This window comes from Azospirillum brasilense, from assembly GCF_007827815.1.
Taxonomy (GTDB): Bacteria; Pseudomonadota; Alphaproteobacteria; order Azospirillales; family Azospirillaceae; genus Azospirillum; species Azospirillum brasilense_C.
In genome coordinates, this window is sequence record NZ_VITH01000001.1 from 54,600 (window position 1) to 111,972 (window position 57,373).

Here is a 57,373-nt window from a genome sequence, read left to right on the forward strand (position 1 = left end):
CGCACCGGGAACTGACGGACGCCGGACAGCACCATCAGCCGTTCCATGGCGTCCTCGTCCACCGGGCCGTGGTCGCCGTGGTCATGGTCGTCCTTGGTGCAGAGGTCGTGGAAGGTCTCGAACAGGGCCTTGGCTTCCGCCTCGGTCTTGCCCTTAACCACCTCGGTCATCATGGACGCGCTGGCGGTGGAGATGGCGCAGCCGCGGCCCTGGAAGGCCACATCCTCCACCACCCCGTCCTTCAGCTTCAGATAGACCATGAAGCGATCGCCGCACATGGGGTTCTCGCCCTTGGCCTCCCGGTTGGCATCGTCGGGATGCCGGAAGTTCCGGGGGTTCTTGCCGTGGTCCAGGATCACTTCCTGGTACAGCTCGCGCAGTTCGTCCATCATGCTCCGAAGAACTCCTTCACCGCGATCACCGATTCGACCAGAGCGTCGGCTTCCGCCCGCGTGTTGTAAAGGGCGAAGCTGGCCCGCGCCGTGGCGCCGACCCCGAAACGCTCCATCAGCGGTTCCGCGCAGTGGCGGCCGACGCGGACGGCCACGCCGTACTGGTCCACGATGGTGCCGAGGTCGTGCGGGTGCACGCCCTCCAGCGTGAAGGAAATGATCGGACCCTTGCCCGGCGCGGTGCCGTAGACGCGCAGGCCGTCGATCTGGGAAAGCTGCTGCGTGGCGTATTGGAGCAGGTCATGCTCGTGCGCCGCGATGGCCTCGCGACCCAGGGACTCCATGTAATCCAGCGCCACGCCCAGCCCGATCACCTCGGTGATCGCCGGGGTACCGGCCTCGAAGCGGGCCGGCGGGGCCTTGAAGGTGGTGCCTTCGAAGCTGACGCTCTCGATCATGTCGCCGCCGCCCTGATAGGGGGGCATCTTCTTCAGCAGATCGTACTTGCCGTACAGCACGCCGGTCCCGGTCGGGCCGTACAGCTTGTGGCCGGTCATGATGTAGAAGTCGGCGTCGATGTCCTGGACGTCCACCACGCCGTGCACCGCGGCCTGGCTGCCGTCGAACAGCACCGGCACGCCGCGCTCGTGCGCCATGCGGGCGATGAGCTTGGCCGGCGTCACCGTGCCCAGCACGTTGGAGCAGTGGGTCATCGCCACCAGCTTCGTGCGGTCGGACAGCAGGTCCTCGTAGGCGTTCAGGTCCAGCACGCCGTGCTCGTCCACCGGGACGACGCGGATGCGGATGCCCTTGTCCATCTGGAGGAGTTGCCACGGCACGATGTTGGCGTGGTGCTCCATGACCGAGACGATGATCTCGTCGCCTTCCGACAGGAAGGTCCGGCCATAGCTGTGGGCGACGAGGTTGACGGCCTCGGTCGCGCTGCGGGTGAAGACGATGTTGCGCTCCGACGGGGCGTTGAGGAAGCGGGCGACCTTGCGGCGGGCCTCCTCGAACTGGTCGGTCGCGGTCTGCGACAGGAAATGGACGCCCCGGTGGATGTTGGAATAATCCTCCTCCAGGAAGCGGGTCATGGCGTCGATGACCTGCCGCGGCTTCTGCGCGGAGGCGGCGCTGTCCAGATAGACGAGCGGCTTGCCGGGCTTGCCCTTCCGCTCGTGCACGGTGCGCGACAGGATGGGGAAGTCGGCGCGGACGCGCTCGACATCGAAGGTGGGGAGGGTGATCTGGGTGTCCATATCCGGGTCCCTCCTCAGCGCGCGTTCTGCCAGTCGGCAACGTAGCTCTGGAAGGCGTCGCGGACGCTTTCCTCGGCGATCTCCTCCAGCGCTTCGGACAGGAAGGCGCCGATCAGCAGGCCGCGGGCGGCCGCCTTGTCGATGCCGCGGGCGCGCAGGTAGAAGAGCTGGTCGTCGTCCAGTTCGCCCACCGTGGCGCCGTGGCTGCACTTCACGTCGTCGGCGTAGATCTCCAGCTCCGGCTTCGCGTCGATCTCCGCGGTGTCGGAGAGCAGGAGCGCGCGGTTCTGCTGGTAGCCGTCGGTCTTCTGCGCGTTGGGGCGCACGATGATCTTGCCCTGGAAGACGGCGCGGGCCTGATCGTCGATCACGCCCTTGTAGACCTCGCGGCTGGTGCAGCAGGGCTTGGCGTGGTCGATGAAGGTCGTGGTGTCGACGTGCTGGCCGCCGCGGACCATGTAGGCGCCGCTGACATGCGTGTCGCCTTCCTCGCCGTCGAGGACGCTGGTCACCTCGTTGCGCGACAGCTTGGCGCCGATGGTCAGGATGAAGTTGTCGTAGATGCCTTTGCCGGCCACCTTCGCCGCGGTGTGCGACAGGTGGAAGGACTCCGTGTGCTCGCGCTGGACCTTGTAGTGGTGGACCGACGCGCCCGCGCCGACGAAGACCTCGGTCACGCCGTTCGACAGGGTGGTGCAGGAGCCCAGGCCGACGTGATGCTCGACGATCACGGCGCGCGAGTCCGCCTCGGCGACGATCAGGCCGCGCGGGTGGAAGGCGGTGGGCTGCGCCTCGGAGCCGACGGAGACGAAGACCAGCTCGATGGTCTCCTCCACCGTGACGCCGCGCGGCACATGCAGGACCGGGCCGTCCGCCAGGAAGGCGGTGTTCAACGCCACCAGCGGCTGATCGTCCGGAGCGGCGATGCGGCCCAGATGCTCGGCCAGCAGATCGGGCTTGCGCGCCAGGGCGTCGGCGAGGTTCAGCAGCTCCACCCCCGCCGGCAGACCGGCGGTGGAGGACAGCTCCGCCCGGAAGCGCCCGTCCACGAAGACCAACCGCGGGCCGGTCGCGCCGTCCGCGCGCACGGTCGGCAGCACGTCGAAGCGGGCGTCCGCCACAGAGGCGGGCTGGAAGGCCAGCTTGTCGAGCGCGCGCAGGTTCGTGTAGCGCCAGGACTCGTTCTTGACGGTCGGCAGGCCCAGTTCCGCAAAGCGGGCGCGGCCCTGGTCGCGCAGCCCGTCCAGCCAGGACAGGCCGGCGCCGGGCAGTCCGCCCTTCACGCGGTCGAGCTGCTCCAGGAAGGGCGTGGCTGCCGCCGGGTCATAGCCCCGCGGCGCCTTGGTGAGGGTCGTCGTCGCCATGGTCAGGCCGCCTCGTTCACGCCGAACTCGGCGTAGCCGTTCTTCTCCAGCTCCAGCGCCAGCTCCTTGCCGCCGGAGCGCTGGATCTTGCCGAAGGCCAGCACATGGACATGGTCCGGCACGATGTAGTCGAGCAGGCGCTGGTAGTGGGTGATGACCAGCATCGACCGCTCCGGCGAGCGGAGCGCGTTCACGCCCTCGGCCACGATCTTCAGCGCGTCGATGTCCAGGCCGCTGTCCGTCTCGTCGAGGATGGCGAATTTCGGCTGGAGGACGGCCATCTGGAGCGTCTCGTTCCGCTTCTTCTCGCCACCCGAGAAGCCGACGTTGACCGCGCGCTTCAGCATCTCGTCGGTCATGCTCAGCGCCTTGGTCTTCTCGCGCACCAGCTTCAGGAACTGCATGGCGTCCAGCTCCGGCTCGCCGCGCTGCTTGCGGATGGCGTTCAGGGCGGACTTCAGGAAGGTGGTGTTGGCGACGCCGGGGATCTCGACCGGGTACTGGAAGGCCAGGAACAGGCCGGCGGCGGCGCGTTCCTCCGGCTCCATCTCCAGCAGGTCCTTGCCGAAGAAGCTCACCGAGCCCTCGGTGATCTCATAGCCGTCACGGCCGGCCAGCACGTAGCTGAGCGTGCTCTTGCCCGAGCCGTTCGGCCCCATGATGGCGTGCACCTCACCGGGGTTGATCGTCAGGTCGATGCCCTTGAGGATTTCCTTGCCGTCCACCGTGGCGTGCAGGTTCTTGATCTCGATCATCGTTTCTTCTTCCTTCGCGATACGGTGGGCGGTCAGCCGACGCTGCCTTCGAGGCTGATGCCGACGAGCTTCTGGGCTTCCACGGCGAATTCCATGGGCAGCTCCTTCAGCACTTCCTTGCAGAAGCCGTTGACGATCAGCGACACGGCGTCCTCTTCCGACAGGCCGCGCTGGCGGCAATAGAACAGCTGGTCCTCGCTGATCTTGGCGGTCGTCGCCTCGTGCTCGACGCGGGCGGTGCGGTTGCGGTTCTCGATGTAGGGCACCGTGTGGGCGCCGCACTGGTCACCGATCAGCAGGCTGTCGCACTGGGTGTGGTTGCGCGCGCCCTCCGCCTTCGGCAGGATCTTGACCAGCCCGCGGTAGGTCTGCTGCGCCCGCCCGGCGGAGATGCCCTTCGACACGATGGTCGAGCGGGTGTTCTTGCCGATGTGGATCATCTTGGTGCCGGTGTCGGCCTGCTGGAAGTTGTTGGTGATGGCGACCGAGTAGAACTCGCCCACCGAATTGTCGCCCTGCAGGATGCAGCTCGGGTACTTCCAGGTGATGGCGGAGCCGGTCTCCACCTGCGTCCAGGAAATCTTGGAGTTGCGGCCGCGGCAGGCGCCGCGCTTCGTCACGAAGTTGTAGATGCCGCCGACGCCCTCCGCGTTGCCGGGATACCAGTTCTGGACCGTCGAGTATTTGATCTGCGCGTCGTCCAGGGCCACCAGCTCGACCACCGCGGCGTGAAGCTGGTTCTCGTCGCGCTGGGGCGCCGTGCAGCCTTCCAGATAGCTGACGTAGCTGCCCTCGTCGGCGATGATCAGCGTCCGCTCGAACTGGCCGGTGTTGGCCTGATTGATGCGGAAGTAGGTGGACAGCTCCATCGGGCAGCGCACGCCCTTCGGGATGTAGACGAAGCTTCCGTCGGTGAAGACCGCGCAGTTCAGCGTCGCGTAGAAATTGTCGGTGTAGGGCACGACGGAGCCGAGATACTTCTGGACCAGCTCCGGACACTTGTGCACGGCCTCGGAGATCGCGCAGAAGATGATGCCCATCTCCTCCAGCTTGGCCTTGAAAGTGGTCGCTACCGACACGCTGTCGAACACGGCGTCCACGGCGATGGCCGGGCTCTTGCCCTCGGCCCCCTCGACGCCGGCCAGGATCTCCTGCTCGCGCAGCGGGATGCCCAGCTTCTCATAGGTCTTCAGCAGTTCGGGATCGACCTCGTCCAGCGACTTCGGGCGGTCCTTCATCTTGGGCGCGGCGTAATAGTGCGCGTCCTGATAGTCGATCGGCGGGAAGGACAGCTTCGCCCAATGGCGCGGCTCCTCCATCTCCTGCCAGACGCGGAACGCCTTCAGGCGCCATTCGAGAAGCCATTCCGGCTCCTCTTTCTTGGCGGAGATGAAGCGGACGATGTCCTCGTTCAGGCCCTTGGGCGCGACATCCGATTCGATGTCCGTCGTGAAGCCGTACTTGTACTTCTGCTCCGTGACGGCGCGGACCTGTTCGACGGTTTCGGTCGTGGCGGCCATGCTTGTCTCTCGTTCCCTGAAAGCGTTTCCGATGAAGGCGCCGAAACGTCAGACGGCGGCGCGCCGTGCCGGACCTGGGCCGGCTCCAATGCTGTCGAGTGGGCCGGGTGGGCCCTCCGCCCAGGCGGGCGGCCCCATCATGTCGGCCAGCGTCACCTGTTCGAGCGCGCCGCGGATGGCGCTGTTGACCTTTTCCCAGCCGCCGCGCATCGGGCACAGGCGCTGCACGCCGCACTGGCTGTCGCCGCCCTCCACGCAGGCGGTCAGGGCGATCGGGCCGTCGAGGGCCGTGATGATCTCGGCGATAGAGATTGCGTCGGCGGTGCGGCTGAGCGCATAACCACCGGCAGCGCCGCGGTGCGAGGTCGTGAGGCCCGCCGGGGTCAGCGTCTTCATGAGCTTGGCGACCGTGGGGGAGGGCACGCCCGTGCGCTCCGCCAGATGGGAAACGGTGTGAACCGTGCCCACATGGCGCGCCATTTCGCTCATCACGACGATGGCGTAGTCGGTCAGCTTGCTCAGCCGGATCATGACCACCCCGATACAGGACTAAATTGGTCCAGATTAAGTGGCCATCATAGGACCTTTGTCAAGCGGAACCGGAGCGGGATAACCGGGAAAAACACTCAGGTATAAGGATGGCAGGCCTGCACCCGGTGCACGCTGCGGCGAACTGTCGCGGGCGGTCTCCACCCGCGGGAAACCCTGCGCCGCGGTCGGACAACGAAAAACCGGCCCCGCGGTTGTGGCCGCGGGGCCGGTGCAGTCAGCGTGGAACCCGAAAGGAGCCCGTTAGCAAGGCCGGATCAGCCCGGCTTGCGCACCTCTTCCCGCGCCGCGTCGCTGGCCGCGCTCACCGCGTCGCCGACCTCCTCCTTGGCGGCCTCGACCGCCGCACGGGCGGCGCGGGTGCCACGATCCATGGCGTCGAGAGCCATCTCCTTGGCGCGGCTGGTCGCCTCGTCGGCGTAATCGCCGACCCAGCGGTCCTCATAGCGGGAGGCCGGGATGCTGGCGCCGAGCGCCGCGCCGAGGGCGACGCCCATCACGCCGGCGACCATCGGGTGGTCGTCGACCATCTCCCAGAACCGCCCGGTGGCGCTGTGCAACCGGTCCGAGGCCCGGAGGTGGCTGGCGCCGCCGTAGTTGCCGCCACGGTTGCCGATGTGGCTGTCCACGCGGCTGCTCATGTCGCGGCGCATGCCCTGCGCCCGGTCGCGGGCGTGGTCGGTGAGATCGTGCGCCCGGTCGCGAGCCTGATCGGCAAGTCCGCGCACGCGGTCGCCGGCGTCGTCCACGGCGTCGCTCGCCCGCTCATAGACGTGGCTCGCCGCGTCGCTGGCCCGCTCGTAGGCGTGGCTGGCGGCGTCGCGCACGCTGCTGCCGGCGCTGTAGAAGGTGTCGCGGGCGTATTGCGCGGCGCTGCCGGCGCGGTCGCGGACGTTGTGCATCGCGCCGCTGCGCGCGATGCGCCGGTCGTAGCCCGAGGCGGTGAGGGCCAGCCAGCCCAGGCCGATGCCGATCATGGCGAGCGGGATCGGGTTGCTGCGCATGGTGTCGCCGACCGAATGGGACCGCTGGTGGGTCTGGTTGCGGATCGGTTCGTAATAGCGGTCCTGGGCGCGCTCGCCGTAGCCGCCGGGGGTGGTGTGCATCCGGTTCATGGTCTGCTCCATCAGGTGACGGGGAGCGAGCCGCGCGGTCTTGCGCTTCAGCACCTGGATCGTGTCGCCGATCCGGGCCTGGCGTTCGCGGATCTCCCGTTGCATCGCGTCGTAGTCGCGGGGCGTTTCGCGCCCCTTCTCACCGCCGTTCATTGATCCGTCGCTCCTCGGCCGCCGCTCATCGCGCAAGCTGGGACCGGGCCCAGCGCTTGTCGTCGCGCAGGGTCTCTATGGTGCGCTGCGGCTGGAGATTCTCCGGGCTGAGCCGCTTCTTGCCGATCATCGCCAGCACGCCGCCGATGACGAGCACGACGGCCCCGACAATGACGGCGGCGAGCCAGGGCTCGACCACCTTCGACAGGGCCAGCACCGCCGCGGCCAGCAGCACCAGGACGCCGGCAAAGGCGATCAGTCCGCCGGCGACCACATAGGCCGCACCCCCCGCCGCCTGACCGGCCTTCTCGGTCAGTTCTGCCTTGGCCAGTTCGATCTCGGTGCGGGCAAGGTTGGTGGTCTCGCGCGCCAGATCGGCGAACAGGCCGGAGATCGGTCGGTCTTGCCGCGGATCGTAGGAACGGTCCTCCGCAGCGCTCATGGTTTGATCCCCTGGATCGGCGTGCCGGCCACCGGCTTGGAGTCGGAGGTGCTGCCCTGGGCGGTTCCGGGGGTGGACCCGGCGACCATCTCGGCGGCGTCACGGGTGCGGGCGGCGGTGGTCGCCGCGGTGGCGGTGTTCAGCGGACGCGGGCTCTCCTGGTTGCGGCCGACCCCGCCGCCGGCCGAGTTTATGGCCGTCGCCGATGTCATGCCGGAGGAGGCGAAGCCGGAGGACAGGCCGGACCGCGGCTGCCCCGCGCCGGTTCCCTCCATCGAGGCCGGGCCGCCAAACCCGGTGCGGCGATGACCGGCGAGGTCATGGTCGGTGCGCAGGGCTTCCTGTCCGGCGCGATCGGCGCCGCGGAGACCGAAATCGCGGTAGTCATGATGCTCCGGGTCATGGCCGCGGTGGCCGCGGTCGTGCCGGGCGTAGCCGCCGGTCAGGTGCGACGAGGACGCGCCGCGAAATCGCCGCTCTCCGGAGCTTTTGACGAAGCGGGCGAACAGGAAGCCGACGGCGAAGGCGGCGCCGACGAAGACCTCCGGCTGACGCCGCGCGAAGCGCTCCACCTGACCGACCATGTCGTCCACGGTGGAGTTGCGCAGCATGTCGGCCACCCGCTCCACGCGGTCGGCGGCCTGGCCGGCGTAATGGGCGGCGGTGCCGTTGTTCTCGTCGTTCAGCTGCTCCGCGGCCTTGTGCAGCGCGTTGGCGACGCTGCCGAGCTGGTCGGCGGCGCGGTCGGTCTGCGTCTCCAGAAGGGAGCGGATGCGGCCCTGGGCGGCGCCCAGGGTGTCGCGGCCGGCGTCAGAGGCCTCGCGGGCGGCCTCGCCGGCCATGCGGTTGATGTCATTGGAGGAACCCCGATTTTGCGAACGGTCGTTCCCCATTCCCGTGTTCGCCCCACGGTCGGCCATCGGGTCCGGCGTCTTGCGGTTCGGTTCGCCGGTGCCCAACGTATCGCGGTCTGCCATCTGTTTTCCTCCTCGGGGTCGGCAGCGGGCGTGTGCTGGCCCGCTGCCTGCGGCAATTCGCCGCGCTTTGCGGCGTCCGATGTCGGGAATCAAACACCCTCATGGGCATCGGAGTTCCGACGTGTGTATTGCGTTCCTGAGGAGCAACGCGGGGTTGCCGGTGTGCGGTCCGGTGTGCTGTCGGAATTGGACGGCCAGGGAAACTGTGCTAAACTTCCCCGCGAATTCGCGAAGGTTCAAACGAACCGGAGGAGGCGGCCGTGAACGGCATATTTTCCGCTCTGAGCAACGGCCAGAACAGCCTTTTCCAGCTCCAGAAGGCCAAGAAGGACTGGGAACGCGCGCTGGAAGCCATGGAGGGCAAGGACGCCAAGCAGGTCCTGACCGAGAAGGCCGACCAGGCGAAGCTGCCCTTCACCATGACTCCGGAGCAGCAGAAGAATTTCACCGCCGTGGTCAACGCGCTGGAGGAAGCCAAGCGCGTCGGCGGGCCGAAGGCCGTCGCCGCCCAACGGCTGGATGAGGTCGAGCGCAAGATCGAAGAACTGAAGATGATGATGCGCCACAGCCGTGGCGATCGGGAAAAGCTGGTGCAGCTGGCGCGCGAAGCCGCGATCCTTGCCAAGCAGGCCGGGCGGGCGGCCAAGGAGTATGGCGCCGGCGTGGCCGCGGCCGCGGAAATGGGACTTCCCGGCGGGGCGGGGGCGCCGTCGGTCGGCGGCATCACCGTCGAACGGACGACCACCCGCACCTCCATCACCATGGTCCAGACGGAGATCGCGGTCGATGTGACGGTAACCATCCGCGGCGACGGCGAGCCCGGTGAGGGCGCCCTGGCCGACGGGGCGCCGCCGGGCGCGTCCATGGCACCGGCTCCGTCCGTGCTGGCAACCGACGGCGCCGCCGCGGAGGGGACCACCGCCGCCGCGGATGCGGCAGCCAGGGACGAAGCGACGGAGGACGGGGAGGCGCGCTCCGCCGAGGCGGTGGCGGCGGAGGCGGCCGGTCTGGCCGGGCAGGTCTCCGTCCAGGGCGTGGCTTCGGATGGCAAGGCGTCTTCGGAGGACAAAGCGTCTTCGAATGACAAGGCCGCTACCGAAAAGACGGAGCAAGAAAAGGAAAAAGACCGGGCGGAAGCGAAAGCCGACAAGGAGGCCGAGGAGCAGGCCGCGGACGGGCAGGGGAGCGACCTGGAGCGGTTGATGTCGGAGGCGGCGCCCAGCCTGAACGCCGCTCCCACCGCCCCTCAGGGCGACCGGATCCGCAACTACATCCAGCGGATGATGGCCGACAACGATCTGAAGATGTCGCGCTACCGCGAGGCCGACGAGTTCGGCCGCCGGGTGGAGGCCGTCCTTGCCACGGCGAAGTCGATCATTGCCGAAGCAAAGGCCGCCAACGAACTGGATCAGGCCGAAGAGAGACGCAAGGCGCGGCGGGAGTCCTTCAAGGATTACGACAAGATTGTCAAAGAGTCCCAGGACAACGTGAACGAGCTGCGCCAGGCGGCCTTCGGGTCCAGCACGACCCTGAAGGACTTCGTGGAGGCCATGACCGACCCGAACGGTACGGGCGGCGGTTCCGGCGAGCCGGAAGGGTCCGCCGAGGGGGACGCGATCACGGCCTCGGCGGACAGTCTGCCGGCGTTCGGCGGAGGCGATCTGGGGACGCCCGCCCCGTCCGGTTCGGTCAATCTGCTCGCGTAGCGGCATTGCTGCCCCGGCGCCGGGGGGCGCCGGGCACCCCTTTCGTGCGCGTTGGCCGATTGCCTTCGGAAGTATCGCCATCAGAGTTAACCCAGCCCATTTCGCAGGCGGTGCAGTCTTGACGAAGGCGTCGGGCCGGGGCAGGATGGTGTCTGTGAAGGTTGATGCTCGAAAAGCATTGTACGCACAGTGCCGACCGGCGGTAACGCCGGCCGGATAGAAGGCTGGAGTTCAAGCGGCAACATCCTGTGAGACGCCATCACGGCGTTCTCATCTTACCGATACTGTTGCCCGTCCGGCTGACCGGCGGTGGGGCCATACCCGGGTGGCTCCGCCGCCGATTGTTTTTGGGGCTCTTTTTCGCCCTTTCCTTTTCCCTTCCCTCCCGCCGGTTTTCACGCCCATGGACGCACGGCGCCACGCGCCGTGTGTGCAAAACCCTTTGTGCGTCTCCCGTCACAGGTTAAGCCAAAGGAAAGTATGGGTATTTGAGGCGACCGGCGCCCTGTCACCCAGCCCACAAATAGGCAAATTAGTTCGAAATCCGACCTATCGATAGGAGTAGGAACAAAAATTGGCCGCAAATGTGCGCAAAAAGGGGGTATCAAACAGGGGTTTAACGCCACATTAACCAGACTGGACTGACCTTGATCTCACGGAGGCGGCAAGTGCAGGCATGGGGCCAGCAACACCGCCCGCGAATTCAACCACGTTGCTTGAAAGGCCCGACGATGACGATGACGGGTACCATATGCGAAGTGGCTGGAACCAATGCCGGAGTGGGGTGCCGGCGGCGGAAGGCGGGCCTTGTGCTGGCGGTTCTTCTGCTGGCCGGGTGCCCCGGCACCACGGTTCCTCCTGAAACGCAAACCGCCGGACCGACCGCCATGGCCGTTCCGGTGCCGAAGACGAAACCTGCTCCTCCGCGCGTCAAGACCGCGGGCAAGGATCAGGCGGCCATGCCGGCGGTGAACGGTCCGGGGACCGGATCCGCCGCCGCGGTCATCGCCATGGCTGGGACAGAGGTGGCGGGGCTGCCCCCCGTACCGTTCGGCGGCGCCAGCCCGCCCGCCACCCTGTCCCCCGAAACGCTCGTCGGCCTGGACCAAGTCCAGACCCGGCGTCTCCTGGGCACCCCTGCCGCAACGGAAGAGGCGCCACCTGCAAAGGTGTGGCATTACGCTAAGGGCGATTGTTCGCTCAAAGTCTTCTTCTTCATGGACATGACGTCCTCCCAGGACTTCCGTGCCCTTTCCTACGATATGAAGAGCAGCGAAAATGTCCCAGATGTCGATAAACGATGCTTCGCTCAACTCCTTGCCCAAGGCTGGGATGTCCGCAATGACTGAGGCCGCCGTCGCCCGCGTGGCGCTGGTCGACGACGACGACCTGTTCCGCGAATCCCTCAGCCTCAACCTCGCCGACGAGGGGTATGAGGTCATCACTTTCGACCGTGGCGAACCCGCGCTCGACTTCTTCGCCGAGGGCGGTTCGGTGGACATCGTCCTGCTGGACTGGCGCATGCCGAAGATGGACGGCATCGACGTCCTTCGCCAGATGCGCTCCCGCGGCATCGACCTGCCGGTGATCTTCCTCACCGTGCTGTCGGACCAGATTTACGAAGAGGCCGCCCTGGCCGGCGGCGCGCTCGACTTCGTCGAGAAGTCGCGCAGCCTGTCGATCCTGCTGAAGCGCATGCGCCTCATCGTGGACGGCTCGAAGGGCACGCCGGAGGAGGCCGAGGGGCCGAAGGAATCGGTTTACGCGCTCGGCAACCTCGACCTGCGCCTGGACAACAGCCGCGCCCTGTGGAACGGCAAGCGCATCGACCTGACGCTGACCGAGTTCAACATCGTCAAGCTGATGGCGACCCGTCCGGAAGAGGACGTGTCCTACCGCGAAATCTACGACCTCGTGCATGGCAAGGGCTTCCTGGCCGGCTATGGCCCGTCGGGCTACCGCGCCAACGTCCGCGCCTTCATCAAGCGCATCCGCCAGAAGTTCCGCGTGGTGGACGCCGAGTTCGATTGCATCGAAAACTATCCGGGCTTCGGCTACCGCTGGGGCAACGGCACGGGTGGCGCGGGCCGCACGCGCGACGACGACGCGGATGTGATGGCCGATGGCGCTGCTGCCGATTGAGGCCCGGGGGCCCGAGAGGGTGCCTGGCGGGGGGCCTGACGGCGCGCGGGACGGGGCGGAACTCACCAAGGGAGGCTTCTCCATGGCGGGTTTCCCCGGCGGCCGGCTGCGGTGGCTGTGGCACTCGCTGGCCAGCCGGCTGGCGCTGCTGACCATCGTCTTCCTGGCGGTCCCGGTGCTGATCTACGATCAGTTCCAGCGCGCCGACACCACGACGCAGACCCTGCTGCTGCAAAGCGCGCAGCGGCAGGGCGAACTGATCGCCCGCGCGCTGGAGCCGGACCTGTCCCGCGCCAACCGCGCGGCCCTGCCGCAGCTCGGCCCCATCCTGCGCCGCTTCGCGGACGGGAACACGCGGCTGAAGCTGCTGGTGCGGCCGCGCGCCCTGGCCGGCAACAACCTGATGGGCAGCGACGGCTTCTACTACGTCGCCGCCGCCCCGTCGGTGCCCACCGACGACCTCGACGCCGAGCGGCACCAACTCCTCGAACAGGGGGTGCTGGACCGGCTGGGCGCCTCCTGCGCCGGGAACGAGCCGCTGGCCCTGCGCCTGCCGCGCGCCTCGGGCGGCTATGAGATCCTGACCTCGGTCACGCCGATCAACACCGCCTTTGGCTGCTGGGCCCTGGTGACCAGCCACACCGCCGGCGGCTATCTGGAATCCTCCCTGGGGCGGCCCTACTGGAGCACGCCGGTCGTCCAGGCCGCGGCGATGATTTACATCGTCATGGCGGCGCTGGTGATGGCCGTGCTGCTTGGGGTGTGGCGCAACCTGCACCGCTTCGGCGATCTGGCCCGCGACATCGTGTCGGGCGGCATCGGCGAGGGCGGGCAGGGGTCCTTCACCAACCGCAACACCGTGCCGGAGCTGTCCGGGGTGGCCGAGGATTTCGACCGGCTGGTCGACACCCTGCGCGAGAGCGCGCGGTCGCTGCGCCGGGCGGCGGAGGACAACGCCCACGCCTACAAGACGCCCATCGCGGTCATCCGCCAGTCGGTGGAGCCGTTGCGCCGCTCGCTGTCCGCCGAAGACAACCGCAGCCAGCGCGCCCTGACCATGATCGAGAAGTCGGTCGACAAGCTCGACGGTCTGGTCTCCTTCGGGCGGCGCATGGACGAGGCCGCCGCCGACTTGCTGGTTCCGCCGCGCCGCCGGGTGGACCTGTCCGATCTGGTCGAGCGCATGGCCGGCGGCTACACCAGCCTGCTCGCCGAACGGCAGCTCCACATGCGCTCGCGCATCGAATCCGGGGTGGTCGTGCGGGCCAGCGACGACATCCTGGAAACCGTCATCGAGAATCTGGTGGAGAACGCCGTCAGCTTCTCGCCGCCGGACGGCACCGTCAGCGTGCGCCTGTCGCGCAACGGGGCCTGGGCGGAGCTGGTGGTCGAGGACGAGGGACCCGGCGTCGATCCGGCAAACCTGCCGCGCATCTTCGAACGCTACTTCTCCCAGCGTGAGCCGGGACGGGGCATGCCGGAGGACGCGGCGGCCCAGAACCAAGCCGAGGCGACCCATTTCGGCATCGGCCTGTGGATCGTGCGGCGGAACATCGAGGCCTTCGGCGGCAAGGTCCGCGCCGAGAACCGCTCCACCGGCGGCTTCCGCATGACGGTGACCCTGGCGGTGGCGTAAGCGGGGGCAGTTCCTGTACGCGCCACTCCGTACCGCTGTGGCCGGACCGTACGTCCGGTCACACGTACGGAACAGCTTTGTCCCTTATCCTGACCTTGCTCCCGCCCCAATCGGGCGATACCGTGCGCGCCGACCCCCAAGGGCCCCTCAGGGCAAGGCAGCCCCATGCACGTCATCGTCATCTATGTCCTCGCGGTTTCCGGCCTTCTGGCGCTGGTCAGCCTTCTGCCGCCACTGGCGGCCCGGCTGAGGATGCCCTACACGGTGCTTCTGGCCGCCGTGGGCGTGGCCCTGGGATTGGCGATCCAGACCTTCGCCGGGCAGGGCGGCACCGGACCCTTCCACGACTTCCTGAATTCCCTGGCCGAGATGGACATCTCGTCCGAGGTGCTGATCTACATCTTCTTGCCGGTGCTTCTGTTCGAAACGGCGCTGGCGGTGGACGTGCGGCGGCTGTTCGACGACGTCTGGCCGATCTTGCTGATGGCCGTGGTGGCGGTGTTCGTCTGCACCTTCGCCGTCGGCTATGCGCTCAACCTCTTCACCTCGATGGGGCTGATCGCCTGCCTGCTGCTGGGGTCGATCGTCGCCACCACCGACCCGGCGGCGGTCGTCAGCATCTTCCGCGACCTCGGCGCGCCGCGCCGCCTGACCATGCTGGTCGAGGGCGAAAGCCTGCTGAACGACGCCGCGGCCATCGCCCTGTTCACGCTGCTGCTCGGCATGCTGACCCGCAACGCCCATGGCGGGGCGACCGAAGCGGCGATGGAATTCCTGCGCGACTTCGCCGGCGGTGTGGCCACCGGCTATGTCTGCGGGCGCGTGGTCTGCATGATCGTCGAGCCGGTGCGCGACCAGCCGATGGCCGAGATCACGCTGACCGTGGCGCTCGCCTATCTCAGCTACGTTCTGGCGGAGCATTACGTCGGCGCGTCGGGGGTCGTGGCGGTCGTCACGGCGGCGCTGGTCGTCGGCTCGGTCGGGCGCACGCGCATCTCCCCGGCCACCTGGGGGGCGCTGGAGCATGTCTGGAAGCAGCTTGGCTTCTGGGCCAATTCGCTGATCTTCCTGATGACGGCGCTGATGGTGCCGCGCCTGCTCGGCGGCATCGGCTGGAGCGACGTCGGGCTGGTGCTGGTCGTGGTCGGGGCGGCGACGGTGTCGCGCGCTCTCGTGCTGTTCGGCCTGCTGCCGCTGCTGTCCGGCGCCGGTCTGGCCCAGCGGGTCAGCCACGCCTACAAGACGGTGATGCTGTGGGGCGGGCTGCGCGGCGCGGTGTCTCTGACGCTGGCGCTGGCCGTCACCGAGAACGGGCGCGTGCCCGACCGAGTGCAGGGCTTCGTCGCCGTGCTGGTCACCGGATTCGTCTTCTACACCCTTTTCATCAACGGCACGACGCTGCGCGCCGTCATCAACCTGTTGGGCCTCAACAAGCTGTCGCCGGTCGAGCACGCCATGCGCAACCGCGCGCTCGCCCTGTCGCTGGCCGGCGTGCGCGAGCGGGTGGAGGGTCTGGCCCATCGCTACGAGGTCGACGAGCAGGCCGTCGGATCCACCGTCTCCCAGTACAGCGACCGGCTCGACGCCATCGTCCGGGAGCGGTCGACCGAAGCGCCGCTGAACAACGAGGACCGCGTGACCATCGGCCTCGTCATCCTGGTGAACCGCGAGGAGGAGCTGTATTACGAGCACTTCCGCGAGGGCATCCTGTCGCGGGGCGTTGCGGAGCTGCTGAACCGCCGGACCGGTCGCCTGCTCGACGCGGTGAAGGCCCAGGGGCGCGCCGGTTACCGCGCCTTCGAGGAGCCCTTCATCTCCTTCACGCCCTGGATGCGGGTCGCCAGCCTGCTGCACCGCCGGCTGGGAATCCACGCGCCCTTGGCCCGCCGGCTCGCCTTCCGGTTCGAGATCCTTCTGGGCGTGCGCACCGTGCAGCGCGAGCTGCTGGAATTCATCAACGACAAGGTCGGGCAGGTGCTGGGCACCGACGTTGCCTGTGAGCTGGAGGGCATCCTCACGGTGCGCCTCGCCATGGTCGAGCAGGCCCTGGCGGCGCTGAAGCTGCAATATCCCGACTACGCGCTGCTTCTTCAGAGCCGGTACGTCAGCCGCGCCGCCCTGCGGCTGGAGGAGGCCGATTACCGAGCGCTCTTCGCCGAGTCGATCATCAGCCAGGAGATTTTGAGCGACCTGCAACGAGATCTGGACGACCGCCGCCGCGCGCTCGATGCCCTGCCGAAGCTCGATCTGCGGCTGGACCTGATGGACCTCGTCGGACGGGTGCCGCTGTTCGAGGGGCTGGAGGGCGACCGCCTGCGCGGCATCGCCACCCTGCTGAAGCCGCGGCTGGTCCTGCCGGGGGAAACCATCGTCCGGCGCGGCGAGCGCGGCGACGCCATGTTCTTCATCGCGTCCGGCGCCGTGGAGGTGCTGGTTCCGGGTCTGGACGAGCCGGTCCAGCTCGGCACCGGGGAGGTGTTCGGCGAGATGGCCCTGCTGACCCGCCAACGGCGCAACGCCGATGTGCGTGCGATGGGCTATTGCCAACTGCTGGTCCTGGATGTGAGAGACTTCCATCGGCTGGTGAAGAAGGACGCAAGCCTGCGCGCCCATCTCCAGTCGGTGGCCGAAACGCGGCGCAACCCGCCGCCGAAGCCGGCCGAGGCCGTTCAGGAGGTCGCGGCGCCGGTGGCGGACGCCCGTGCGGTGGAAGCGCCCAGGCCGGACCCGTCCGGCGTTGCGGCGCCCGCCCCGGACGTTCCGCCCGCGGTGGCCGAGGCCCCCACCGTCGAAAGCGCGCAGGCACGGGGATAGGAGATGACGAGAGACGATGACCGTGCAAGCGACCACCGCCGCCACGGGCGGGCGGCCCGATTGGGTGCGCCTGATGCCGGGCGTGTTCGTGCTGCTGTGGAGCACGGGATTCATCGGCGCTAAATACGGCCTTCCCTACGCGGAGCCGTTGACCTTCCTGCTGGTCCGACTGGGGCTGGTCGCGGTCATTCTCGGGGTGGTCGCCCTGGTCACCGGCGCCCCCTGGCCGAAAAGCTGGGCCGAGGCCGGGCGCATCGCGCTGGCCGGTCTGCTGGTGCACGGCGTCTATCTGACCGGGGTGTTCTGCGCCATCGCCAAGGGCATGCCGGCGGGGGTGACCGCGCTGATCGTCGGCATCCAGCCTCTGCTGACCGCCGCCCTCTCTGGTCCGCTGCTGGGCGAGCGGGTGAGCGGGCGGCAGTGGATCGGCTTCCTGATGGGGCTGGCCGGAGTCGGGCTGGTGGTTGGCGAGAAGCTGCACTTCGACTCGACGGACGCGCTGGGCATCGGGCTGGCGCTGGCCGCCTTGCTGGGCATCACCTTCGGCACGCTCTACCAGAAGCGCCACGGTACGGCGATGGACCTGCGCAGCGGTGCGGCCATCCAGTATGCGGCGACCGCGGCGGTGCTGGCGGTGCTCGCCCCGCTGTTCGAGACCATGCGCATCGACTGGACCGGCGAGTTCATCTTCGCCCTGCTGTGGCTCAGCTTCGTCTTGTCGGTGGGAGCGATCTTCCTGCTGTTCCTGCTGATCCGCCGCGGCGCGGCGGCGCGCGTGGCGAGCCTGTTCTATCTGGTCCCGCCGGTGACCGCGGTGATCGCCTGGGCGATGTTCGGCGAACGGCTGGGGCTGCTGGCCCTGTCCGGCATGGCGCTGGCGGTGGCCGGCGTCGCCCTGGTGAACCGGAGCGCCAAGCGTGCGGCCTGACGGTCTGACTTAGTGCGCATTGCCTCGGCGGGGCGCTCCGACTATGCTTCCTCGCACCGGCAAAAGATCCGGCGGTGTCTCCGCCGGTTCAACCACGCTTCGGCAAACCACATCGGAAGTGAGTGTCATGGACGGCCTGGAGCCCATCTCGCTCGATGACAACCAGACCCTGCAGGCCATCGGCATCCTGGCCGATGTTCTGGATGGTGTGGACGGCCCCGGCGGGCTCGACACGGTTCTGGTTTCCAAGGCGCTGCGGCAGGTGATCGCCACCAAGTCCCAGCCGGCCTTCGAATTCGCCACCCGCGCCTTCAACACGCTCGACGCCGACGTGCGCCGTCAGGTGGCGGAGACCGCCGACCAGGCCGCCCACGATTCGGTCGAGTTGCGCGCCCGCGTCGGCGGCTTCCTGGCGACCTCGGCCAAGGCGCCGACGGGTGGCCCGGCCACGCCGGCGCAGGCCACCAGCTTCCTCAACGCGCTCAACCTGCGCAACCGCCGCCGGTCGCCGCCGTCGGAGTGAGCCGGCGGCTTCGGACAACCGGGTTCAGATCACCTGGGTGTAGCGGTTCGGTTGGCCTTCGGCGGACCAGCGGGCGTGGATCTGCCCCTTGCCGTCGAAGATCAGCGACAGCCAGTTGCGCTGCCGGATGATGCGTTTTCCCGATTCGGGAAAGGCCGGCATTTCGAAGACATAACCGTTGTCCAGCGTCTCCTTGCGGCTGGCCAGCCATTCCAGGGCGAAGGCCGTCGCTTTGGCAGGCGGCGGGTGAACGACCCCCGACGCGATGAGCTGCCAGATCTCCACGCCGCCGCCGCGCAGCACGGCCCGCGCCCCCGCGTGGATTTCACCCGACACGGAGGTGATCCGGCACCCGGTGCGCCGCGAGAATTCCGCCAGTTGGCCGAGCAGGCGCAGCCATTCCTCGGCGTGGGCCGGGCTGCGCCACTGGTCGCGCAGATCGTCCTCGATTCCGACGCGGACGGGCGACAGGCCGACTGCCCGCTCCATCACGCCGGTGTCGAGGTAGAGCAGCGGCACGCTGGACATCAGGATCAGGTGGCGGCAGCCCTTGAAGCGCTCCAGCCACTCCGGCAGGGCATCCCACACCCGGTCCGACAGGACGCGGCGGGGCGTGCGGTCGCTGCGCATGTCGAGAGCCAGGACGCCGATGTCGCCCAGCCGGAAACCCTGGCTGAAGGAGTTCAACGGGGCGCCCCACACGCATTCCGGCTGGGCGTCCTCCATGGCGGCCAACTGGAACAGCGAGAAATGGCGGCGGGCGGCGGTGTAGACGCCGCGCCAGGCTGGGGACATCATCTCCTCGTCGGGGTGGGAGCCCCAGCCGTCGAAGATGTCGTGATCGTCCCACATCATCACCGAGGGAATGCGTGCGGTCACCGCCGCGGTTTCCGGCTGGCCCCAGACCCGCAGATAGAGGTCGAAGTAGAAGTCCGCCGCCTCCTCCGCCATCGCCGGGGTGAAGGGTTCCTCAAGGCGGGCGTCGTCGGTCCGCTTCTTCCAGGCGGTGAGCAGGGGCGGCTGGCGCCACACCGCGTCGGCGTAGAGCTGGTCACCGCCTTGCAGCAGAAGATGGAAGCGTTCGCTCTCGTGGCGGCGCCGCAGGTCGCCCCACAGGGCGTTGCGCGGCGCGTTCAGCCCGGCGATCTTCTCCTCGTCCTCCACACCGTTGCAGGAGACGTAGGCGATCCGCGGCGGCGAGGCGCGCCCCGGCACGGTCACCGCCCAGATGTCCCCCGGCGACGCGCCGTCGGTGAAGCCATAGGCGGCCTCGACATCGCGGGCGCCGCGCGGAATGGCGAAGTCGAACCGCCAGACGTGCCGGTTGCGCCATTGCGCGAGGTGGCGGGGCGGAACGGGCAGCGTCACGCCGTCCACCCTCAGATCATGGGGTTCGGCGTCTCCCTCCAGGACGAAGAGGGCCGACAGCCACCAGCGGTCGCCTTGCTCTCCCCGGAAATAAAGGACGGGACCCAGAATGATGTTCGGTGCCGGCCTGCCGCGCGCCATGGAGGCTGTTCATCCTCTTCGTTCCCACCGGTCCGGGCGCCCATGGCCCAGCTTCCGTTTCCGCGGCTCCTGTTTATGGGAAAAGCCGCCGGTCTGTAAAAGGGGCAAGCGTTGATCCGAAGGGAGAAGTCGCCTGGAAATGCGGGAGAGCCCGCGTTGGCGCCCGCCCCTGCGATGACGACGCGGGGGGTGCGCAAAAAAAGCGGGCGGCCGGGTCGCCCGGTCGCCCCTCATGTGACGATGGAACGCGGGAATCGGGGGGCTAGCTCTTGCGGCGCTGCCTCAGCAGTTCGAGCATGCGCGCCGGTACCGGTTCTTCCAGCACGGGATCGTAAAGGCGGTGAAGCTCGTCCACATGGCTTCTGTGGAAGGTCACCACGGCCTTTGCGTCGGCGTCGTCCTCTACGGACTGCTCGAACTCCTGACGCTCCTTATCGTCCAAGGCACCGTCAAGATATGCGTTGATATGGTTCATCGTCACACGCTTCATATCTTTTGATCCCGGAACGTCCCCGGAGGCCATCCCCCTGAGACGGAAACGATCCGCGACGCAGAGTTCAATATAGTGCGGCGGGCACGGCGTCGGGAGTGGTGACATACCTCTTCTTATGGGGATGGGACCGTTACCGCCAAATGGTTGGCGACGTGTATCCGTTCGTACCCCTGGGGTGTTCGGCCACTCCGCAGCAGCCCTGCTCGTTTCGCACGGGGGATGTAACAGCCGCTCCCATCGGTTGTTCCGGCCACGAACGGTCCGGATGCAATGGAAAGATCAACCTGTTGTACGGTTGCCATACCCCGCGACGCTTTCCCTGCCTCGTCTCAGGCGGCCATCAGGTTGTTCAGCCGCTCGCGGGCCCGGCACAGGCGGGAGCGGATGGTGCCGATGGAGACGTTCAGCTTCTCGGCGGCCTCCTGGTAGGGACGGCCTTCGATGGCGACGAGCTTCACGACCTTGCGCTGGCTGGGGGTGAGGGCGCCAAAGGCACGGTCGACGTCGCGGAAGACGAGCCGGGCGATCTGGGACGCCTCGACCGACATGGCGCCGTCCCACAACTCGACCTTGGTGACGTGCTTTTCACGCTGGAGGTTGTTGAAATGCAGATTCTTCAGCATCGTGGTCAGCCAAGCCTGCATGTTGGTGCCGGGTTCGAAACGATGCTGGCGGGACAGGGCGCGGGCAAGACAATCCTGGGTCAGATCTTCGGCGGCGCTGGCGTCGCGCGTCAACTTGCAAGCATAACGCTGCAGGTTCGGCATGCAACGGATCAGTTCGGCTTCGAAACAATACGCCATTGTTGCTCTTCCTCCAGCTTCTCTTGATTCGGCGGGGCTGCCGGTCTGTGGTGACGGCGCCCCAGGCCCGAGATTTCAGTGCCGAGATTTCAGGTTCCGGGAGTCCGGCTCCCGCGGCTTTGCCGGGAGTCGGTCCCTTTTTCGACGCGTGGTCCCCTCCGGCGGCGGTCCTGTGGCCGTGCCGGTCCTTCGGTTCGTGTCGGTGTTTTAGAATCCGGTGGTGCTGCCTAGCAGTGTCCGGGTGTCGGTCCGGCGCAGCACATCGAGCAGTTCGTCGTCATCAACGGTCTCCCGCTCTCCAGCCTGGGCAACTCCAAAGCATTGATGCGCTTCGGTGTTGCTCCCGTTCGTGGTGACGTTGAATTCATAACGCGGCGGGAAGAGGCTTGTTCCCCGGCGGCCACAGCCGAAAACATCTTAGGAGGAGAGGTGGTTGGAATCAGGGGGGTATCCGAACGGATGGCGGAACTGCCCGAAAGGGGATTTCAGGCCGCGGAACCGGGTTTGCGCGGCCGGGATTCCAGGCGACGCAGGAATTCGCCCATGATGAGACGGTACAGCCCGTCCTTCAGCTTGGCGTCCTCGACTCCGAGGTCGATGCTGGGGTTGTCGTTGATCTCGATGACGAAGACGCCGCGCTCGTTCTGCTTCACGTCGACGCCGTAAAGCCCGTCGCCGATCAGACCCGCCGCTTTGACCGCGGTCTCGATGACCTCGCGCGGCGCCTCCTCGACGGCCAGGGTACGGGAGGAGCCCTGTTCGGCCCGGCCGTTGCCGCCGTGCTTGACGATCTGCCAGTGCTTCTTCGCCATCAGATATTGGCAGACATAGATCGGCTGCCGGTTCAGCACGCCGACGCGCCAGTCGAACTCCGTGTACATGAACTCCTGGGCCAGGATCACGTCGGACTGCTCGAACAGGCTTTCCGCCGTCGCCTCCAACTCGCTGCGGGTCTGCACCTTGAAGACTCCGCGCGAGAAGGAGCCGTCCGGAATCTTCAGGACGATTGGGTAGGGGATCTCCTGGTCCAGCGTCGCCAGCCCGCGCTTGTCGAAGATCACCGTCTTCGGCGCCGGGATGCGGTTGGCGCGCAGGAGTTCGGCCAGATAGACCTTGTTGGTGCATTTCAGGATCGAGTTCGGGTCGTCGATCACCGGCAGCCCTTCCTTCTCCGCCTTCTTGGCGAAGCGGTAGGTGTGGTGGTCGAGGTTCGTCGTCTCGCGGATGAACAGCGCGTCGAACTCGGCGAGGCGGGCGTAATCCTTCTTTTCGATCAGCTCGACCGCGATGCCCAGGCTCTCCCCGGCCTTGACGAATTTCTGGAGCGCGCGCGGGCTGGAGGGGGGAAGCTCCTCCTTCGGGTTGTGCAGGATGGCCAGCGTGTAGCGCGGCGTCGCCTTGGCCGTGGGCTCTCGCCAGGAGGTGCGGGTGTAGGCGTCGAGCGCCGCCTGGAACAGCGCCTCCTGGTCGGGCCGCAGGTCGGCCAGGGACAGCGGCTCCAGGGCGTGGACGGTCCAGCCGTCCTTCAGCCGCACCTGGACCTTCAGCAGGGGGCAGCGGAACAGGTCGAAGATCGTGCGGGCGATGTCCTGGAACCGCGCGTCGTCGGCGTGGCCGAAGAAAAGCGTCAGGTTGAAGGACGCCTCCGGCGGGTGGTCCATCCGCTTGATCGCCTTGCGCAGCGCCTCCTCCGCCTCGGCCAGCTGGGCGCGGTAGAAGGTCTTCTGCGACAGGTCCAGGATGGTCCGGACGGAGGGGATCACCCGCTCTCCCCGCGCCTCCGCCAGCAATGAGACGTAGTAGCCGGTGCCCAGATAGCGGTAGCTGCGCGACAGGTTCAGCACCCGCGCGCCGCGCGGCGCCTGCTCCGGATGGGCGATGTAGTCGCGGGCACTGACCACCGGCAGGCCGTCCTTCGCCCATTTCACGTCCGCCCGGCGGTCAACGACCAGGAGATGCGCGGGCATCAGTCGGCGGACCCATCAGAGAGCTGGGGGCGGAGGAGAAGGGCGGCCTTCAACTGGGCCTTTCCGTAGCGGGCCATGCGCTCGAAGTCGGCTTTCGGGATCGGCATGTTCATCCGGTCGATGTGAGCGTGGTGACGATCGTACACAAGCGGATCATGAACATAGAGAAAGCGGTCGTCGGCACCGGTCACGACGACCCAATGCGGAAATTTTTCGTGATAGATCCGGTAGGAGCTGATGAGCACGATGGGGATGGCCCCGCCCGCCACCGCGTCGGCCATGTCCTGGGCGCTCAGCGTGTTGTGGCGGACGGTGGCGCCGCTGCCCTCCAACTCGTCGAGGAAGTCCTCGTGCACGATGCGCATGACCTCCTTCTTCTCATCGCTGCGCACGCTGTCCAGGAAGGGGGTGGCGTTGTCCTTGATGTGGATGTCCACGGCGAAGCCGCGCCGCGCCGCCGCCAGCGCCAGCCCGAAGGGGCCGCAGCCGCCATGGCCGGAGGTCATGAAGACCGTGGTGGACTCTCGCCACAGGCGGATCTCCAGCTTCCGCCCCAGCTCGATCTCCGTGGGCTTCAGCGCCTTCATCGCCATCATCAGGGCCGACGGGCCGCAGGTGAAGTCCAGGGTCTGCTGGTAGTAGGGGACCAGGGGCCCGCCCAGCGGCGCGCTGGGGCCGCTGTGGCCGAGGCGCTTCTCCAGCCGCAGCGCCTCCATGTGGTCTTCGTAATAATCGGTGTAGACGCCGAACTCGCGGTAGCCGGCCTTCTTGTAGAGATCGATCGCCGAGGCGTTGTCGCGCCGCACCTCCAGCCGCAGGTAGATGCAGTCCCGCGAGCGGGCCGCCTGCTCCGCCGCGGCGAGGAGGCGCTTGGCGACGCCCTGGCCGCGGTGGCCGGGATCGACGGCGAAGGAGTAGAGCCGGGCAAGCGAGGTCCCGGAATGGAAGGACACCAGCGCGTAGCCGACGACCGCGCCGCTGTGGACTTCCACAAGACCTGTGGCCTTGGCTTTCGTGAGCAAATAATGAAAACTACGTCGGGTCAGGCGATCGGTGGCGAAACACCGCTCCTCGATGGCCAGCAGCGCGGGGATGTCCGCCGGCTGGGCCTGACGGAGCAGGATGGTGGCGTCGCCGGGAAGCTCCTGGCGGGAGTCCGCAGATACGGTATTGTCGAGCATCGGGAGGTTCAAAGAGGCTGACACGGACGCCATCTTACTCCCTCCAGCGGGGCTTCGCAGCGATTACCGGCATCCGGTGCGCTGCGGGGATGGTTTCCATTTTGGCACAGCGCGTGTGGCACAAGGGCAAGTCTTGGCTGTTGCTCTGGACGAACGGCCTAGGCAATTCGACAGGCCGATTCGACTGGTTGGCGCAGCGACTTAAACGTTGCTTAACCATGGACCCCGGAAACTGCCGCCGATGGAAGACCGGCTGAATAACCGCCGCTCCAGTTGGCCCTGGAAAGAAGAAAGTCAAGACATGGACGCTCGGTATAAGTCCCGCGAGATCGAACGCCGCAGTCTGGATGTCGACGGGCTGAAGCGCTCGTTTCTGGAGTGGCTGGTCTATTCCGTCGGCAAGGACGCGCGGGCGGCGACCCGGCGCGACTGGTTCCACACCGTGGCGCTCGCCGTGCGCGACCGGCTCGTGGACCGCTGGATGGACACGACGCGGACCTATTACCAGCAGGACGCCAAGCGCGTTTACTACCTCTCGCTGGAATTCCTGATCGGCCGCCTTCTGACCAACAGCCTCGCCAACCTCGGCATCACCGACCAGTGCCGTCAGGCGCTCGACCGCATCGGCCTGAACCTCGACGACGTGGTGGAGGCGGAGCCGGACGCGGCGCTCGGCAACGGCGGCCTCGGCCGTCTGGCCGCCTGCTTCCTCGACAGCATGGCGACGGAAGCGCTGCCCGGCTACGGCTACGGCATCCGCTACGAGTTCGGCCTCTTCGAGCAGCGCTTCGAGCATGGCTGGCAGGTCGAGTATCCGGAGCAGTGGCTGCAGTTCGGCAACCCGTGGGAGTTCCCGCGTCCGGAGGTGCTGTACCCCGTCCAGTTCTACGGCCGCGTCGAGGAGTTCCGGGATTCGGTGGGCGAGCGCGCCTACCGCTGGGTCGACGCCGAGCGCGTGCTGGCCATGGCCTACGACACGCCGGTGGTCGGCTACGGCGGCGACACGATCAACACGCTGCGCCTGTGGTCGGCCCGCGCCACGCGCGACTTCAACTTCGGCCACTTCAACGACGGCGCCTACATGAAGGCGGTAGAGCAGAAGGTGCTGACCGAGAATCTGAGCCGCGTCCTCTACCCGAACGACGCGACGGAGGGCGGCAAGGAGCTGCGGCTGAAGCAGGAGTATTTCTTCACCTCCGCCTCGCTGCAGGACATCCTGCGCCGCTATCTGCAGCACCATTCCAATTTCGACAGCCTGCCCGACAAGGCGGCGATCCAGCTCAACGACACGCACCCGGCCATCGGCATCGCCGAGCTGATGCGTCTGCTGGTGGACCAGCACGGCGTGACCTGGGACAAGGCGTGGGACATCACCCGCGCGACCTTCTCCTACACCAACCACACGCTGCTGCCGGAGGCGCTGGAGGCGTGGCCGGTGCGCATGATGGAGCGCGTGCTGCCGCGCCACATGCAGATCATCTACGAGATCAACGCCAAGTTCCTGAACCGCTCCAAGGCCCGCGCGGCGGGCGACAACGGGCGGCTGTCCCGCCTGTCGCTGATCGACGAGCGCGGCGACCGCCGGGTGCGCATGGGCAATCTGGCCTTCCTCGGCTCGCACAAGGTCAACGGCGTCTCGGCCCTGCACACCGAGCTGATGAAGCAGACCGTCTTCGCCGACTTCCACGCGGAGTTCCCGGAGCGCATCAACAACAAGACCAACGGCATCACGCCGCGCCGCTGGCTGCATCAGGCGAACCAGCCGCTGGCCGCGCTGATCACCAGCCGCATCGGCAACGGCTGGATCAAGGATCTCAGCCAGATCAAGGCGCTGGCCGAGAAGGCCGACGATCTGGTCTTCCGCGAGGAGTTCCGCCGCGCCAAGCGCAAAAACAAGAAGCGGCTGGCCGCCTACATCGCACGCCAGACCGGGGTGGACGTGCAGGTCGACAGCCTGTTCGACGTGCAGGTCAAGCGCATGCACGAGTACAAGCGCCAGCTCCTGAACATCCTCCAGGCGATCGCGCTGTACAACGAGATGCGCGACAACCCGACCGTGTCCTGGGTGCCGGTGACCAAGATCTTCGCCGGCAAGGCGGCGCCGAGCTATCACATGGCCAAGCTCATCATCAAGCTCATCAACGATGTGGCGAAGGTGGTGAACCATGACCCGTCGGTGCACGACAACCTGAAGATCGTGCTGCTGCCGAACTACAACGTGACGGCGGCGGAGATCATCATGCCGGCGGCCGACCTGTCGGAGCAGATCTCCACCGCGGGCATGGAGGCGTCGGGCACCGGCAACATGAAGCTGGCCCTGAACGGTGCGCTGACCATCGGCACGCTGGACGGCGCCAACGTCGAGATCCGCGAGCATGTGGGCGACGACAACATCTTCATCTTCGGCCTGACCGCCGAGGAGGTGAACGACCTGCGGGCCAGCGGCGGCTTCAACCCGCGCGACGTCATCGCGTCGAACCCCAGCCTGAAGCGGGCGCTGGACATGATCTCCACCGGCGTCTTCTCGCCGGACGATCCCCACCGCTACCACCCGATCCTCCAGGCGCTGACCGACGGCGGCGACCATTTCCTGGTGACGGCGGACTTCTCCGACTACTGCCAGGCGCAGCAGGCGGCCATGGACCTCTACCGCGACCAGGAGGAATGGACGCGCAAGGCCATCCTGAACACGGCCAACATGGGCTGGTTCTCCTCCGACCGCACCATCATGGAATACGCGACGGAGATCTGGGACGTGCATCCCGTGAAGCCGGAGCACCCGGCCGAAACCGAGACCTGACGCGGCCCCGTCCGGACCTGGACAAAAATTGTGTTGCGGGGGCGCGGGCGCTTTACAAGCCCCGCGCCTTTCGTTTATCTAGCGGGTTATGAATCGCTCGCTCGCCATCACCACCACCACTACCAAAACGACCCGCTCCGGCGGGCCGTCGGACGGTGGCGTGCGTTGATCGAGTAAGACGCTTCACCCACCACGAAGGCCCCGCCGGACACGGACGGGGCCTTGGTGCATCTGGGGCCGCCGTCCACGCTCGATCCGGGCAAGACCAAAGGACGGACCACACCCATGAGCACCTCTTCTCCTTCTCCTCGCCGCGTTGCCATCGTTGGTGCCACGGGCGCCGTCGGCCGCGAGATGGTCGATGTTCTTCACCGCCGTTCGTTCCCGGTCGCGGAACTCGGGCTGTTCGCGTCGGAGCGCAGCGCCGGCCGGACCGTCGAGACTCCGTTCGGCGAGAAGACCCTCGTGGCGTTCGACGTCGAGAAGGTGAAGGGGTACGACATCGTCCTGCTCGCCGTGTCCGGTGATTTCGCCAAGGAACACGCGCCGGCCATCGCCGCTGGCGGAGCGCTGGTGATCGACAACTCCTCGGCCTTCCGCTACGACGACAACGTCCCGCTGATCGTCCCGGAGATCAACGCCCACGCCATGGGCGACGCCAAGCTCGTCGCGAACCCCAATTGCACCACCGCCATCGCCGTCGTGGCGCTCGGGCCCCTTCACAAGGCCTTCGGCCTGAAGCGCGTGATCGTCTCCACCTACCAGGCGACCAGCGGCGCCGGTGCGGAGGGCATGGCCGAGCTTGAGGAGCAGACCCGCAACCAGCTCGACGGCAAGCCGGTCGTCAACAGCGTGTTCCGCCACCCGATCCCCTTCAACCTGATCCCCCAGATCGACGCCTTCCAGGAGAACGGCTACACGAAGGAGGAGATGAAGGTGACCTGGGAGACCCGGAAGATCCTGGAGATCCCGGACCTGCCGGTGAGCTGCACGGCGGTGCGCATCCCGACCTACCGCGCCCATTCCGAGGCGATCACGGTCGAGACGCTGTCGCCGGTCACCCCGGACGCCGCCCGCGCCGTTCTGGCCGACGCGCCGGGCGTGGTGGTGAAGGACGTGCCGGCCGACGGCGTCTACCCGATGCCGATCAACGCCACCGGCCAGTTCGACGTTGAGGTCGGCCGCATCCGCACCAGCCTGATCTTCGGCGACCACGGCCTGGACCTGTTCGTCTGCGGTGACCAGCTGCTGAAGGGCGCGGCGCTCAACGCCGTGCAGATCGCCGAGCTCAGCCTGTAAGGCAGGCTGGAACAGGCCGGTCTTCGCTGCTATCTATACGTCCGAACGAAGAGGGCCGTGGGGCGTTCCGCCTCCCGGCCCTCTTCGCCGTTGTTTGCACCGCTGAGTTACGGGAACGCGCATGTCCGAGCTTCTGGACGCTGTTTCCCGGCGTCGAACCTTCGCGATCATCGCGCACCCCGACGCCGGCAAGACCACCCTCACCGAAAAGCTGCTGCTGTTCGGCGGCGCCATCCAGATGGCCGGCGCCGTGAAGGCCCGCGGCGAGCAGCGCCGCGCCAAGTCGGACTGGATGAAGGTGGAGCGCGAGCGCGGCATCTCCGTGACCGCCTCCGTCATGACCTTCGATTACGAGGGGCGCACCTTCAACCTGCTGGACACGCCGGGCCACGAGGACTTCTCGGAGGACACCTACCGGACGTTGACCGCGGTCGACAGCGCCGTCATGGTGATCGACGGCGCGAAGGGCATCGAGAGCCAGACCCTGAAGCTGTTCGAGGTCTGCCGCCTGCGCGACGTGCCGATCATCACCTTCTGCAACAAGATGGACCGCGAGGCCCGCGACCCCTTCGACCTCATTTCCGAGATCGAAAGCTCGCTGGCGCTGGAGGTCACCCCGGCGAGCTGGCCCATCGGCATGGGCCGCGACTTCCTGGGCTGCTACGACCTGATCCGCGACCGCCTGATCCTGATGGATCGCACCAAGGGCGACGAGATCGACGACGGCATCGAGTGCAACGGACTCGACGACCCGCGCCTCGACGAGCTTCTGCCGGACCACGCGGTGGCGAAGCTGCGCGAAGAGGTGGAGATGGCCCGCGGGCTGATGCCGCCCTTCGACCTGGAAGCCTACCGCGCCGGCCATCTGACGCCGATTTATTTCGGCTCGGCCATCAACAACTTCGGCGTGCGCGAGCTTTTGCAGGGACTCGCCGAGAACGCCCCGCCGCCGCGCCCGCAGCCGGCGGAGCAGCGCTCCGTGCAGCCCGACGAGGGCAAGTTCAGCGGCTTTGTGTTCAAGGTCCAGGCCAACATGGACCCCAATCACCGCGACCGCATCGCCTTCGTGCGCATCTGCTCGGGCAAGTTCAAGCGCGGGGCCAAGCTGAAGCATGTCCGTTCGGGCAAGCTGATGGCGGTGAACAACGCCGTGCTGTTCCTGGCCCGCGACCGCGAACTGGCGGAAGAGGCATGGCCCGGCGACATCATGGGCATCCCGAACCACGGGTCCTTGCGCATCGGCGACACGCTGACCGAGGGCGAGGATCTGCGCTTCACCGGCGTGCCGAGCTTCGCGCCGGAATTGCTTCAGCGCGTCCGGTTGGAAGACCCGATGCGCGTGAAGCACCTGCGCAAAGCGCTGGAGCATTTCGCGGAAGAGGGAGCCTCCCAGGTGTTCAAGCCGCTGACCGGGGCGGATTGGGTGGTTGGCGTGGTCGGCCAGTTGCAGTTCGAGGTGCTGGCCGCCCGCATCGAGGCGGAGTACGGCCTCGCCGCCCGCTTCGAAGGGGCGGGGGTGGATGCCGCCCGCTGGATCGAGACGGACGACGAGGACCAGCTCAAGAAGTTCCTCGACCTCAACCGCTCGGCGGCGGCGGAGGACCATGACGGAGCGTTGGTGTTCCTGGCGCGCAACGCCTGGCACCTGAACCGCACGCAGGAGGATTTTCCGGCCCTGCGCTTCCTGAAGACCCGCGAGCAAAACCGTAAGGTGCACACCGCGGCGTAACACTCATCCGGAACCATGCGGAGCGCGCTGACCAAAGGCTGGTATCGCGTTCCGCGTGTTGCTCCGCCCCTCTGATTCGAGTAGCGTTCGCGGATGCAGCCTCCGCGGCATGGTGCCGCAAGGCATTGTGCTTCAAGGTTTTGTGGCGAGATCAGAGAAACGGCGGCGTTTCCGGACCCAGCGGGGCCGCGGGCGGTGACCGAAAAATGAGGGGCGGCATGTTCGGTGGCGTGGAAGCCTTCTTCGACACCAGCGCGTACTTGCCTCACGGCGTGTGCCTGTTCTGGCGTCCGGAAATCCTCACTCTGCACATCGTGTCCGATGTGCTGACTGGCCTTTCCTATTATTCGATTCCCGTGGCGCTGCTTTATTTCATTTTGAAGCGCCGTGACGTCGCCTTCACCTGGATGGTCTGGCTGTTCGCCGCCTTCATCCTGGCTTGCGGCACGACGCATTTCTTCAGCCTCTGGACCCTGTGGTACCCCGACTACGCCGTCGAAGGCATCATCAAGGCGATCACCGCGATGGTGTCTGTGCTGACCGCAGTCGCCTTGTGGGTGCAGATGCCCAAGGCCCTCGCCCTGCCCAGCGCCACGCAGCTCGCCGACGCCAACGGAGCCCTTCAGCGCGAGATCGAGATCCGGCGTCAGGCCGAGCTGCGCTACGCCAGCTTCTTCAACAATTTAGCCGAAGGTCTGTTCGTCGTGACGGTGCTGCCGGACGGGGACTTTGCCTTCGACACGCTGAACCCCGCCCACGCGCGGGCGACGGGGATCGACCCGGAGACCATCCGCGGCCGGTTGGTCCGTGAGGCCGTTCCGCAGGAAACCGCCGAGGCGGTGATCGAACGATACAGCGCCTGCGTCGCCGCGGGCGGCCCGATCGATTACGAGGAGACGCTGGATCTTCCCGTCGGGCGGCGCACCTGGCACACCGTCCTGGTGCCGGTGCGCGGCGAGGATGGCCGGGTGGTGCAGATCCTGGGCAGCTCCCGCGACATCACCGACCGCAAGAGGCTTCAGGAGGAGCTGGTCCAGACCTCCAAGCTGGCGACCCTGGGCACGCTCGCGGCCGGCATGGCCCATGAGATGAGCCAGCCCCTGAACATCATCCGGATCTGGGCCGAGAACGCCCTGTCCCGCCTGCGCGACGGTGACACCGACACCGCGCGCCTGGACAAGGTGCTGACCATCATGTCCGAGCAGGCGGAGCGCATGGGCCGCATCATCGACCATATGCGCACCTTCAGCCGCCGCGACGGCGCGACCCAGCGCTTCGAACCCGCGGCCTGCGTCCGCTCCGCCGTCGAGTTGGTGTCCAACCAGTTCGCCCTGGAAAACATCGAGGTGGTGAGCGACGTCCCGGCCGTCGACTGCGTCACCCGCGGGCGTCCCCTGCAGCTGGAGCAGGTGCTGGTCAATCTGCTGTCCAACGCGCGCGACGCTATCCTGGAATGGCGCGCCGACCCCGACGGGTCGCCCGCGGCCGGGCGGATCACCGTCGGGATGCGCTGCGACCTGACCGCCGGGCGGGCCGTCATCATCATCACCGACGATGGCGGCGGCATCGATCCGGACATCCTGCCGCGCATCTTCGACCCCTTCTTCACGACCAAGGAGGTCGGCAAGGGGTCCGGGCTCGGTCTGTCCATCGGCTATGGCATCATCGATTCCATGGGCGGCCGGATCGACGCGGCAAACGTGACCCATAACGATGGGAACCGCGGCGTCCGTTTCACCATCACCGTGCCGGTGTCCCATCCCTCCGTTCAGGACGTGGAGCGCGCTCATGCCTGACCCCGTCACCGCTCCGTTGCATGTCCTGGTGGCCGAGGACGAATCCCTCGCCGCCATGGCTCTGGAGGATTTCCTGTCCCGCAAGGGATACCGTGTGACCCTGGCCCAGGACGGGCAGGAGGGTCTGGAGCGCTACAGCGCCGATCCGGCCGACCTCGTCATCACCGATCTGCGCATGCCGCGCATGGACGGTCGCGCCCTGATCCGCGAGCTTCGGACCCGGGCGGCCGATCTGCCGATCCTGGTGATGACCGGATTCCTGTCGATGGAGGCGGGGGAGGACGACCTGACCGCCGACCGCTGGCAGCCGCTGGTGGTGTTGCGCAAGCCGGTCAGCCCGCAGGTCATCCTGGACACGCTCGCCAGCCTCGCCGAAGCGGCGAAGCTGCGGCCGGCGTGATCCTTCCCTTTTAGAAGCGGTCGCGCAGGTCCGGCAGGGGGACGATGCGGACCCCCTTGGCCTCCAGCGTGCGGCGCAGGTTCCCGGCCATGGCGACCGCGCTCGGCTCGTCGCCGTGGACGCAGACGGAATGCACGGTGCAGGGGATGCGCGTGCCGGTGACCGACAGGATCACCCCCTCCTCGAGCATGCGCAGGACGTTGGCGGCGGCCACGTCCGGGTCGTGGACCATCGCGCCGGGCTGGCCGCGCGGCACGAGGTTGCCGTTGTCGTCGTAGGCGCGGTCGGCGAAGACCTCCTCCGCCGTGGGCAGGCCCAGCGTCCGCCCGGCCCGCGCCATTTCCGACCCGGCGGTTGCAAGGTAGATCAGGTTGGGATCGACGCCCTTGATCGCCCGCCCGATCGCCAGGGCCAGCCCCTCGTCGACCGCCGCCATGTTGTTCAGCGCGCCGTGCGCCTTCACATGGGTGACCGCGCCGCCGCTGGCGGCGGCGACGCCCATCAGCGCGCCGATCTGATAGGCGACCATCGCCTCGACCTCCGCCGCCGACATCCGCAGCGGGCGGCGCCCGAAGCCCTGGAGATCGGGGTAGGAGGGGTGGGCGCCCAGGCTGACGCCCTTGGCGACCGCGTTCCGGACGGTCCGCGTCATCACCAGCGGATCGCCGGCGTGGAAGCCGCAGGCGATGTTGGCGGAGGCGACGATGCCGAGCATGGAGTCGTCGTCGCCGATGTCGTAGGCGCCGAAACCCTCGCCCAGGTCGGCGTTCAGGTTCACGGTGATGGTCATGGTGCCCTCCCGCACATCTCTTCTCGGTTCAGGATGTCGCCGTTGCCGTTGACGATGTCGACGACCCCGGACACGAGGTTTTCCGCATAGAGCGCCTCCAGATCGACGCCGCCCGCCGGGCGCACCGGGCGGATGGCGCGGATCCAGGCGACGATGGTCTGTTCCTGGCGCCGCCGGATGGCCTCCGCCTCCTCCACCGTGACGGCCCGGAAGCTGAGGGTGCCGCCGGGGCTCAGCCGGCCGACGCGGGGCAGGTCGGCGGAGATCACCGTGGCGATCTTGGCGTAGCCGCCCGCCGTCTGGTGGTCGTTCAGCAGAAGGATCGGCTGACCGTTGCCCGGAACCTGGATCGAGCCGGTGACCAGCCCGTCCGACGGAATGTCGGCGGAGCCGGTGTGGGCGAGCGCCGGCCCGTCGAGACGCAGGCCCATGCGGTCGGCATCCTTGCCGACGCGATAGGTCGCCGACAGGAAGGTCTCCACCGCCTCCGCCGTGAAGCGGTCCTCCTGGGGGCCAAGCACCACCCGCACCGGCTCGCCGCCATAGTCGGGCGGTTCCGGCAGCTCCACGTCGGTGCCCGGTGGGGCATTGTTGCGATTGAGCGGCAAACGCGCCCTGTCGCCCAGCGGCTTGCCGCCGAGCGGCCCGATGCCGGCGCGCACGTAGGTGGACAGGCTGCCCAGGAAGGGCTCCAGCGCGAAGCCCCCGGCGACCGCCAGATAGGCGACCGCCGCCCCGGTGACGGCGCCCAGCTTCAGCACGTCGCCGCGCGCCAGCGTGTGGCTGCGGTGCGGCTCCAGCGGCTGGGGCGATGCCTCCTCGCGCTCCAGGCTCAGAGCCATCGGGCCGACGACGGCGACGCGCACGCCGTCGGCCTCCACCTTCAGCGCAGGCCCGAGCAGGGCGATCTCCACCCCCGCGGTGCCCGCCGGGTTGCCGACCAGCGCGTTGGCGAGGCGCAGGGCGATGGGATCGAGCGCGCCGGCCACCGGCATGCCGAGTTCCTGATGGCCGAAGCGGCCGAGGTCCTGGATGGTGGCGAACAGCCCCGGCCGGACGATGGTGAGGCAGGGGGTAGGGGAGGGCGCGCTCATGACGCGGCCCTCAGCGTGTCGGGATCGAAGCGGCCGGCGGCGGCCTCGGCCGACAGCGCGTCGAAGCGGGCGCGGTCGACCGCCTCGAACCGCACCCGGTCGCCGGCGGCGAGCAGGACCGGGGCAGGGCGGGCGCCGTCGTAGAGCGGCACCGGGCAGCGCCCGATCAGGTGCCAGCCGCCGGGGCTCTCCCAAGGATAAACGGTGGTCAGCCGCCCGGCGGTGGCGACGGAACCCGCCGGCACGCGGACCCGCGGCTCGCTGCGCCGCGGTTTCTCCAGTTCGGCCGGCAGGTCGCCCATGTAGGCGAAGCCCGGCATGAAGCCCAGCATGTAGACGAAATACTCGGTCGACCCGTGGAGGTCGATCAGCCGCTCCGCCGATAGGCCGAGCGAGGCGGACAGTTCCGCGAGGTCCGGTCCCAACTCCGCGTCGTAGCAGACGGGCAGGCGCCACAGGGCGCCTTCGGCCGGCGCGTCCCCGGCGTGGGCCAGTTCCGCCTCGACGGCGGCCTGGACATCCCGGCGGCTGGTGACCGCTGGGTCGTAGACGACCTGGAGCGAACGGAAGGTTGGCACCGTCTCCACCAGACCCGGCAGCGCGGCGGCCTTCAGCCGGGCGTGCAGGGCCATGACGCGGGCGTTGGTCGGGCGATCGATGCCCTCGCCGAACTCCACGTTGAAGGCCGTGTCGCCCGCTGTGGTGAAACGGACGTCCATGATGCCGCTCCTCACCCGATCATCAGCGAGGGCAGCCACGTCACCATGCCCGGGAAGATCCAGAGCAGGGCCACCATGACGATCATCATCAGGAAGAAGGGCAGGCTGGCCTTGGCGATGGTGAAGATGTTCTTGCCCGTCATCGATTGCAGGACGAACAGGTTGAATCCCACCGGCGGGGTGATCTGGGCCATCTCCACCACGATGATGATGTAGATGCCGAACCACAGCAGGTCGATCCCGGCGTGCTGCACCATCGGCAGGATGACCGAGGTGGTCAGCACCACCATCGAGATACCGTCGAGGAAGCAGCCCATGACGATGAAGAACAGCGTCAGCACCACCAGCAGCGACGCGGTGGACAGCTGCATGGAGGTGATCCATTCCGCCAGCAGGCGCGGAATGCCGGTGTAGCCCATGGCCACGGTCAGGAAGGCCGCCCCCGCCAGGATGAAGCCGATCATGCAGGAGGTGTGCGCCGCCCCCAGGACGCTGTCGCGGAAGGTTGCCCAGCTCATCGTGCCGGTAACCAGCGCCAGCAGCAGCGATCCCAGAACGCCGATGCCCGCGGCCTCGGTCGGCGTGGCGATGCCCGCGTAGATGGAACCGAGCACGCCGGCGATCAGCAGCATGACGGGGATCAGCGACCCGGTGTCGCGGATCTTCTCCGCAAAGCTTTGGCGCGCCTCGCGCGGCGGCACGCGGCCGGGGTTCAGCAGGGACCAGCCGCCGACATAGAGCATGAACAGGCCGGTCAGCACGATGCCCGGGATAACGCCGGCGATGAACAGCCGGGCGATGGACACGTCCGCCGCCACGCCGTAGACGATCATGATGATCGAGGGCGGAATCAGCAGGCCCAGCGTGCCGGCGCCGGCCAGCGAGCCGACGATCATCATCGGGTCGTAGCCGCGCCGGGTCAGTTCCGGGATGGTCATCCGCCCGATGGTCGCGGCGGTCGCGGCCGAGGAGCCGGAGACGGCGGCGAAGATCGTGCAGCCGACGATGTTGACGTGCATCAGGCGCCCGGGCAGCCAGCCCGTCCAGGGCGCCAGCCCCTTGAACATGTCCGACGAGATTCGCGTTCGGAACAGGATCTCGCCCATCCAGATGAACAGGGGCAGGGCGGTCAGGGTCCAGCTCGTGCTGGCGCCCCAGATGTTGGTCGCCATGACCATGCCGACAGGGCGGGTGGTGAACAGCGCCATGGCGACGAAGCCGACGCCGGCGAGCGCCAGCGCCACCCAGATGCCGGTTCCCAGCATCAGGAGCATCGTCACGACGACGACGATGGAAGCGGTCGTCTGGTCCATCGGTCAGCCCTCGCTCTGCATGCCGGCGCTTTGATAGGACGCCTCGCGCCCCTGGATCACCGCCAGCAGGTCGTCCAGGAAGGCGATCACCAGGATCACCAGCCCGACGCCCATGGCGGCTTGTGGAATCCACAGCGGGATGGGCAGCACGCCCTGTCCCAGATCGCCGAAATCGTAGGAATCGTAGGTCATGCGCAGCCAGTACCACGCGAAGTAGCCGCTGAGCGCCGTGCCGAAGCCGAGGCAGAGCAGCTCCACGGCACGGCGGGGGCCGCCGCGCAGCCGGTCGACCAGGACGCCGACGCGGATGTGCGCGCCGCGGCGCAGCGCCGGACCGAGCATCAGGAAGAAGGAGGCGGCCATGCAGTAGCCGGCCAGCTCGTCGGCTCCCGGCACCATGCGGTTGGCCAGCCGGGCGAAGACCTGGGACACGATCAGCACGGCGATCAGCACCAGGAACACCGCGCCCAAAATCTCGGCGGCGCGGTAAAGGACGGTCAATGCGGTGCGCATGGCGCGACCACCTCCGGGTAGGGCGGGCGGGGGGTGTTTTTATGGGGGGGTGCATGGCCCCCTCCCTAACCCTCCCCCGCCTTTGGCGAGGGAGGGGATCAGTCTCCCTCTCCCGCGAAGCGGGGGAGGGTCGGGGAGGGGGCAAGGAGCGCCGCTTACTTCCGGAAGGCCGAAATGATCGCCTCGCCGTCGGCGCCGGCGGCCTTGGTCCACTCGTCGGTCATCGTCTTGCCGATGGCGGCGAAGCCGTCCTTGATCGCCGGGGACGGGGTCAGCACCTTCATGCCGTTGCCGGACAGCGTCTGGTTCAGCTCCGCCGTCTTCTTCTCCCACTCGGTCCAGCCGGTGGCCTCGGCCTTGGCGGCGGCCTGCTCGACGGCCTTCTTCGTGGCGTCGTCCAGACCCTTCCAGACCTCGGTGCTGACAAACACCATGTTGCGCGGCAGCCAGGCCTGCACGTCGTAATAGACGTTCACGAAGTCCCACGCCTTGGTGTCAACGCCGGTGGCGGCGGAGGTCATCATGGCGGTGACGATGCCCGTGCCGAAGGCCTGCGACACTTCGGCGGCCTCGATCTTGGTCGGCACGGCGCCGGCCAGCTCGGCGATGCGGGTGGTCGCCGGGTTGTAGGCGCGGAACTTCTGCCCCTTCAGGTCGGCGACGGAGCTGATCTCCTGCTTCACGTAGAGGCCCTGCGGCGGCCACGGAATCGAATAGAGGAGCTTCAGGCGCTGACGCTCCAGCTTCTTTTCCAGGTAGGGCTTGGACGCCTCGTAGAGCTTCTTCGACGCGGCGAAGTCGGTCGCCAGGAAGGGCACGGAATCGAGGCCATAGAGCGGGTCCTCGTTCGCCCAGGAGCTGATGAGCACCTCGCCGATCTGGGCCTGCCCGGACTGGACCGCGCGCTTGATCTCCGGATGCTTGACCAGCGAGCCGTTGGAATGGACGGTGATCTGGATCTTGCCGTTGGTCGCCGCCTTCACGTCCTCGGCGAACTGGCGCACCGTGATGGTGTGCAGGTTGGTGTCGGGATAGGGGGTCGGCATGTCCCAGGTCTCGGCGAAGCCCGCGACCGGGGTGGCGCAGAGGCCGATGCCGAAGGCGGCGGCGGCGAGGCGGGTCCGCAGGGTGATCGCGGTCATGGTTGGAAAGCTCCCTGTTCTTATCGAAAAAGTTGCGCGACCGAAGGGGACACGCCCTCCAGCTCGGCGTTCAGCCGGTCGGTGACCAGCATGTGGCCTGGGCTGTGGGCGATGGCGAAAGGCAGGCGGGCGGCGGCGAGCGCCATCTGGGGGGTGACCCCGCAGGCCCAGAAGACGGGGACCTCGCCGTGGGCGAGCGGAACGGCGTCGCCGAATTCCGGCCGGGCGAGGTCGCGGATGCCGAGCGCCGCCGGGTCGCCGATGTGCACCGGCGCGCCGTGCACGGCGGCGTAGCGTCCGGTCACCGCGGCGGCGCGCTCGGCCTGGGCAGGCGTCATCGGGCGCATCGACACCACCATGCGCCCGGCGAAGGGCGGAACGGCCACGCAGTCCCGGTCGGTCACGTACATCGGCACGTTGCAGCCGCGCTCGATGTGGCGGACCGGCAGGCCGGCGGCGAGCAGCGCTTCTTCAAAGGAGAAGGAGCAGCCGATGGCGAAGGCGACCAGATCGTCGCGCCAGACCGACAGCAGGTCCTCCGGCTCCTCGGCCAGAAGGCCGTCGCGGTAGACGCGGTAGCGCGGGAAGTCGGTGCGCAGGTCGAGGTCCGCGCCCAGCTCCGCGAAGCGGTGACCGCCCGGCGTCGACACGGCGAGCAGCGGGCAGGGCACGGGGTTGGCGCGGCAGAAGCGTTCGAAGGCGGGGGCCGCATCGGCGGGGACGATGGCGAGGTTCGCCTGCACATGGCCCGGCGCCAGTCCGGCGGTCGGCCCGCGATGCTCCCCCCGGCGGATCGCCAGACGCGCCAGCAGGGCGGCGGACGCGGCGCCGGTCGGGGACGGGGTGCTTGGGGTCACGGACTGCATGGCCGGCAAAACCTCGGTGACCGAACTGTTGTGTCCTAAGGGTTCACGCATCGGACCGATCCGTCAAATTTTCATTTTGGATCGTTTGCGATAAACGGCGTTTATCAGTGGGCGCCCCGTGCCGCTGCGCCCGCACGATCTCCAAGGCCATATCCGCCACGATGGGCACCAGCGGGTTGTCGCTGTCCACCGGGTGGCAGATGGTGAAATCCAGGTCGGGCAACGGCTCCTCCGCCGGGATCAGCCGCAGCAGCCCCTCGGCCAGTTCGCGCTCGATCACCGCGGGCGGAATGGCGCTGATGCCGATGCCGTCCAGGGTCATCCGCACGATGCTGGCGAGCGAGCTGTTGCCGTAGAAGCGCAGCGGCGGCAGGCCGGGCCGCTTGAACATTTGCTGGATGGCCACCGACGGCTTGGTCTGCCGGGAAAAGGTGATGACCGGGTAGCGCGCCAGATCGGCCAGCCCCAGCCGCCCGGCGGGGAGGTCGAGCGACGGGCTGGCCACCCAGGCCATAGAATAGCTGCTCAACGCCTCGTTGCGCATGTCAGGCTCGGCCACCGGTCCCAGCATGAAGGCGATGTCGAGGTCGTGGGCCAGCAGCCCGTTGCGCAGATGGATGGAGGTGTCGACCTCGATCTCCAGGCTGACCAGGGGGAAGCGGTTGTGCAGCCGCTCGATCAGGCGGCTGAGCCATGTGTGCACGATGGTCTCGGCCACGCCGAGCCGGATCAGCCCACGCAGGGTCGTCGATTCGGCCACCGCGTGCACCAGCTCGGCCTGGAGCGTCAGCATCCGCTCGGCGTGGTCTAGCAGCTCCATGCCCTTCAGCGTCAGCGTCACCCGCCGCGTGCCACGGTTGAACAGCTGGACGCCCAACTCCTTTTCCAGCTGGGCGATGCGGGCCGAGATGGCCGGTTGGGTGGTGTTCAGCCGCCCGGCCGCAGCGCGGAAGCCGCCCAAACGGGCGATCCACACGAAGGCTTCCAAATTCTTTAGGTCCAGCATCGCCGAATCGCTCCGCAGCCCATACCCGCTGTTACAGTCTGTTACCAAATGGCTGTAGGATGGACATTAACCTGCAAAGCCTCTCCTGCGATAATGGGCCGCATTGCCTTATGGCGGGATGGCGCGCTCCGGCCGGACCGGGCAGCCCCACCGGGAGTTCGATGTGACGAAACGCATAGCGCTGTTTGCGCTCCTGCTGGCCGCGCTGATGGGCGGCGGTTACTGGTACACGCACCGGGCGGGCGGGGCCGACGCGCAGACGGCGAAGGCCGCCGCCCCGGCCGGACCACGCGCCCTCCCGGTGGTCATCCGCCAGGTCGAGCAGCGCGCGGTGCCGGAGCGGCTGGGCACCATCGGCTCGGTCCAGCCGGTGGCGGCCATCGCCATCAAGGCGCGCGTCGATTCGGTGGTCGAGACGGTCCACTTCACCGAGGGGCAGGAGGTGAAGGCGGGCGACCTGCTGTTCACCCTCGACTCCCGCGCCCTGGAGGCGCAGCTCCGTCAGGCCCAGGCCAATCTGGAGCGCGACCGCGCCAACCTCGACAAGGCGCGGGGCGATGTGAAGCGTTACGAGCAGCTCGTCCGCTCCAACACCGTCGCTCGCCAGCAGTATGACGCGGCGGTGGCCGCCGCCGATGCGCTGGAGGCCACGGTGAAGGCCGGGCAGGCGGCCATCGAGGCGGCCAAGGTCTCGCTCAGCTTCACCCGCATCGCCGCGCCCATGGACGGGCGCACCGGTGCGGTGAACGCCAAGCCCGGCACGATGGTCCGCGCGGCGGACGCCACGCCGCTGGTCACGCTGACCCAGCTCCGCCCGATCACCGTCGCCTTCAACGTGCCGGAACGCCACCTGCCGACCATCCGCGCGGCGATGGAGACAAGCAAGCTGTCCGTCACCGCCGGCATCCCAGGCGCTGCCGTGCCGCCCGCCGAAGGCGTTCTGAATTTCGTGGACAGCCAAGTCGATCAGCAGACCGGCACGATCCTGGTGAAGGGCCAGTTCGAAAACGCCGACACCCGGCTGTGGCCCGGACAGTTCGTCGACGTGGTGCTGACCCTGCGGGTCGAGCCGCAGGCGCTGACGCTGCCGGAGGAGGCGGTGCAGACCGGCCAGCAGGGCCGCTTCGTCTATGTGGTCAAGCCCGACGACACGGTGGAGATCCGCAACGTCGCCGTGGCGCGCAGCCAGGAGGGCATCGCCGTCATCGCCGACGGGGTGCAGGCCGGTGAGCGCGTGGTGGTGGACGGCCAGTCCCGCCTCTATCCCGGCGCCAAGGTCGCCGCCGCCAAGAACGGCGGCAAGGATGGCGCCAACGGCAAGGCTCCGCTCACCGGAGGCGCGTCATGACCCTCTCGGAACTGTGCATCCGCCGTCCGGTGATGACCATCCTGCTGACGGCGGCGCTGGTTCTGGGGGGCCTCGCCGCCTACCGCCAACTGCCCGTCGCGGCGCTGCCGCGGGTCGATTTCCCGGTCATCAACGTCTCCGCCACGCTGCCCGGCGCCAGCCCGGAAACCATGGCGGCCTCGGTCGCCAGCCCGCTGGAGCGCGAATTCTCGACCATCGCCGGCATCGACACGATCACCTCGACATCGAGCCTCGGCAACACCTCGATCACCATCCAGTTCGTCCTGGAGCGCGACATCGACGCCGCCGCCCAGGACGTGCAGGCGGCCATCGCCCGCACCCAGCGCCGTCTGCCGGCGGAGATGACCACCGCGCCCAGCTACCGCAAGGTGAACCCGGCCGACCAGCCGGTGCTGATGCTGGCCCTCTCCTCGCCGACTCTAACGCTGTCGTCGCTGAACGACTTCGCGGAAACCGCGGTCCAGCCCAAGGTCGCCACCCTGCCGGGCGTCGCCCAGGTGCAGATCTACGGCGCGCAGAAATACGCCGTGCGCGTCCAGGTGGACCCCAACGCGCTGGCCGTGCGCGGCATCGGCATCGACGAGCTTCAGAAATCGCTGGCCGCCGCCAACGCCAACACCCCGGTCGGCACGCTGTCCGGCGCCAGGCAGCAGCTCGTGCTGGCCGCCAACCCGCAGCTTCCCGACGCCGAAGCCTTCCGCGGCCTGATCGTCGCCTACCGCAACGGCGCCCCGGTCCGGCTGGGCGATGTGGCGACCGTGCTGGACAGCGTCGAGAACGCCCGTACGGCGAGCTGGCACAACGGCACCCGCGCCATCGTCATGGCGGTGCAGCGCCAGCCCGACGCCAACACGGTGGACGTGGTCGACCGGGTGCGCAACCTGCTGCCCAGCTTCCGCGCGCAGCTTCCGCCCAGCGCGAAGGTGGAGGTGGTGAACGACCGCTCCACCTCGATCCGCGAGGCGGTAGAGGACGTGCAGTTCACGCTGGGCCTGACCATCGCGCTGGTCGTTCTGGTCATCTTCCTGTTCCTGCGCCGCCTGACGGCGACGATGATCCCGGCGCTGACCGTTCCGATCTCGCTGATCGCGACGGCGGGCGGGATGCATCTGATGGGCTTCTCCATCGACAACATCTCGCTGATGGCGCTGACGCTGGCGGTCGGCCTCGTCGTCGACGACGCCATCGTGATGATGGAGAACATCGTCCGCTACGTCGAAGAGGGGATGCCGCCCTTCGAGGCGGCCCTCAAGGGCTCACGGGAGATCGGCTTCACCATCATCTCGATCACCGTGTCGCTGGTGGCCGTCTTCATCCCGATCCTGCTGATGGGCGGTGTGGTCGGGCGCGTCTTCCACGAGTTCGCGCTGGTGGTGACCATGGCGATCAGCGCCTCGGCCTTCGTGGCGCTGACGCTGACGCCGATGATGTGCGCGCGCCTGCTGACCCACGAACCGCACGGTGCCAAGGAGGGCTGGTTCGGCCGCGTCCTGGAGGGCGGGTTCAGCGCGCTGCACCGCGGCTACGCCGTGACGCTGCGGATGGCGCTGAGGCACCGCCCGGTGATGGGGCTCGTGATGATCGCGACGGTGGTCGGCTCCGCCCTGCTGTTCCAGGCGATTCCCAAGGGCTTCTTCCCGACCGAGGACATCGGGCAGATCACCGTCTCGACGGAGGCCGCTCCCGACATCTCCTTCCCGGCCATGGCAGAGCGGCAGCAGGAGGTGGCGCGGATCATTCAGGCCCACCCGGCGGTGGCCGACATGACCTCGTCGGTCGCCATCGGCGGCAATTCGGTCAACACCGGCCGCATGTTCGTCGTGCTGAAGCCGCGCGCCGAGCGGCCGCCGGCCGGCGAGGTGATCCAGCAGCTCCGCCGCCAGCTCGCCGGGATTCCCGGCATGGCGGTGTACATGCAGCCGGTGCAGAATCTGCGCATCGGCGGCCGTTCGTCCAAGAACGAGTTCCAGTACACCATCCAGGGCCTGAACCCGGAGGAGCTGTACGCTTGGTCCGCGAGGCTGGAGCGGGCGATGCACGACATCCCGATCCTGCAGGACGTGACCAGCGACCTCCAGCTCAACAGCCCGCAGGCCTATGTGCATGTGGACCGCGAAAAGGCGGCGACGCTGGGGATCGGCGTCGATCAGGTGCGCTCCACCCTCTACAGCGCCTTCGGTCAGCGGCAGGTCTCGACCATCTACACGCCGACCAACGACTATCAGGTGCTGATCGAGCTGGCGCCGAAGTACCAGCAGGACGACAACGCGCTGTCGCGCATCTATGTGCGCTCCGGCTCCGGCAAGCTGGTGCCGCTGGACGCCTTCGCCAGCGTGCAGCGCACCGCCGGGCCGCTGACGGTCAACCACCAGGGGCAGTTGCCCGCCGTCACCCTGTCCTTCAACGTGGCGCCCGGCCATTCGCTGGGCGAGGCGGTGAACGCCGTCCGGCAGGCGGAGCTTGAGATGGCCCTGCCGCCGGGCATCACCACCGGCTTCGCCGGCACCGCCCAGGTGTTCGAGGACGCGCAGAAGAGCCAGGGGCTGCTGCTGCTCGCCGCCGTGCTGGTGATCTACATCGTGCTTGGCGTGCTGTACGAGAGCTTCATCCACCCGCTGACCATCCTGTCCGGCCTGCCGTCCGCGGCCATCGGGGCGCTGGCGACTCTGATGGTGTTCGGGCAGGAGCTGAGCGTCATCGCGATCATCGGCATCCTGATGCTGATCGGCATCGTGAAGAAGAACGCGATCATGATGATCGACTTCGCCATCGACGCGCAGCGCAACCAGGGCATGACCGCGCGCGAGGCGATCGAGCAGGCCTGCCTGCTGCGCTTCCGCCCGATCATGATGACGACCATGGCGGCGATCATGGGCACCCTGCCCATCGCCGTCGCCCACGGCGCCGCCGCGGAGCTTCGCCAGCCGCTCGGCCTCGCGGTGGTCGGCGGCCTGTGCGTGTCGCAGATCCTGACGCTCTACATTACGCCGGTGCTGTTCCTCTACATGGAGGACGCCGGCAACGCCGTCTCCCGCCTGTGGAAGCGCCGTCACGGCGCCGCCCCGGAGGCGCCGCAGCCGGTGCCGGGCGCGGAATGAGGGCTCCACAAGGCTGTTTTCCCTCTCCCCTCCGGGGAGAGGGTTAGGGTGAGGGGGTTGCGCGTGGCGATGCGTCCGGCACAAGCGCAACCCCCTCACCGCCCCTCCGGGCCACCCTCTCCCCAGAGGGGAGAGGGTTGAACAGCGCCGGCCAGCCGCGTCACCAGCTCGCGGCTGTGGCTGGGCAGCGCGTCCAGCCGCCGGACGCAGACCACCAGCGAGCGGACCGCCCAGGGGTCGGTCAGGCGCACCGCGCGGATTTTCGTGAAGCGGCGGCAGCGCTTCGCCGAGGCTTCCGGGACGATGCCGAGCCCCACCCCCTGCTCGACCATCCGGCAGATTCCGTCGAAGCCGCGCACCCGCACGCGCAGCTTCAGCGGGCGGCCGGCGCGGATGGCGTGCTCGTTGATGTGCTGCTGAAGGGCGTTGCGCGTCGCCAGTCCGACGAAATCCTCCTCCAGAACCTCGCGCAAGGCGACGCTGCGGCGATTCGCCAGCGGGTGGCCGTGCGGCGTGACCAGCACCATGCGGTCGGTGCGGAAGGGAAACACCTCCAGTCCCGACAGGTCGGCGTGATCGGACACCACCCCGGCGTCGGCCAGCCCCTCCGCCACCGCCCGCACGATCTCGTGGCTGGGCCTTTCCTCCAGGTCGATGTCGATGTTGGGGTGAGTGGCGAGGAAGGGCCCCAGGGCCTCGGGCAGGAATTCCGCCAGGGCGGCGGTGTTGGACAGCAGCCGCACATGGCCCTTCAGCCCCTTCGCGTAATCGCCCAGCTCGCCGCGCATCCGCTCCACCTGCTGGAGGAGGAGGCGGGCGTGATGGACCAGCGCCTCACCCGCCGGGGTCGGGCGGACACCACGCCGCCCGCGCTCCAGCAGCGGCACGCCGAGCGTCTCCTCCATCCCGCGGATGCGCGCGCTCGCCGAGGCGAGGGCGAGGTGCGTGCGCTCCGCGCCGTGGGTGATGCTCTCCGCCTCCGCCACGTTCAGGAACAGCCGCAGGTCGGTCAGGTCGAAGCGCATGGGTGTGTCTCCGGCAGGGCAGCAGCCTTCGTCAAACCCGAAGGCTGGCTGCGTGACATCCACATTGCCGCAAGACGTGGTCGGGCTTCAACTGGTGGTCATGACCGACCTTCCCCTCTTCATTGTCGCCGCCATGGCCCTGACCTTCCTGCTCGCCGGGTTCGTCAAGGGCATGATCGGCCTGGGCCTGCCGACCGTTGCCATGGGTCTGCTCGGCCTCGTCATGCCGCCCGCCGAGGCGGCGGTGATCCTGATCGTGCCTTCGCTGGTGACGAATCTCTGGCAGTTGGCCTTCGGCCCCGGCCTCGGCGCCACCATCGAGCGATTCTGGCCGATGATGCTGGGGATCACGCTGGGCACCTGGGCCGGGGCGGGGCTGCTGGCCGGCGCCTCGTCGGGGCAGGCCGCGGCGGCTCTGGGCGGAGCGTTGGCGCTTTATGCGGTGGCCGGGCTGGTGAAGCTGCCGCTGCGGGTGCCGCCCGCGGCGGAATCCTGGCTGTCGCCGTTGGTCGGCGTGGCGACCGGTGTGGTGACGGCGGCCACCGGCGTCTTCGTCATCCCCGCCGTGCCCTACCTCCAGGCGCTGGAGCTGGAGCGCGACCGGCTGATCCAGGCGCTCGGCCTGTCCTTCACGGTGTCCACGCTGGCTTTGGCCGCCGGTCTGGCGCAGCATGGGCTGTTCGACGGCACGCTGGCCTGGGGCTCGCTGGCCTCGCTGCTGCCCGCCCTGGCCGGGATGGCGCTCGGCCAGAGCCTCCGCCGGCGAGTGCGGGCGGAGGTGTTCCGGCGCTGCTTCTTCCTCGGCCTACTGGCGCTCGGACTGTTCCTGATGCTGGAGCATCTGGGGTGAAGAGTTACTCTGCAGAGGCACCGTGCGCCACCGCGTCCGGGTCCTTGTGGGCGAACCAGCGCTTGAAGCGCCGGGACAGCGCGTCGAGGTAGGTCAGGATCACCGGCACCACCAGCAGGGTGAGCAGGGTGGAGCTGATGAGGCCACCGATCACCGCGTGGGCCATGGGTGCGCGCTGCTGCGCGCCTTCGCCGATGCCGAGCGCCAGCGGGATCATGCCGAAGATCATCGCCATGGTGGTCATGATGATGGGGCGCAGGCGGATGATGCCGGCCTCCACCACCGCGTCGCGCAGGTCCACCCCGCGGGCACGGGCCTGGTTGGCGAAGTCAACCAGCAGGATCGCGTTCTTGGTCACCAGCCCCATCAACATGATAAAGCCGATGGCGCTGAAGATGTTCAGGGTGGAGCCGGCGACCAGAAGCCCCAGGAACACCCCGACCAGCGACAGCGGCAGCGACATCATGATGGCGATGGGCTGGAGGAAGCTGCCGAACTGCGAGGCCAGGATCAGGTAGATCAGGATCACCGCCAGCAGCAGCGCCTGTGTGGCGTAGGCCGACGTCTCGGCGATGTCCTTGGTCGAGCCGCCGAAGACGATGCGGTAGCCCGGCGGCAGCTTGATCTCCGCGATGGCCGCCTGAAGCTCCTTGCCGGCGTCGCCCGCCGGGCGGCCCTGGACGTTGGCCTGGACGTTGACCTCGCGCGACAGGTCGCGGCGGTTGATCTGCGAGGCGCCGAGCGTCGTCTCGACCCGGCTGACCTGCGACAACGGCACCATGCGCGGCGCGCCCTCGGCGTCGTTGGAGCCGGTCAGGTAGATGCGGTCGAGGTCGGCGCGGCCCACCCGGTCGCTTTCCGGCAGACGCACCAGCACGTCGTAGGTCTCGCCGTCCGGCGCCTTCCAGGTCGACACCTTGTCGCCGGCGAAGAGGGGACGCAGCGTGTTCGCCACCTGGGCCGTACCGACGCCGAGGTCGCTCGCCAGATCGCGCTCCAGCCGCACCGAGAGGGTCGGCTTGGCGGCCTTCAGGCTGACGTCCACGTCCACAAAGCCGCGGATGCCGGCCATGGCGGCAGTCACCTGCTTGCCGATGCGGTCCAGCTCCGCGATGTCGCGGCCCTGGACGGACACCTGGATCTGCTTCTGCACGCCGCCGACGCCGGGAATGCCGATTCCGATCTGGACGCCGGGGATCGCCGACAGCCGGTCGCGCAACGGCGGCGCCAGCGTGTTCGGGGTGCGGGTGCGCTGGTCGATCGGCTTCAGCCGGACATAGACGCTGCCCCGGTTCTTGCCGACCGACGCGCCCGTGTTCACCGTGGAGTAGGTGTAGGCGACCTCCGGGAACTCGCGGATCGCCGCCTCCACCTGCCGCAGCTTGGCCGCCGTGTAGTCGAGCGACGAGCCGACCGGCGTTTCCACATCGACGATGGATTCCCCGAGGTCGGCGGCGGGCACAAACTCGACGCCGATGCGCGGCACCAGGAAGAAGCTGCCGACGAAGATCCCCAGGGCCATCAGCAGGACCAGCCAGCGCCAGCGCAGCGCCCAGCGCAACGCCCGGCCATAGACCCGCGCCAGCGCGTCGAAAGCGCCCTGGAAGCCGGCCGCGAAGCGCCCGAAGACGCCACGCCCGTGCCGTCCGTGGGCCGCCGGGTCGTACCACAGGCTGGACAGCATGGGGTCCAGCGTGAAGGACACGAACAGCGAGATCAGCACCGCCGCCGACACGGTGATGCCGAACTGAAGGAAGAAGCGCCCGATGATGCCGCCCATGAAGGCCACGGGCAGGAACACCGCCACGATGGTCAGCGTGGTCGCCAGGACGGCCAGACCGATCTCCTTGGTGCCGTCCAGCGCCGCCTGCCGGTGCCCCTGGCCCTTGCCGAGGTGGCGCATGATGTTCTCGCGCACCACGATGGCGTCGTCGATCAGGATGCCGATCGCCAGCGACAGCGCCATGAGCGTCATCGTGTTCAGGGTGAAGCCGAAGGCCGCCAGCACGCCGAAGGTGCCCATCACCGCCACCGGCAGGGTCAGCGCCGTGATCACCGTGCTGCGCCAGGAGCCCAGGAAGACCATGACGATGGCGATGGTCAGCACGCCGCCCTCGACCAGCGTGCGCTGGACGTTGGTCAGCGAGTTGGTGATCCCGCGCGAGGTGTCGCGCACCACCTCCAGCGCGACGTCGGAGGGCAGGGAGCCGTCGCGGCGCAGTTCGTCCAGCGCCTTGTAGAGGCCGCGCGCCACCTCCACCGTGTTGGAACCCTGGATCTTCACCACATCGACGGCCAGCGCCGGCTGCCCGTTGAACAGGGCGACGGAGTCCTGTTCCTCCTGGCCGTCGAGCACCTCGGCGACCTGGCGCAGCCGCACCGGTTCGCCGCCGCGGCGCGCGACGATGATGTCGAGCAGTTCCCGAGGGTTGATGACGCGGCCATCGACCTGGACGACGCGCTCCGCCCCGTTGCCCGAGACGGTGCCGGCGGGAATGTCCTGGTTCTCGTCGCGGATCGCCTTGAGGACCTGATCGACGCCGACGCCCAGCGCCTCCAGCCGTTCGGGGCGCAGCCGCACCTGGACCTGCCGTTTCACCCCGCCGGCGATGGTCGCCCGCCCGACACCGCGCACGTTCTGCAGGCGCTTCAGCACGATCTGGTCGGTCATGGTGGTCAGGTCGCGCAAAGACCGGATGTCCGACTTGACCGCGAGGGACAGGATGGGCTGGTCGTCCGGGTTGAAGCGGGTGATCTGCGGGTCCTTCACCTCGTCGCGGAATTTGGGGCGCAGGGCCGACACCTTCTCGCGCACGTCCTGCAACGCCTGGGTGGAGGCGGTCTTCAGGTCGAACTCGGCGATCACCACCGACTGGCTCTCGTAGGAGCGGGAGGTCAGCGTCTTGATGCCGGCGATGGTGTTGACCGCGTCCTCGACGGGACGGGTGACGTCGGTCTCGACCGATTCCGGGCTGGCGCCGGGATACTCGGTGGAGATGACGACCAGCGGGAAATCCACGTCGGGAAACTGGTCGACGCCCAGCCGGTTGTAGGAGAACAGGCCCAGCACCATCAGCGCCACCATCATCATGGTGGCGAAGACGGGGTTGTCGACGCTGATGCGGGTGATCGGCATGGCGTGGCCCGCTCCCTTACGAACCCATGACCTTGACGGCCCGCCCGGCGGTCAGACCGGGCAGGGGGGCGGTCACCGCCAGATCGCCGTCGGCCAGCCCGCGCACCTGCACGAGATCGCCGCGCGCCCAGGTGCCCAGCACCTCGACCTTGCGGCGCTCCACCCGTCCTCCGGTGACGACCAGCACGAAGTCGCCGTCCTGGTCGTGGCGGACCGCGGCGGGGGGCAGGGCGAAGGCGCCCTCCACCTCGTCGACCACCGCGTCGCCCGCGGCGAACATGCCGCCGCGCAAGGCTCCGTCGGCGTTGTCGAGGACGATGTAGACGGGGATGGCGCGGGTGCCGGCGCGGGCCATCGGGTTGATGCGGGCGATCCGGCCGACGAAGTCGCGCTCGCCGAAGCCCTCCACGCGCAGCCGAACGGTCTGGCCGGGCTTCAGCCGAGCCACGTCGTCGGCGGGCACCGCCGCTTCGACCTCGACTCGGCTGAGATCGACGACGGAGAACATCTTGGCGTTGACCGCCAGCGTCTCGCCCGGGTTGACCGCCCGCTCGGCCACCGTTCCGTCGATCGGGCTCGCCACCACCGCATCGCGCAGCGCCTTGCGGGCGAGGTCCACCTGGGCTTCCAGCGCCGCGACGGTGGCCTGCTGGAAGCGGAAGGTGCTCTGCGCCTGGTCCATGTTGGTTTCCGAGACAATGTCCTTCTGGCGCAATGCCAGATTCTTGGCGCGGGTTTTGTCCGCCAGGACGAGCTGCGCCTTGGCGCCCTCCAGATTGCTCAGCTTCTCGTCCAGCTTGGCCTGAAGCTCCACCGTGTCAAAGCGGGCCAGCACCTCGCCCTTGCGGATGGCCTGCCCCTCGCGCAGCGGAACCTCGACCAGCCGGGCGGCGACCTCCGACTTCACCATGGACTGCTCCATCGGCTTCACGGAACCGCTGAGCCGCACCAGCTCGGTCAGGCGGTGCGGGGCCATGCGGGTCAGCTCGACGGGCGACAGTTCCACCGCGCGCTCCGCCGGGGGCAGGCTGGCCGCGGCCGGCGACACCGCGTCGTGGCTGCTCGTCACCTTCCAGGCGACGCCGCCCGCGGCCAGAGCCCCGACGATCAGCAGGGGCAGCAGCAGGCGGCGCCGCGGCTTGGCGGCGGGACCATCGGAACGGGCAGCGTCGATCATGGGGTGCGGTCCTTGGGTTCGGCCCTCAGCCCGTTGAGGACGAGGTCGAGATAGGCGTCGAGGTAGGATTCGGCGGAGGCCGCGGCGGGGTCCGGCTCGAAGGGGCGCAGCGAGTGGTTCCACAGCGAGAGCATGCTGAGCGGAGCGGCGATGACGCGGGCCATCTGCTCCACGTCAACCGGCCGGAATTCCCCACGCTCGATGCCGCGGCGCAGGATGCGCATGAAGAAGCGCCGCCCGCGCAAAACGACCTCCTCCATGTAGAAGCGGGCGAGGTCGGGGAAGTTCTGCGCCTCGGCGATGACCAGCTTCGACAGCCCGGCGTTGGGGCTCTGCTCCATCTCCCAGAAGCCGCGGGCGAGGCCGCGCAGAAACTCCTCGCTGCTGCCGGTGAAGCTGTCCAGCAGGTCCTCGCCCATCTGGAACTGCGGCAGGATGGATTGCCGGACGACCGCTTTGAACAGCCCTTCCTTGTTCTCGAAATAGAGGTAGGGCAGCCCGACGCTGACGCCGGCCCGGCGGGCAACATGCTCCAGCTTGGTTGCGGCAAATCCGCGCGAGATGAACAGGTCGCGCGCCGCCTCGATCACCTCGGCGGGGCGGGCCTCCTTGCGCCGGGACCGCCGGGACGGGGGAAGGGGAGAGCTGTCGGGCATCGCTGCGTGTCTATAAATGAACGTTCATTCAATATGAAATGGACTCTGAAAAGTCAAGCGGTTGCCCGGGCTGCGGCGATTGGTCGTGCAAGTTTAGGGCGTGACAGGAATGGGTCTCTCGCCCGCGCCGGCAAAGACCGCAACAGTGTCAAATGGGGCAGAAAAAGGGCGAATACGGATGAACAGCATTTGGCTGAAAACCATTCCAATGGGCTATGAAAAAGGGAAAGGCCGTGGAATCAGGACATTACACCCGCCTTGTTGCTTGACAGCCGACACCATTACATCGCAAAGAGAGGGTAACGCTTTCGATCTTTGTGCAACAAGCACGGACCCCTCCTCGTGGCTTATCGCGACTTCACCGCGGCCCGCGCCGCCGGTGCCGCCCTGATTCTCGCCCTCGGCTTGGCGGGTTGCGCCTCGAACGCTCCGGAAACGGCGGAGCTCGTCGTCAAGGCCCCGGAGGTGGCCGAAGTCCCGATTGATCCGAAGGACCCGCTCGGCCGTTGGGTGCCCCACATGCGCGAGGCGTCGGAACGGTTCGACGTGCCGGAGAAGTGGATCAGGGCCGTGATGATGCGCGAGAGCGGCGGACGTTCCGTCGTGAACGGCCGCACCATCACCAGCCATGCCGGCGCCATCGGGCTGATGCAGGTGATGCCCGGCACCTACGACATGATGCGCACGCAATACGGGCTGGGGTCCGATCCGTCCGATCCGCGCGACAACATCCTGGCCGGCACGGCCTATCTGCGCGAGATGTACGACCTGTTCGGCGCGCCGGGCTTCCTCGCCGCGTACAATTGCGGCCCGGCCTGCTACGCCTCGCATCTGGCGGGCAAGCAGCGGCTGCCGCGCGAAACCCGGATGTACATCGCCGCCCTGACGCCGAACCTGCGCGGCGCCGCGCCGCGCGAACCGTCGCAGGCGGCGGGCGCCAGCGCGATCGAGGTCGCCATCGTTCCGGCGAGCGCTCCCGCGCCCCAAACCGCGCCGACGCCCGTGGCGGTGGCCGCCAAGCCCGCCACCAAGCCGGCGGCGCCGGAACCGATCGCCATCGCCGCGGTGGTGCCGGAACCGGTGGCGCCGGTGCCGCAGACCCCGGCCGCTCTCGCGCCGGTCGCCGTGGCCGCCCTGGAGCCCCGCCCGGCGCCGCTCGTGGTGGAGCCGATCGGTCGTGGCGACGCCCGCCCGCCCGCGGAATTCGTCGCCGCCACCGACCGGGACGCGCCGGTCGCCGCCCGCTCCGGACGGACGCCGTCGCGGACGGTGGAAACCCTGGTCGCCGAGGCGATGCTGCCGCCCCACGCGGTCGGCAAGGGCGAGCGGGTGGTCATCCGCTTCGTCTCCCAGCGCAGCGGCGGCTGCGGCAGCCTGGAGGGCCGGGACCGCGTCTGCGTCGCCTTGGCCGGAGGAGAGGGCGCGGGTCTGTAACAGCCTCGCCCGTTCCGTTTTTCACAGCATCGGCAACAACCAGAGGCGGCGCCCACCGGACGGTCGGGCGCCGTCTTCGGTTTTCCACAATAGCCTCACATCCACATCCCCGAGCATATAGGTACTCAAACAATAAAGCCCCGGAGGAGCCGCCCTGCGCAGCCCATCCGGAAGAATGAAGAGTTCGGGGGAACGCTGCGGATGAGGTGCGGAGATGGTAGCCGGTGCGAATGAACGGGCGAAACGCTCGACCTTTCAAGTCGTTGTGGTGGATTGCCTGATTGCGGGCGTTGTGGTGGCCGCTTTGGCGGTGTTCGGCGGCATGACCGCCATGGAGGCGACGCGGATCGCCGACGGCAACGCCGAACTGGCGCAGCAAGTTGCCGAGAACCAGCGGATCGCACTGGAGGCCGAACGGCTCGCCAAGCTGGGCGAGGCGGTGATCGCCAGCGGAGACGAGGCGACGCGGGCCGAGGCGCTGACCAGCCTGGACGCCCACGCGGCGCGGATGTCGGCCAACGCCGCGCCGGAGATCGCGCAGACCGTCGCCAAGGCGGTCGCGGCGAGCCGGGAGGCCGCGGCCATCGGCGCCAAGGTCGAAGCGCTGGACAAGAAATTCGGCTTCAACATCAGCCGCGCCGAAAGCCTGTCGGGCGACATCGCCCGCGGCCTGTCCGCGGCGATGCGGGCGACGGCGCAGCCGACGGACGAGCAGGCGCTCGCCACGCTCTTCTCGACGATCCGCGACGCCAAGTTCCTGCTGACCCGCCTGCCGTCCCAGCTCTACCCGCCGGCCGTCGGCAACGACCTGCGCCAGTTCCGCGAGCACATGGCGAAGGCCATGGAGCTGCGCCGGCATCTGCCGTCCGCCGACGAGTTCGAGAGCGTCGCCGACGACATCGCGTCCTTCGCGGCACTCGACGAGGCCTTCACGCAGCGCACCGAGACGCTGCGCCTGACCACCGACGCCAACGCCCACAACCAGGAGGTCCGGACGCTGGTCGACGGGCTGGTGCAGGGGATGAACGCCGCCTCCGATGCGGTGACCACGCGCAGCCAGGAGGGCGCGGCGGCGCTGACCGCGGTGCTCGACCGGCTGACGCTGATCGCGCTGGGGGCTTTCGTGCTGATCGGGCTGATCGGCGGCCTGAACATGCTGCTGGGCTACCGCTTCATCATGCAGCCGGTGCGTGACGCCAGCCGGGCGCTCCAGGCGCTGACCCGTGGGGAGGGCGCGGTGCCCCTGCGCCCCTCGCCCCTGCGCGAGATCGCCGACATCCACGGCGCGGTCGAAGCCTTCCGCGAGGCCCTGGACGCGCGCCAGCGGGCGGAAGAGACCCGACGGCACCAGGAACGCCGTGCCGAGGAGGAGCGCCGCGCCCTGATGGCGGAGTTGGCGGATGGGCTGGAGCGCACCGTGCAGGCGGTGGCCGGGTCGCTGTCCGTGGCGGCGTCGGAGGTCACCGGTTCCGCCCGCGCCGTCGCCGGCATGGCGTCGGACACCGCGCAGCGCACCCGCGCCGCCGCGGACGCCGCCGGCACGGCGACCAGCAACGTCGGCGCTGTGGCCTCGGCCAGCGAGCAGCTCTCCGCCTCCATCGACGGGATCGGACAGCAGATCGCCCAGTCGCGCAGCGTGGCGGAGGACGCCATCGCCGAATCCCGGCGCGCCGACGGCCTCACCAAGGGCCTGTCGGACTCCGCCCAGAAGATCGGCGAGGTGGTCGCCATCATCACCGCCATCGCCCAGCAGACCAACCTTCTGGCGCTCAACGCCAGCATCGAGGCGGCGCGGGCCGGCGACGCCGGCAAGGGCTTCGCTGTGGTCGCCACCGAGGTGAAGGCGCTCGCCTCCCAAACCGCTTCCTCGACGGAGGAGATCGCCACGCTGGTCCATGGCATCCAGCAATCGACCATGGGTGTGGTTGACGCCATCGCCCGCATCGGCTCCACCATTGGCGTGATCGGCGAGAGCGTGAGCGGCATCGCCGCGGCGGTCGAGCAGCAGCGCCAGGCGACCTCGGAGATCACCCACAACGTGCGCATCGTGGAGTGCATGAACACCGACGTGTCGTCCAACATCGGCGACGTCAGCCGGGTGGCGGTGGACACGGGGCGCTCCGCCGACGCCATGATGGGGGCGGCCGACCGCCTGTCGGAGCTGGCCGGCACCCTGAACGGCGCGGTGGACGATTTCCTGCGGCAGGTGCGGGCGTAAGCGCCGGTTCCCTGTTTTGTCCCGGGCTCTGTTTTGTCCGTGTGCGCGGGGCGGGCGGCGTGCTAACAGGCGGAACGAGACCACGCCTGCTCCTCCGGACCCATGGAACTTCCCCCCTCGCTCCGCCACGCGGTGGACCGCGCGCTCGACGGCATCGCCCTGTCCGATCTGAAGCGCGCGGCGGACCGCCTCTCCCAACGCTACCGGGCGGAGGTGCGGGACGGGCGTTTCCACCTGTCGGACGATCTGGCGGCGCGGGCCTATCTCGCCACCCGCCTGCCGGCCACCTTCGCCGCCGTCCGCTCCAGCATGGCGGCGGTGGCCGAGGCGCTTCCCGACTTCGCGCCGGTCACCGCCCTGGACGTCGGGGCCGGGCCGGGAACCGCGCTGTGGGCGGCGTCCGACTGCTGGGTCAGCCTGGACGACGCCCTGCTGATCGAGGGCAGCCCGGCCATCCGCGCGGTCGGCGAGACGCTGTCGCAAGCGGCGACGCCCGCGCGGGTCGCATGGCGGGCCGGCGACGCCACGGGTGACCTGCCCGGTCTGGAGCCGCGCGATCTGGTGACGCTGGCTTATGTGCTGGACGAATTGGCAGAGCCGGCGCGCGACCGGCTGGTCGACCGGCTGTGGTCGCTCACCGCCGGGACGCTGCTGATCGTCGAACCCGGCACGCCCGCCGGCTGGGCGCGGATCGTCCGGGCGCGGGAGCGGCTGGTCAGCGCCGGCGCCCATCTGGTGGCGCCCTGCGTGCACAGCGCCGCCTGCCCGCTGGCCGCCCCGGACTGGTGCCATTTCTCCCGCCGGGTCGCCCGGTCCCGCCTGCACCGCATGGCCAAGGGGGCGGAGGTGCCGTGGGAGGACGAGAAGTTCGTCTACATCGCCGCCTCCCGCCAACCCGGCGCGCGCCCCGACGCCCGCATCATCGCGCCGCCCTGGAGCGCCGGGAACGGACGCATCGGCTTCAAGCTCTGCGGCCGGGACGGCGCTCAAACCGAGCGGATTCTCGGGAAGCGCGACGGCGCCGCCTTCAAGGCCGCGCGCCGGCTGAACTGGGGCGACGGCCTGTCCACCCCGGACCAGTCGAAGGCATAGGCCCTACGCGGCGCGCCGCCGTCGGCTCTCGCTGGCGCGGGACCGCCGTTCGCGCTCCAGCCGGCCGCGCAGGAAGGCCAGAACGGCGGCCTCCTCGGCCTCCAGCTCCGGAAGCTCCTCGCGCAGTTCGGTCTCGACCTCGCGGGTCAGGGAGTCCAGCAGGTTGCCCTCCAGATAGGCGTCCAGAATCTCGGGATGGACGTAGCTCTTGCGGCAGACGCTGGCGGTGTTGCCGAGGCGGGCGGCCACCTGCTCGATGGCGTGGGTGACGTTGCGCTTGGCCTTGGCGGCGCTGTCGAAGGTTTCGAACTCGCGCAGCGCCATGGCGGCCAGGACGGTACCGGCCCAGGTGCGGAAGTCCTTGGCGGTGAAGTCCTGGCCTGTGGCGGCACGCAGATACTCGTTCACGTCGCCGGAACTCACCGCGTGGCGCTGCCCGTCGCGGTCGACATACTGGAACAGCTCGTCCCCGGGCACATCTCGGCAGGCACGGACGACGCGGGCGAGGCGGCGGTCCTTCAGCGCGACGTTCCATTCCTTCCCGGACTTGCCCTTGAAGGTGAAGCGGATTTCCGACCCCTCGATGTCGGCATGGTCGTCGCGCAGGGTGGTCAGTCCGTAGCTGCTGTTCTCGCGCGCGTAGCTTTCGTTGCCGACGCGGATCAGCGTGGTCTCCAGCAGCCGGACCACGGCGGCCAGCACCTTTTCCCGCGGCAGGCCGCGGCGGGCGAGGTCGCCGTCCACCTGACGGCGGATGGCCGGCAGGGCGCGGCAGAAGTCGAGCATCCGCCCAAATTTCGTGCCCTCGCGCATCTCGGTCCAGCGCGGGTGGTAGCGGTATTGCTTGCGCCCGCGCGTGTCGCGGCCTGTGGCCTGGAGGTGGCCGTCCGGGTCCGGGCAGATCCAGACGCCGCGGTAGGCCGGGGGAATCGCCAGCTTGCGGATGCGCTCCAGCGTGTCCTCCTCGGTCACCCGCGTGCCGTCGGGCCAGCGGTAGGAGAAGCCCTTGCCGGCGCGGCGTCGCCGGATGCCCGGCTCGTCGTCGCAGACATAGCTCAGCCCGGCGCAGGCCGCGGCCTCTTCCGCGTCGGTGCGGGGATCGGTGACCGTCACTCCGTCCATGCTGGAATCCCCATCGGTTGCCAGCCCATCGGCTGCCAGCGGGAAACATCGGCGCCGCGTTTTGGTTGCATGGTTGCGGCGCGCGCGCCGTTCGGCGACCATGGCCCCGGCCAAGAGGCCCGCCGGCACCGAAGGGAAGAGGACGATGGAAGAGACCAAGCTGACCGCCGCCCTGCCGAACCTGGACATCCAGATCCTGCACCGGGACGACCCGGAGCGCGGGGCCGAGACGATCGCCATCCAGATCACCGCCACGCCGTCCTTCGACGCGCTGCGCGGGATGATGGGGCCGGCGCTGCTGGCCTCGGCCAACCCGCTGCTCAACCCGGCCCTCGCCAACGCCAACCCGATGCTGGCCCTGTGGACGGCGCCGATGCGGATGTGGAGCGACGCCGTGCGGCTGGCCTGGGCGCCCTGGCTGCGCCTGACGCCATCGCCGGGTGCTCGGAAGCCGTGACCAAAACCGGCCCGGTAACCGATCGTTAGGGCTATGGGGCGACC

General features: G+C 68.5%; 46 protein-coding genes (1 of these 46 running past the window's edge). 19 read left to right on the top strand and 27 right to left on the bottom strand.

Annotation, left to right across the window (positions count from 1 at the left end):
* The 9 genes from sufU to FBZ83_RS00325 all read right to left on the bottom strand — a co-directional run.
* Nucleotides 1–392, bottom strand: the 5' portion of a protein-coding gene (sufU, locus tag FBZ83_RS00285) for a Fe-S cluster assembly sulfur transfer protein SufU (protein WP_014197141.1). 76 nt of this gene lie to the left of the window's left edge; the window shows 392 of its 468 coding nt (coding positions 1–392); its start codon is at nt 390–392; the stop codon falls past the left edge of the window.
* Nucleotides 389–1,651, bottom strand: coding sequence for a cysteine desulfurase (locus tag FBZ83_RS00290; protein ID WP_145680576.1), 1,263 nt, complete (start codon nt 1,649–1,651; stop codon nt 389–391). Before FBZ83_RS00290 ends, sufU begins: the two co-directional genes overlap by 4 nt.
* Before the next feature lie 14 nt (nt 1,652–1,665).
* Nucleotides 1,666–3,015, bottom strand: coding sequence for a Fe-S cluster assembly protein SufD (gene sufD / locus FBZ83_RS00295; RefSeq protein WP_145680577.1), 1,350 nt, complete (start codon nt 3,013–3,015; stop codon nt 1,666–1,668).
* 2 nt (nt 3,016–3,017) lie between these two features.
* Nucleotides 3,018–3,770, bottom strand: coding sequence for a Fe-S cluster assembly ATPase SufC (sufC, locus tag FBZ83_RS00300; protein WP_137116359.1), 753 nt, complete (start codon nt 3,768–3,770; stop codon nt 3,018–3,020).
* Nucleotides 3,771–3,802: 32 nt separating this feature from the next.
* The gene (sufB, locus tag FBZ83_RS00305) at nt 3,803–5,290 is read right to left on the bottom strand and encodes a Fe-S cluster assembly protein SufB (protein ID WP_014197137.1); all 1,488 of its coding nucleotides are present in this window, start codon (nt 5,288–5,290) and stop codon (nt 3,803–3,805) included.
* Nucleotides 5,291–5,338: 48 nt separating this feature from the next.
* Nucleotides 5,339–5,821 (bottom strand): SUF system Fe-S cluster assembly regulator, encoded by a 483-nt coding sequence (locus FBZ83_RS00310; protein WP_145671907.1) that lies wholly within the window; start codon nt 5,819–5,821, stop codon nt 5,339–5,341.
* Nucleotides 5,822–6,096: 275 nt separating this feature from the next.
* Nucleotides 6,097–7,107, bottom strand: a complete 1,011-nt coding sequence (locus tag FBZ83_RS00315) for a hypothetical protein (protein WP_145680578.1) — start codon at nt 7,105–7,107, stop codon at nt 6,097–6,099.
* Nucleotides 7,108–7,132: 25 nt separating this feature from the next.
* Entirely contained in the window at nt 7,133–7,549 is a 417-nt protein-coding gene (locus FBZ83_RS00320) for a phage holin family protein (RefSeq protein WP_145671909.1), read from the bottom strand.
* A complete protein-coding gene (locus FBZ83_RS00325) occupies nt 7,546–8,526 on the bottom strand; it encodes a hypothetical protein (RefSeq protein WP_145680579.1) in 981 nt (326 codons plus the stop codon). The genes FBZ83_RS00320 and FBZ83_RS00325 overlap by 4 nt, the downstream gene beginning before the upstream one ends.
* 260 nt (nt 8,527–8,786) lie before the next feature.
* On the opposite strand from FBZ83_RS00325, the gene FBZ83_RS31720 reads away from it, so the two are divergent.
* From FBZ83_RS31720 to FBZ83_RS00360, 7 genes are all read left to right on the top strand, one after another.
* Nucleotides 8,787–10,232 (top strand): hypothetical protein, encoded by a 1,446-nt coding sequence (locus tag FBZ83_RS31720; RefSeq protein WP_247888068.1) that lies wholly within the window; start codon nt 8,787–8,789, stop codon nt 10,230–10,232.
* An 809-nt stretch (nt 10,233–11,041) separates the two neighbouring features.
* The gene (locus FBZ83_RS00335) at nt 11,042–11,581 is read left to right on the top strand and encodes a hypothetical protein (protein WP_145680580.1); all 540 of its coding nucleotides are present in this window, start codon (nt 11,042–11,044) and stop codon (nt 11,579–11,581) included.
* Nucleotides 11,574–12,374 (top strand): response regulator transcription factor, encoded by an 801-nt coding sequence (locus tag FBZ83_RS00340; RefSeq protein WP_172428359.1) that lies wholly within the window; start codon nt 11,574–11,576, stop codon nt 12,372–12,374. The genes FBZ83_RS00335 and FBZ83_RS00340 overlap by 8 nt, the downstream gene beginning before the upstream one ends.
* A gap of 82 nt (nt 12,375–12,456) precedes the next feature.
* Entirely contained in the window at nt 12,457–14,010 is a 1,554-nt protein-coding gene (locus tag FBZ83_RS00345; protein WP_247888069.1) for a sensor histidine kinase, read from the top strand.
* A gap of 165 nt (nt 14,011–14,175) precedes the next feature.
* A complete protein-coding gene (locus FBZ83_RS00350) occupies nt 14,176–16,824 on the top strand; it encodes a cation:proton antiporter (RefSeq protein WP_145680582.1) in 2,649 nt (882 codons plus the stop codon).
* Nucleotides 16,825–16,840: 16 nt separating this feature from the next.
* Complete coding sequence (locus FBZ83_RS00355) at nt 16,841–17,752, top strand: DMT family transporter (protein ID WP_145680583.1); 912 nt, start codon at nt 16,841–16,843, stop codon at nt 17,750–17,752.
* A 127-nt stretch (nt 17,753–17,879) separates the two neighbouring features.
* Nucleotides 17,880–18,275, top strand: a complete 396-nt coding sequence (locus FBZ83_RS00360; RefSeq protein WP_145680584.1) for a hypothetical protein — start codon at nt 17,880–17,882, stop codon at nt 18,273–18,275.
* 24 nt (nt 18,276–18,299) lie between these two features.
* Here FBZ83_RS00360 and FBZ83_RS00365 read toward each other — a convergent pair whose 3' ends face one another.
* The 5 genes from FBZ83_RS00365 to FBZ83_RS00390 form a co-directional block, all read right to left on the bottom strand.
* Nucleotides 18,300–19,784 carry an alkaline phosphatase D family protein gene (locus FBZ83_RS00365; RefSeq protein ID WP_145680585.1) on the bottom strand — a complete coding sequence of 495 codons (1,485 nt, stop codon included), beginning with the start codon at nt 19,782–19,784 and terminating at the stop codon, nt 18,300–18,302.
* Between the two features lie 262 nt (nt 19,785–20,046).
* Nucleotides 20,047–20,274, bottom strand: coding sequence for an anti-sigma factor family protein (locus FBZ83_RS00370; RefSeq protein ID WP_247877067.1), 228 nt, complete (start codon nt 20,272–20,274; stop codon nt 20,047–20,049).
* Nucleotides 20,275–20,606: 332 nt separating this feature from the next.
* Complete coding sequence (locus tag FBZ83_RS00375; RefSeq protein ID WP_247882918.1) at nt 20,607–21,044, bottom strand: sigma-70 family RNA polymerase sigma factor; 438 nt, start codon at nt 21,042–21,044, stop codon at nt 20,607–20,609.
* A gap of 521 nt (nt 21,045–21,565) precedes the next feature.
* Complete coding sequence (locus FBZ83_RS00385) at nt 21,566–23,047, bottom strand: RimK family protein (RefSeq protein ID WP_145680586.1); 1,482 nt, start codon at nt 23,045–23,047, stop codon at nt 21,566–21,568.
* Entirely contained in the window at nt 23,047–24,228 is a 1,182-nt protein-coding gene (locus FBZ83_RS00390; protein ID WP_247888070.1) for a GNAT family N-acetyltransferase/peptidase C39 family protein, read from the bottom strand. The genes FBZ83_RS00385 and FBZ83_RS00390 overlap by 1 nt, the downstream gene beginning before the upstream one ends.
* 301 nt (nt 24,229–24,529) lie before the next feature.
* Here FBZ83_RS00390 and FBZ83_RS00395 point away from each other — a divergent pair, with 301 nt between their 5' ends.
* The 5 genes from FBZ83_RS00395 to FBZ83_RS00415 all read left to right on the top strand — a co-directional run bounded on the left by FBZ83_RS00395 (nt 24,530) and on the right by FBZ83_RS00415 (nt 32,252).
* Nucleotides 24,530–27,028 (top strand): glycogen/starch/alpha-glucan phosphorylase, encoded by a 2,499-nt coding sequence (locus FBZ83_RS00395; protein ID WP_145680587.1) that lies wholly within the window; start codon nt 24,530–24,532, stop codon nt 27,026–27,028.
* Between the two features lie 285 nt (nt 27,029–27,313).
* Nucleotides 27,314–28,327, top strand: coding sequence for an aspartate-semialdehyde dehydrogenase (locus FBZ83_RS00400; RefSeq protein WP_145680588.1), 1,014 nt, complete (start codon nt 27,314–27,316; stop codon nt 28,325–28,327).
* A gap of 121 nt (nt 28,328–28,448) precedes the next feature.
* Nucleotides 28,449–30,056 carry a peptide chain release factor 3 gene (locus FBZ83_RS00405; protein WP_103039104.1) on the top strand — a complete coding sequence of 536 codons (1,608 nt, stop codon included), beginning with the start codon at nt 28,449–28,451 and terminating at the stop codon, nt 30,054–30,056.
* Between the two features lie 218 nt (nt 30,057–30,274).
* Entirely contained in the window at nt 30,275–31,852 is a 1,578-nt protein-coding gene (locus FBZ83_RS00410; RefSeq protein ID WP_145680589.1) for an ATP-binding protein, read from the top strand.
* Nucleotides 31,845–32,252 carry a response regulator gene (locus FBZ83_RS00415; protein WP_186465939.1) on the top strand — a complete coding sequence of 136 codons (408 nt, stop codon included), beginning with the start codon at nt 31,845–31,847 and terminating at the stop codon, nt 32,250–32,252. Before FBZ83_RS00410 ends, FBZ83_RS00415 begins: the two co-directional genes overlap by 8 nt.
* Before the next feature lie 10 nt (nt 32,253–32,262).
* On the opposite strand, the gene FBZ83_RS00420 is transcribed toward FBZ83_RS00415, so the two are convergent.
* The 8 genes from FBZ83_RS00420 to FBZ83_RS00455 all read right to left on the bottom strand — a co-directional run bounded on the left by FBZ83_RS00420 (nt 32,263) and on the right by FBZ83_RS00455 (nt 39,695).
* Nucleotides 32,263–33,042: a LamB/YcsF family protein gene (locus FBZ83_RS00420; RefSeq protein WP_145680590.1), complete on the bottom strand. Its 780-nt coding sequence runs from the start codon at nt 33,040–33,042 to the stop codon at nt 32,263–32,265.
* Nucleotides 33,039–34,136 (bottom strand): biotin-dependent carboxyltransferase family protein, encoded by a 1,098-nt coding sequence (locus FBZ83_RS00425; RefSeq protein ID WP_145680591.1) that lies wholly within the window; start codon nt 34,134–34,136, stop codon nt 33,039–33,041. The genes FBZ83_RS00420 and FBZ83_RS00425 overlap by 4 nt, the downstream gene beginning before the upstream one ends.
* Nucleotides 34,133–34,855: a 5-oxoprolinase subunit PxpB gene (gene pxpB, locus FBZ83_RS00430; RefSeq protein WP_145680592.1), complete on the bottom strand. Its 723-nt coding sequence runs from the start codon at nt 34,853–34,855 to the stop codon at nt 34,133–34,135. Before pxpB ends, FBZ83_RS00425 begins: the two co-directional genes overlap by 4 nt.
* An 11-nt stretch (nt 34,856–34,866) precedes the next feature.
* Nucleotides 34,867–36,168, bottom strand: a complete 1,302-nt coding sequence (locus tag FBZ83_RS00435) for a TRAP transporter large permease (RefSeq protein ID WP_145680593.1) — start codon at nt 36,166–36,168, stop codon at nt 34,867–34,869.
* A gap of 3 nt (nt 36,169–36,171) precedes the next feature.
* The gene (locus FBZ83_RS00440) at nt 36,172–36,681 is read right to left on the bottom strand and encodes a TRAP transporter small permease (RefSeq protein ID WP_145680594.1); all 510 of its coding nucleotides are present in this window, start codon (nt 36,679–36,681) and stop codon (nt 36,172–36,174) included.
* 155 nt (nt 36,682–36,836) lie between these two features.
* Entirely contained in the window at nt 36,837–37,823 is a 987-nt protein-coding gene (locus tag FBZ83_RS00445) for a TRAP transporter substrate-binding protein (RefSeq protein WP_145680595.1), read from the bottom strand.
* Nucleotides 37,824–37,843: 20 nt separating this feature from the next.
* On the bottom strand, nt 37,844–38,689 hold the full coding sequence (locus FBZ83_RS00450; RefSeq protein ID WP_145680596.1) for a putative hydro-lyase: 846 nt from the start codon (nt 38,687–38,689) through the stop codon (nt 37,844–37,846).
* A 43-nt stretch (nt 38,690–38,732) separates the two neighbouring features.
* Nucleotides 38,733–39,695, bottom strand: a complete 963-nt coding sequence (locus FBZ83_RS00455) for a LysR family transcriptional regulator (protein WP_145680597.1) — start codon at nt 39,693–39,695, stop codon at nt 38,733–38,735.
* 163 nt (nt 39,696–39,858) lie between these two features.
* Between FBZ83_RS00455 and FBZ83_RS00460 the strand changes: the two genes are divergently transcribed.
* Both FBZ83_RS00460 and FBZ83_RS00465 read left to right on the top strand, forming a co-directional pair.
* Nucleotides 39,859–41,043 carry an efflux RND transporter periplasmic adaptor subunit gene (locus FBZ83_RS00460; protein WP_247888071.1) on the top strand — a complete coding sequence of 395 codons (1,185 nt, stop codon included), beginning with the start codon at nt 39,859–39,861 and terminating at the stop codon, nt 41,041–41,043.
* Nucleotides 41,040–44,162 (top strand): efflux RND transporter permease subunit, encoded by a 3,123-nt coding sequence (locus FBZ83_RS00465; RefSeq protein WP_145680599.1) that lies wholly within the window; start codon nt 41,040–41,042, stop codon nt 44,160–44,162. Before FBZ83_RS00460 ends, FBZ83_RS00465 begins: the two co-directional genes overlap by 4 nt.
* A 95-nt stretch (nt 44,163–44,257) precedes the next feature.
* Here FBZ83_RS00465 and FBZ83_RS00470 read toward each other — a convergent pair whose 3' ends face one another.
* On the bottom strand, nt 44,258–45,187 hold the full coding sequence (locus tag FBZ83_RS00470) for a LysR substrate-binding domain-containing protein (RefSeq protein WP_145680600.1): 930 nt from the start codon (nt 45,185–45,187) through the stop codon (nt 44,258–44,260).
* Between the two features lie 52 nt (nt 45,188–45,239).
* On the opposite strand from FBZ83_RS00470, the gene FBZ83_RS00475 reads away from it, so the two are divergent.
* Nucleotides 45,240–46,037, top strand: a complete 798-nt coding sequence (locus FBZ83_RS00475; protein ID WP_247888072.1) for a sulfite exporter TauE/SafE family protein — start codon at nt 45,240–45,242, stop codon at nt 46,035–46,037.
* A 4-nt stretch (nt 46,038–46,041) separates the two neighbouring features.
* Here the strand turns inward: FBZ83_RS00475 and FBZ83_RS00480 are convergent, their stop codons facing one another.
* The 3 genes from FBZ83_RS00480 to FBZ83_RS00490 are packed head-to-tail and all read right to left on the bottom strand — an operon-like array spanning nt 46,042 to nt 51,006.
* The gene (locus FBZ83_RS00480) at nt 46,042–49,173 is read right to left on the bottom strand and encodes an efflux RND transporter permease subunit (RefSeq protein ID WP_145680601.1); all 3,132 of its coding nucleotides are present in this window, start codon (nt 49,171–49,173) and stop codon (nt 46,042–46,044) included.
* A 16-nt stretch (nt 49,174–49,189) separates the two neighbouring features.
* Entirely contained in the window at nt 49,190–50,350 is a 1,161-nt protein-coding gene (locus FBZ83_RS00485; protein ID WP_145680602.1) for an efflux RND transporter periplasmic adaptor subunit, read from the bottom strand.
* Nucleotides 50,347–51,006 carry a TetR/AcrR family transcriptional regulator gene (locus FBZ83_RS00490; RefSeq protein ID WP_145680603.1) on the bottom strand — a complete coding sequence of 220 codons (660 nt, stop codon included), beginning with the start codon at nt 51,004–51,006 and terminating at the stop codon, nt 50,347–50,349. Before FBZ83_RS00490 ends, FBZ83_RS00485 begins: the two co-directional genes overlap by 4 nt.
* A 342-nt stretch (nt 51,007–51,348) precedes the next feature.
* Between FBZ83_RS00490 and FBZ83_RS00495 the strand changes: the two genes are divergently transcribed.
* The 3 genes from FBZ83_RS00495 to FBZ83_RS00505 all read left to right on the top strand — a co-directional run bounded on the left by FBZ83_RS00495 (nt 51,349) and on the right by FBZ83_RS00505 (nt 55,750).
* On the top strand, nt 51,349–52,440 hold the full coding sequence (locus tag FBZ83_RS00495) for a lytic transglycosylase domain-containing protein (RefSeq protein WP_145680604.1): 1,092 nt from the start codon (nt 51,349–51,351) through the stop codon (nt 52,438–52,440).
* Nucleotides 52,441–52,708: 268 nt separating this feature from the next.
* Complete coding sequence (locus FBZ83_RS00500) at nt 52,709–54,658, top strand: methyl-accepting chemotaxis protein (protein ID WP_247888073.1); 1,950 nt, start codon at nt 52,709–52,711, stop codon at nt 54,656–54,658.
* A 102-nt stretch (nt 54,659–54,760) separates the two neighbouring features.
* Nucleotides 54,761–55,750, top strand: a complete 990-nt coding sequence (locus tag FBZ83_RS00505) for a small ribosomal subunit Rsm22 family protein (protein WP_145680605.1) — start codon at nt 54,761–54,763, stop codon at nt 55,748–55,750.
* A gap of 3 nt (nt 55,751–55,753) precedes the next feature.
* Here FBZ83_RS00505 and FBZ83_RS00510 read toward each other — a convergent pair whose 3' ends face one another.
* Nucleotides 55,754–56,872, bottom strand: a complete 1,119-nt coding sequence (locus FBZ83_RS00510) for a DNA topoisomerase IB (protein WP_145680606.1) — start codon at nt 56,870–56,872, stop codon at nt 55,754–55,756.
* Between the two features lie 145 nt (nt 56,873–57,017).
* Here FBZ83_RS00510 and FBZ83_RS00515 point away from each other — a divergent pair, with 145 nt between their 5' ends.
* Nucleotides 57,018–57,329: a hypothetical protein gene (locus tag FBZ83_RS00515; RefSeq protein WP_145680607.1), complete on the top strand. Its 312-nt coding sequence runs from the start codon at nt 57,018–57,020 to the stop codon at nt 57,327–57,329.
* The last annotated feature ends 44 nt before the right edge of the window (nt 57,330–57,373 follow it).

What these genes read in the sequence shown, in the direction of transcription:
- FBZ83_RS00290 (WP_145680576.1), bottom strand. Translation starts at nt 1,651, where the DNA reads ATGGACACCCAGATCACCCTCCCCACCTTCGATGTCGAGCGCGTCCGC.
- sufD (WP_145680577.1), bottom strand. Translation starts at nt 3,015, where the DNA reads ATGGCGACGACGACCCTCACCAAGGCGCCGCGGGGCTATGACCCGGCG.
- sufC (WP_137116359.1), bottom strand. Translation starts at nt 3,770, where the DNA reads ATGATCGAGATCAAGAACCTGCACGCCACGGTGGACGGCAAGGAAATC.
- sufB (WP_014197137.1), bottom strand. Translation starts at nt 5,290, where the DNA reads ATGGCCGCCACGACCGAAACCGTCGAACAGGTCCGCGCCGTCACGGAG.
- FBZ83_RS00310 (WP_145671907.1), bottom strand. Translation starts at nt 5,821, where the DNA reads ATGATCCGGCTGAGCAAGCTGACCGACTACGCCATCGTCGTGATGAGC.
- FBZ83_RS00315 (WP_145680578.1), bottom strand. Translation starts at nt 7,107, where the DNA reads ATGAACGGCGGTGAGAAGGGGCGCGAAACGCCCCGCGACTACGACGCG.
- FBZ83_RS00320 (WP_145671909.1), bottom strand. Translation starts at nt 7,549, where the DNA reads ATGAGCGCTGCGGAGGACCGTTCCTACGATCCGCGGCAAGACCGACCG.
- FBZ83_RS00325 (WP_145680579.1), bottom strand. Translation starts at nt 8,526, where the DNA reads ATGGCAGACCGCGATACGTTGGGCACCGGCGAACCGAACCGCAAGACG.
- FBZ83_RS00340 (WP_172428359.1), top strand. Translation starts at nt 11,574, where the DNA reads ATGACTGAGGCCGCCGTCGCCCGCGTGGCGCTGGTCGACGACGACGAC.
- FBZ83_RS00345 (WP_247888069.1), top strand. Translation starts at nt 12,457, where the DNA reads ATGGCGGGTTTCCCCGGCGGCCGGCTGCGGTGGCTGTGGCACTCGCTG.
- FBZ83_RS00350 (WP_145680582.1), top strand. Translation starts at nt 14,176, where the DNA reads ATGCACGTCATCGTCATCTATGTCCTCGCGGTTTCCGGCCTTCTGGCG.
- FBZ83_RS00355 (WP_145680583.1), top strand. Translation starts at nt 16,841, where the DNA reads ATGACCGTGCAAGCGACCACCGCCGCCACGGGCGGGCGGCCCGATTGG.
- FBZ83_RS00360 (WP_145680584.1), top strand. Translation starts at nt 17,880, where the DNA reads ATGGACGGCCTGGAGCCCATCTCGCTCGATGACAACCAGACCCTGCAG.
- FBZ83_RS00365 (WP_145680585.1), bottom strand. Translation starts at nt 19,784, where the DNA reads ATGGCGCGCGGCAGGCCGGCACCGAACATCATTCTGGGTCCCGTCCTT.
- FBZ83_RS00370 (WP_247877067.1), bottom strand. Translation starts at nt 20,274, where the DNA reads ATGAAGCGTGTGACGATGAACCATATCAACGCATATCTTGACGGTGCC.
- FBZ83_RS00375 (WP_247882918.1), bottom strand. Translation starts at nt 21,044, where the DNA reads ATGCCGAACCTGCAGCGTTATGCTTGCAAGTTGACGCGCGACGCCAGC.
- FBZ83_RS00385 (WP_145680586.1), bottom strand. Translation starts at nt 23,047, where the DNA reads ATGCCCGCGCATCTCCTGGTCGTTGACCGCCGGGCGGACGTGAAATGG.
- FBZ83_RS00390 (WP_247888070.1), bottom strand. Translation starts at nt 24,228, where the DNA reads ATGCTCGACAATACCGTATCTGCGGACTCCCGCCAGGAGCTTCCCGGC.
- FBZ83_RS00395 (WP_145680587.1), top strand. Translation starts at nt 24,530, where the DNA reads ATGGACGCTCGGTATAAGTCCCGCGAGATCGAACGCCGCAGTCTGGAT.
- FBZ83_RS00400 (WP_145680588.1), top strand. Translation starts at nt 27,314, where the DNA reads ATGAGCACCTCTTCTCCTTCTCCTCGCCGCGTTGCCATCGTTGGTGCC.
- FBZ83_RS00405 (WP_103039104.1), top strand. Translation starts at nt 28,449, where the DNA reads ATGTCCGAGCTTCTGGACGCTGTTTCCCGGCGTCGAACCTTCGCGATC.
- FBZ83_RS00410 (WP_145680589.1), top strand. Translation starts at nt 30,275, where the DNA reads ATGTTCGGTGGCGTGGAAGCCTTCTTCGACACCAGCGCGTACTTGCCT.
- FBZ83_RS00415 (WP_186465939.1), top strand. Translation starts at nt 31,845, where the DNA reads ATGCCTGACCCCGTCACCGCTCCGTTGCATGTCCTGGTGGCCGAGGAC.
- FBZ83_RS00420 (WP_145680590.1), bottom strand. Translation starts at nt 33,042, where the DNA reads ATGACCATCACCGTGAACCTGAACGCCGACCTGGGCGAGGGTTTCGGC.
- FBZ83_RS00425 (WP_145680591.1), bottom strand. Translation starts at nt 34,136, where the DNA reads ATGAGCGCGCCCTCCCCTACCCCCTGCCTCACCATCGTCCGGCCGGGG.
- pxpB (WP_145680592.1), bottom strand. Translation starts at nt 34,855, where the DNA reads ATGGACGTCCGTTTCACCACAGCGGGCGACACGGCCTTCAACGTGGAG.
- FBZ83_RS00435 (WP_145680593.1), bottom strand. Translation starts at nt 36,168, where the DNA reads ATGGACCAGACGACCGCTTCCATCGTCGTCGTCGTGACGATGCTCCTG.
- FBZ83_RS00440 (WP_145680594.1), bottom strand. Translation starts at nt 36,681, where the DNA reads ATGCGCACCGCATTGACCGTCCTTTACCGCGCCGCCGAGATTTTGGGC.
- FBZ83_RS00445 (WP_145680595.1), bottom strand. Translation starts at nt 37,823, where the DNA reads ATGACCGCGATCACCCTGCGGACCCGCCTCGCCGCCGCCGCCTTCGGC.
- FBZ83_RS00450 (WP_145680596.1), bottom strand. Translation starts at nt 38,689, where the DNA reads ATGCAGTCCGTGACCCCAAGCACCCCGTCCCCGACCGGCGCCGCGTCC.
- FBZ83_RS00455 (WP_145680597.1), bottom strand. Translation starts at nt 39,695, where the DNA reads ATGCTGGACCTAAAGAATTTGGAAGCCTTCGTGTGGATCGCCCGTTTG.
- FBZ83_RS00465 (WP_145680599.1), top strand. Translation starts at nt 41,040, where the DNA reads ATGACCCTCTCGGAACTGTGCATCCGCCGTCCGGTGATGACCATCCTG.
- FBZ83_RS00470 (WP_145680600.1), bottom strand. Translation starts at nt 45,187, where the DNA reads ATGCGCTTCGACCTGACCGACCTGCGGCTGTTCCTGAACGTGGCGGAG.
- FBZ83_RS00480 (WP_145680601.1), bottom strand. Translation starts at nt 49,173, where the DNA reads ATGCCGATCACCCGCATCAGCGTCGACAACCCCGTCTTCGCCACCATG.
- FBZ83_RS00485 (WP_145680602.1), bottom strand. Translation starts at nt 50,350, where the DNA reads ATGATCGACGCTGCCCGTTCCGATGGTCCCGCCGCCAAGCCGCGGCGC.
- FBZ83_RS00490 (WP_145680603.1), bottom strand. Translation starts at nt 51,006, where the DNA reads ATGCCCGACAGCTCTCCCCTTCCCCCGTCCCGGCGGTCCCGGCGCAAG.
- FBZ83_RS00505 (WP_145680605.1), top strand. Translation starts at nt 54,761, where the DNA reads ATGGAACTTCCCCCCTCGCTCCGCCACGCGGTGGACCGCGCGCTCGAC.
- FBZ83_RS00510 (WP_145680606.1), bottom strand. Translation starts at nt 56,872, where the DNA reads ATGGACGGAGTGACGGTCACCGATCCCCGCACCGACGCGGAAGAGGCC.
- FBZ83_RS00515 (WP_145680607.1), top strand. Translation starts at nt 57,018, where the DNA reads ATGGAAGAGACCAAGCTGACCGCCGCCCTGCCGAACCTGGACATCCAG.